Here is a 49,400-nt window from a genome sequence, read left to right on the forward strand (position 1 = left end):
CTACCTAAGTAGGTTGGCTGTTAGAACTCAATCTGTACGAGTGCCCACACAGATGATTGCTTTATATTGTTAAAGAACGTTTTGAGTCGCTTTAGCGTCTCAAGGGATGCGAATAATACACCCTTTATTTCTCGAGTCAACACTTAGTTTTAAACTTTCTTTTTAGATAATTCAAAACCGAAGTTTTATTTAACTCTCTGAGTAGTTCGCTCCTCGCTAGGCGTTGGCGTTTCCCGTCTCAGTGGGGTCGCATTATAGGGAGATCCGAAAACAGATCAACCCTTTTTTGAAGAAAACTTGAAATAATATACTGTTCGGTGAGAATTTAAGCTAAATGCTTAAAAAGAGGACTAAACACTGCCAGTTTACTTATTTTAATGAATAGATAAGTACTTAAATATAATTATTAACTCTAAATTCGTATGATATTTTCAAATAAATTTCTGCTTGAGCATAATCTATATCTTTAATTCAGGAACTAAGCTCATCTGAAATGCATAAAGGTTCATTGTGGTTTTTATGTATCTATAACTATCTAAACGCAATCTTACACCGTTGTTCATTTATTAAAATTATTTGTATTTAAATCAATTCATATATCCAGTATAGAACGTTAATCGTTAAATAACTCCTCTGAGTTATTCATTAAAAGTTGAGACTCTTTTACTTATACTAAAAACTTTAGAGAACTGGGCTGTACTACTTATAGAGCATATAAAATCTATCGCTAGAATAAGTTGGGGTTGCAGATGTATAAATTTAAAAAAGGAATATGCCAGAATCAGGCTAAGCTAAATACTATATATGCAGGTAATAAATGAAGGGTGTTTTAAATTAATAACCAAAGATTATATAAATTTTAGGCAGTAAAAAGCCGAGCATAGGCTCGGCTTTTAGGTTTCTTTAAGACTTACTCTGCAGACTGTGCGTCTTCTTGAACTGCTTCGCTAGTCGCTGGGCGACCAACTAGTTCAATATAAGCCATTGGTGCATTATCACCAGTACGGAAGCCACACTTAAGAATACGAGTGTAACCACCTGGACGATCCGCATTACGAGGACCGATTTCACTGAATAACTTACCAACAACTTCTTTATCACGCGTGCGAGCAAACGCTAAACGGCGATTTGCTACACTGTCAGTCTTAGCCAGTGTGATTAAAGGTTCAATTACACGACGTAACTCTTTCGCTTTAGGCAAAGTAGTTTTGATGATTTCATGTTTCACCAAAGAACCTGCCATATTGCTAAACATCGCTTTACGATGGCTACTGTTACGGTTTAATTGACGACCACTCTTACGATGGCGCATGACCCTATCCTTCTAACTAAACTAATATAGTGATTTAGATTATTCAGCTAGACTTGCAGGTGGCCAATTTTCTAGGCGCATGCCCAGAGAAAGACCACGTGAAGCTAGCACGTCTTTAATTTCAGTTAGAGACTTCTTACCTAGATTAGGCGTTTTAAGAAGCTCAACTTCAGTACGTTGAACTAAATCACCGATATATTGAATTTGCTCGGCTTTCAAACAGTTTGCTGAGCGTACTGTTAGTTCAAGATCATCAACTGGACGAAGTAGAATAGGATCGAATTCTGGCTTCTCTTCTTTCTCTTCTGGCTCAGTTACATCACGTAAATCTACGAATGCATCTAATTGCTCAGCTAAGATAGTAGACGCACGGCGGATCGCTTCTTCTGGATCTAAAGTGCCGTTTGTTTCCATATCAATGATTAACTTGTCTAAGTCTGTACGTTGCTCAACACGGGCTGATTCAACCGAGTACGCAATACGTTCAACTGGACTAAATGATGCATCAAGCAACAATCTACCAATTGGACGCTCATCGTCATCAGAGGATAAACGACTAGATGCAGGCACATAACCACGACCACGTTCAACACGAATACGCATGCTGATCTCGCTGTTATTTGTTGTTAAATTACAAATAACGTGATCTGGATTAGCAATTGTTACATCGCCATCGTGCTGAATATCAGACGCAGTAACAGGACCTACACCAGATTTAGTCAGGGTCAGAAAAACTTCATCTTTGCCTTCTAACGTTACTGCTAAGCCCTTTAGGTTTAGTAGTATTTCAATGATGTCTTCTTGTACGCCTTCTTTCGCGCTGTACTCATGCAATACACCGTCGATTTCAACTTCAGTTACTGCACATCCAGGCATAGATGAAAGCAATATACGGCGTAAGGCATTACCCAGAGTATGACCGAAGCCACGCTCTAATGGTTCTAAAACTATTTTAGAACGCGTTGGGTTAATAGCGTCGATATCGACTAACCTTGGTTTTAGAAATTCTGTTACAGAACCCTGCATTTTATCCTCTCTTAACTCTTAACTTTACTTAGAGTAAAGTTCGACGATTAGTTGTTCATTAATGTCCGCAGACAAATCTGAACGCTCAGGTAGACGCTTAAAGCTGCCTTCCAATTTCTTACCGTCAACTTCAACCCAAGTCGGCTTTTCACGTTGCTCAGCCAACTCTAGAGCAGCGATGATACGTGCTTGTGTCTTAGACTTCTCACGGATTACAACAGTATCTTCTGGTGTAATTACGTATGAAGGAATGTTCACAACACGACCATTAACTAAAATCGCTTTATGGCTTACTAACTGGCGTGCTTCTGCACGTGTGCTAGCAAAACCCATGCGATATACAACATTGTCTAAACGTTGCTCTAATAGCTGTAACAAGTTTTCACCTGTATTGCCTTTAAGGCGAGCAGCTTCTTTGTAATAGTTACGGAATTGCTTTTCTAATACACCGTAGATACGACGTACTTTTTGCTTTTCACGTAATTGTAAACCGTAATCAGATAAGCGACCTTTACGAGCGCCGTGCTGACCAGGTGCAGTCTCAAGTTTACACTTAGAGTCGATAGCTCTTACGCCGCTCTTAAGGAACAGGTCAGTACCTTCACGACGACTCAGCTTGAGCTTAGGGCCCAAATATCTTGCCATGTTATTTCTCCTAACCTATTGTTAAACGCGACGTTTCTTCGGTGGACGACAACCATTATGTGGTATAGGCGTCACGTCAGTAATGTTGGTAATACGGTAACCAGCAGCATTCAAAGCACGTACAGCAGATTCACGACCTGGACCTGGACCTTTAATGAAAACTTCTAGATTTTTTAAACCGTATTCTTGAGCAGCAGTACCTGCACGCTCTGCAGCAACCTGAGCAGCAAATGGTGTAGATTTACGTGAACCACGGAAACCTGAACCACCGGCAGTAGCCCATGATAGTGCATTACCTTGACGGTCGGTAATCGTTACAATAGTGTTGTTGAAAGACGCATGAACATGAGCCATACCATCAGCAACTTGTTTTTTAACCTTTTTACGACGAATTGGTGTCTTAGCCATAATACTATCCCCTTATCGCTTAATAGGCTTACGAGGACCCTTGCGGGTACGCGCGTTAGTCTTAGTTCTTTGACCACGTAGTGGTAAAGAGCGACGGTGACGTAGGCCACGATAACAACCAAGGTCCATAAGGCGCTTGATATTTAAAGTAACTTCACGACGAAGATCACCTTCAACAGTGTACTTGCCAACTGCATCACGCAGTACGTCAAGAATTTCGTCTGAAAGTTCACCGATTTTTGTGGTTTCGGCGATACCAGTCGCTACTAAGATAGCCTTAGAGCGAGTCTTACCTATGCCATAAATAGCTGTTAAACCAATAACCGCATGTTTATGATCAGGGACGTTAATGCCAGCAATACGGGCCACTAACACATCTCCTATATTCGAATTTGGTAATCATCTGTTTGAAAAGCCCGTAAGGATACTCAAACGAAGACCAAATTACTACTAAAAACACAGGCCGAGAAAACTCAGCCTGCACGCTGTTTACTTAACCTTGCCTTTGCTTATGCTTAGGCTCACTGCAAATTACGCGTACTACACCAGCACGTTTAATAACTTTACAGTTACGGCATATTTTCTTAACGGAAGCACGTACTTTCATTGCTCAACTCCGTAAACTGACCTTATCGACCGTAGCCTTTAAGGTTCGCTTTTTTCAGCACAGAATCATACTGATGAGACATCAGGTGAGTCTGTACTTGTGCCATAAAGTCCATGATCACTACAACGATAATCAAAACTGATGTACCGCCGAAGTAGAATGGCGTTTGCCACGCCATCGTCATGAATTCAGGCACCAGACAGATAAAGGTTATATACAAAGCACCTGCCAATGTCAGGCGTGTCATCACTTTATCAATGTATTTAGATGTCTGCTCACCTGGACGAATACCTGGGATAAATGCGCCAGATTTCTTAAGGTTATCTGCTGTTTCACGAGGGTTGAAAACCAACGCTGTGTAGAAAAAGCAGAAGAAGATAATAGCCGCAGCTAGTACAAGTGAGTACAACGGTTGACCTGGGGTCAACGTAGTAGCAACAGCTTGTAATACATCAGCGACTGGACCTTCACCTTGGCCGAACCAGCTAGCAATTGTACCAGGGAACAGAATTATACTGCTAGCGAAGATTGGTGGAATAACACCCGCCATATTTACTTTTAGTGGTAAATGCGTGCTTTGAGCAGCAAATACTTGACGACCTTGTTGGCGTTTAGCGTAGTTAACAACAATACGACGTTGTCCACGTTCAAAAAACACTACAAGATAAGTAACAGCGAATACGATTACCGCAACCATCAACAGTACAAAAACATTCAAATCACCTTGGCGCGCCATTTCGACTGTCGAACCAATAGCAGACGGCAAGTTAGCTACAATACCAACAAATATTAGAACTGAGATACCGTTACCGATACCACGTTCTGTAATTTGTTCACCCAACCACATAAGGAACATAGTACCAGTTACTAAACTCACCACTGCGGTGAAGTAGAAACCCATACCAGGGTTAACAACTAACCCCTCCATCATGCCCGGTAAGCTAGTAGCAATACCGATAGATTGAATAGTAGCTAGCACAAGCGTGCCATAGCGTGTGTACTGGCTAATTTTTTTACGCCCTTGCTCACCTTCTTTCTTAAGCTCTATAAACGGAGGATACATATGCGTTAATAGTTGCGTAATAATCGAAGCCGAGATATACGGCATAATACCCAGTGCTAACACTGAAGCTCGCTCAAGCGCACCACCGCTAAACATGTTGAACATCTCAACAATGGTGCCCTTTTGTTGCTCGAAGAAATCGGCAAGTACAGCGGCGTCAATCCCAGGGATCGGCACAAATGAACCTAGACGGTAAATTATGATAGCACCCAATACGAAGAGTAATCGACGCTTCAATTCCGAAAGTCCACTTTGTGCACTTTGTGTATCTTGACCTGGTTTAGCCATTAGTACTTCCTTAGTCTTCTACCTTGCCTCCGGCAGCTTCAATAGCTTCGCGTGCACCTTTAGAGGCTTTAAGACCTTTAACTGTAACAGCGCGTGAAACTTCACCAGATTTAACAACTTTAACGAAAAGAACGTTCTTTTTAACTAGACCAGCTGCTTGTAACGCGCTTAGGTCTACCACATCGCCTTCAACTTTAGCGATTTCAAAAAGGTTTATTTCTGCAGATACTAAAGATTTGCGAGAAGTAAAACCAAATTTAGGTAGACGACGTTGCATAGGCATTTGACCGCCTTCGAAACCAACGCGTACTTTACCGCCTGAACGTGATTTTTGACCTTTGTGACCACGACCGCCAGNCAGTCTTACCTAGACCAGAACCGATACCACGACCAACACGTTTAGGGGCAGTTTTTGAACCTGCAGCAGGTGAAAGTGTATTCAAATGCATCGAATTAACCCTCTACCTTAACCATGTAAGAAACCTTGTTTATCATACCACGTACACATGCTGTGTCTTCTAACTCAACAGTGTGGTTGATACGACGTAAACCAAGACCGCGTAATGTAGCTTTATGTTTCGGTAAACGACCGATAGAGCTTTTTACTTGTGTTACTTTTACAGTTTGATTTGCCATGGTTACCCCAGTATTTCGTCTACGCGAAGGCCACGTTTTGCAGCGATTGACTGTGGAGAATTCATATTCTCAAGAGCCGAAATCGTTGCACGTACCACGTTGATTGGGTTAGTAGAACCGTAACATTTAGAAAGTACGTTCTGCACACCAGTCACTTCAAGTACTGCACGCATAGCACCACCTGCAATGATACCAGTACCTTCAGATGCTGGTTTCATGAACACTAGTGAGCCAGCATGACGTCCCTTAACAGGATGCTGTAATGTGTTGCCATTTAGGTCTACATTGATCATGTTGCGACGTGCTTTTTCCATTGCTTTTTGAATAGCAGCTGGAACTTCACGTGCTTTACCATAACCAAAACCTACTTTACCTGCGCCATCACCAACTACAGTTAGTGCAGTAAAGCTAAAGATACGACCACCTTTAACTACTTTAGACACACGGTTCACCGCGATTAGCTTTTCAGCTAGATCAGGCTGTTGTTGCTTTGCTTCTACGTTAGCCATAGTCTACTCCTAGAATTGCAAACCGGCTTCANTCACGCGCAGCATCAGCTAGCGCCTTCACACGGCCGTGATATTTAAAGCCACTGCGATCAAAAGCAATCTTTTCGATGCCTTTGTCAGCCGCACGTTCAGCAACCGCTTTGCCAACTGCTTGCGCAGCTTCAACGTTACCGGTGCCTTTAACTGTTTCGCTAATAGCCTTTTCAACAGTAGAAGCAGCAGCCAGTACATTACCCTCAGCATTTACAACTTGAGCGTAGATGTGACGTGGCGTGCGGTGGATAACAAGACGCGTTGTGCCTTGTTCAATATAATTTCTACGAGTGCGTTTAGCACGACGTAGACGAGCTGTTTTTTTATCCATCGTCTTACCTTACTTCTTCTTAGCCTCTTTACGGCGTACATTCTCATCTGAATAACGAACACCCTTACCTTTATAAGGCTCAGGTTTACGGTATGCACGAATGTTAGCAGCTGTTTGACCAACTAACTGCTTATCTACGCCCTTAACTAGAACTTCTGTTTGGCTTGGAGTTTCAATCGTAATTCCTTCAGGAACTGCGAAATTAACTGGGTGTGAGAAACCAAGAGTTAAATCTAATGTTTTACCCTTAGCTGCAGCACGGTAACCCACGCCTACTAACTGAAGTTTCTTCTCGTAACCTTCATGCGTACCAACAACCATGTTGTTGATTAGAGCGCGAGCAGTACCTGCTTGAGCCCATGCATTAGCTACGCCATCACGAGGTAAAGTAGTAATAACGTTGTCATTAACTTGTACTTCAACAGCGTTGTTGATAGTACGAGTAAGTTCACCGTTTTTGCCTTTAACTGTGATTTCCTGGCCTTTTAATGTAACTTCTACACCGGCAGGAACAGTAATTGGTGCCTTTGCTATGCGAGACATAGTTCCCCTCCGATTAAGCTACAAAACCAATGATTTCACCACCAACACCAGCACTACGTGCTGTGCGGTCTGTCATCAGGCCTTTAGAAGTTGATACGATAGCGATACCAAGACCACCCATTACCTTAGGTAATTGGTCACGTTTCTTATAGATACGTAAACCAGGGCGACTTACACGCTGGATATTTTCAATTACAGCTTTGCCTTCGAAGTACTTCAACTCGATAGAAAGCTCAGGTTTTGCTTCACTGTTAACAGCGAAGTCTACGATATAACCTTCGTCTTTTAGTACTTTAGCTAATGCTACTTTCAGCTTTGAAGTTGGCATCGTTACAGATACTTTCTTCGCTGATTGACCGTTACGGATACGTGTAAACAAATCCGCGATAGGATCTTGCAAGCTCATAGTCTTACTCCCATGATTCTATTACCAGCTAGCCTTTTTAAGGCCAGGAATTTCACCGCGCATAGCTGCTTCGCGAACTTTAATACGGCTCATGCCGAATTTGCGAAGGTAACCATGTGGGCGACCCGTAATGTTACAACGATTACGTTGACGTACAGGGCTAGAATCACGTGGTAAAGCTTGTAGCTTAAGTACCGCGTCCCAACGATCATCTTCAGATGAGTTAACATCAGTGATGATAGCTTTTAGTGCTGTACGCTTTTCAGCGAATTGAGCAACTAGTTTTGTGCGCTTAGCTTCGCGCGCTTTCATAGAATTCTTTGCCATAACCCTACCCTTATTTCTTAAATGGGAAGTTAAACGCTTCTAACAACGCACGGCCTTCCTCATCAGATTTCGCAGAAGTAGTGATAGTAATATCCATACCGCGTACACGGTCTACTTTATCGTAATCGATTTCTGGGAAGATGATTTGTTCACGTACGCCCATGCTGTAGTTGCCACGTCCATCAAAAGACTTAGCACTTACGCCACGGAAGTCACGAATACGTGGGATAGCGATTGATACCAAACGCTCAAAAAAGTCCCACATACGCTCGCCGCGTAGGGTTACTTTACAACCAATCGGGTAACCTTCACGCACTTTGAAGCCAGCAACAGATTTGCGTGCTTTAGTGATTAGAGGTTTCTGACCAGAGATTGCTGCTAAATCCGCTACTGCGTGATCTAAAATCTTCTTGTCAGCTAGGGCTTCGCCCACGCCCATATTCAATGTGATCTTTTCGATCTGAGGGACTTGCATGACAGAGCTGAAACCAAACTTCTCTTGAAGTTCAGCAACTACTTTGTCTTTATATACTTCATGCAGTTTCGCCATCATTCTACTCCAACTATTAGATAGTTTTACCAGTAGATTTAAAGATACGTAATTTCTTACCATCTTCAATCTTGAAACCTACACGATCAGCTTTACTCGTTTCCGAGTTGAAGATCGCAACGTTTGATGCATCCATAGATGCTTCTTTCTCAACAATGCCGCCAGCTTGGTTCAATTGTGGAACCGGCTTTTGGTGTTTCTTGATCAAGTTTATGCCTTCGACAAAGATTCGACCAGATTCAGTAACAACTGAAAGCACTTTTCCGCGCTTACCTTTGTCTTTACCTGCTAGTACGATTACTTCGTCATCACGACGTATTTTTGCTGCCATGATTGGCTCCTTACAGTACTTCTGGGGCTAGTGAAACGATTTTCATGAACTTATCATTACGAAGTTCGCGAGTCACAGGGCCGAAAATACGTGTACCAATTGGCTGTAAGTTATCATTTAAGATAACAGCAGCGTTGCTGTCAAAACGGATCAAAGAACCATCTGGACGGCGAACACCTTTTCTGGTACGCACAACTACCGCGTTTTTAACATCACCTTTCTTCACTTTACCGCGAGGAATAGCTTCTTTTACAGAAACTTTAATGATGTCGCCAATCGCTGCGTAGCGACGGTGTGAACCACCAAGGACTTTTATACACTGCACTTTGCGAGCGCCGCTGTTATCAGCAACTTCCAGCTGAGTTTGCATTTGGATCATGTTAATGACCTCCGGTGTAGTAATTACAACGTGTCTAAAATTCGTTTACGAATCAAGACATTTCGATTAAATCCCACTCAAAAACAAACTAGTTGTCTCTTAAGGGCGGGCAATTGTACCAGCATTGAAGGGGGAGCGATAGGTTATTTTTTAATTAATTTAGAGCGGAGGATAATTAAAGTTGAGCAATTACGGCTATGTAACTAAATAACAGGTGGTTACAAAACAAACAAGGCGCTATATAAGCGCCTTGTTTGTTTATATAAATAAAATTAACCAAACAAACCTTTTAATTTGTCTTTAATTTTATCTTTTGCTTTGTCTTTCGCCTTTTCTTTTGCTTCATCAACTTTTTGCTTTGCTTCATCTTTAAGCGCATTGCTTACGTCAAGTTTAATGCCCACATCATTGAAAGGACCCTCTATACGAAGCGGTATTTTAAAACCGGTGCTATCATCTGTCGTACCCTGCCCTTCGATCGATCCAACTATACCTGTAACTAAACGGTAGTTAACCGTTGTTTGCGGTAAATCAACATCGCCTTCACCTGATATTCTAACGAGTGGGCTAATAAGTGATAAATCAGTGTTTTTACCAACACCATTAGTAAAGTTAAAACTTCCAGTTAGTGCAAAGAAATCTGTTTGCTCTGATTCTTCAAACCCGGTATCCAGCCCTTCAGATGCAGCACCAAAGTTTCCTGAAATGAGTTCCTTACCTTTACGAACCATCTCAGCTATATTCGCACCTTTTACAGCTCCATCAGCAAACTCAAATCCAAGCTTTCCGTTAAGCGCACCAATAAACGACTTTTGACTTTGGCCAGTTGTGTTTAGGTTCCAATTTAGAGACCCTTTACCCATTAGCTTGTCAAAACCTGCCGCATCCGTTAATAATGGCTGTGCATCTATTCCAGCTAAGTCAAAGTTAGTTGATATTTTATAAGGTACTTGTTGTGCGTTTACATTGATAACGCCTTTACCTGACCCTTCATAAGCAGAAAAACTATCTAGGCTTAGTTTTGCAACGCTATTTTTTAAAGCAACAGTAAATTGATTTGCGCCCAACTTAATATCATTAGCTTTTAATCCACTTGAACGAATAACTACATTCGCATCTAGTGAATTTAATGCACTTAGATCAATTTTAGTGTCATCCCATACTATTGGTTCTGCAGGTTTATCATTTTGCTCTACTGGCTCTTCTTGTTTTGCTACGGCTTCAGGTAGGTACGGGTTTAAATCAAGCATACCTAAATCAATATCAGCATTTACAGCTAAACGTTTGCCTAGGCTTAGCTCGCTTTTACCTTTTATTTCTAATGCGTCTAACGTTGCGACTAAATCTTCTAAATTAAACTTCTCACCTGCTAAGTGCATTTTACCGTTCACACTAAATGCGTTAAAAGCATTTTCTTTAGCACCAAGCTCCACCCCCTGCCATGTAGCAATATTTTTTACTGATTCACCACTTAGTGCCAATTGCCCTTTAATATCTTGTCCTTGTTTAGCAATATCACCTTCAAACGTTAAATCAACTAAACGAGAATCTAGGCTTTGTTTAACATTAAAAGTAGCACCTTCAATTGCTTTAGCAGGAGTATCTAATTTTATATCAAGCTCAAAACGCTCTTCCATATAAGTAATACCACCTTTTACTTCTAATGTTTTACGAAGTGATGGAAGTAAAATAGCGAGTTCTAAATCGCTAATTTGTTGTTTAGCACCGGTTTGACCATCTAGATAAGTAAATGTACCGCCATAAATAGCAACCTCACCTAACTCAATATCAAAGTTATCTGGAAGCTTAATAGCTTCGCCAGATTCGCTTTGCTCTTTAGGTTGCTCTGCAACTGCATCAAACAACTGCCAATTAGCTTTACCATTTTTATCGGTTTCTAATAGGATATTTGGTTCGTTTATAACAAACTTATCTAATTTAAACTCACCACCAAATAATGAAAACCAAGGTATGTGTACAGCAAGCTGTTTCATACTCGCCATATCGGCGCGCGAACCTGATTCCATATTTGCAAAATGCACGTCGTTAAGTTCTAACTTTAATGCTGGGAATACGCTAAGTGTTTTATCACCTTTAATAGTAAGAGTGCGCCCAGTTGTTTTTTCTACCTGTTCAGACACTTTATTAAAAATAGTATCAGTAGGGATTAAAAACGGTGCGGCAACTATTAGTGCTATACATAGTAAAAGTATTACACCTACAATTTTAAGTATGGTTTTCATGATCGTCCTTTCAAACGTGCAAATAATGTTTTTATCATAGCGAGTGTTAGCTTTAAAAGCATTGCCGTTATTACAAAAAAGTAACTTAAATCAGTTTACATTTTTTATATGAATATTTCCTGAAACATTTTGATACCTTTGGTTGCATTGATACTTAGGGGCTACAAAGTGTACTTTAGCAAAAGTTATAGAATTGATATTATGAAAAACGATATAAAAACTGAAACAAAAATTTATAGGTAAAATGCATGCTTTTCAATATTCATGCGGATTACATTACTAATTATTAGCGGTTACCCGATGCTTAGTCAAACATCAGTACCTTTATTGTTCTATGGGGCGCAGCTTTTTTAGGCTCATTTTTTATGTTTATGATCAGAGGAGGCTTTATATGGAAGTTGAGCCACCGCCTTACCTAGTAAAAATGAGTATTTAAATACAATAGATACTATTGCCTATAAACATGTTGTGCTTACGCTACTGCTTAGTATGAGGCAATCTATTTAGCTTCATATCATCTTCCTGTTGATGTATCACAAAGAACTACTGACCTATAACCAAGGCACCATGGTAACTTTCTACTTAGCTATTATGAGTTTACTCTATGGTGCTCCCCTAATTTGGCAAAGTAGAGAGTTGGAATCAACGTAAATAATAACATAGCAAAATATCGAAAAGAGGCAGGGCTTTCACTGCAAAAACTAGCAGATGCTATTAATGTGCTACGTAAAAAGTCAGTACCGTAGAAACATCACTGTTTACGCCCTCGGTGGTCATTGCTCTAAAAATAGCTCAATATTTTAGAAAGTCTCTTTGTGCTAGATGAGAATGATTGATATATACTAAGGTGTTAACGTTATTCTATTAGCGAAAGTACCGATTTAGCCACTTCAATTACAACGTATGAAGGACAGCGCTGTTGTTATTGTTGTAATTGCGCTAAAATAGACCAGCAAAAAAATATATATCTAATCCGGAGATTCTACAAGGCATGAAAACACTGCTAATTTCACCGTCAAAAATGACGCTAGGCGAACAAGAAAATCAAATCTATCAGAACATTCTGAAGCAATCTTCAGAGTTAAGCCTTAACCTTATGGCCGTGAAAGTAGAAAACCACCCTGATGATTTTTTACCTTGGTGCTATGAACTACTTAATGCAAGTAGAGATCGTATGAACTACGATTTACTAGAACCGCAACAATTACCTGTACTAAAAAAACTACATGACCAGCTTATTTCGGCTATTAGTTTTTTACAGGTTAAAACATTACGCGTAGCCCCTTGGCCTGTAGTAAGCGTATTTGTTGAACAGCATAAAGACGTTATTGCCCTTGACGAGCAACTTCGTTTAGTAAGCTATATCAAAAGCATTCGTGAGCAGTCACTTAAAGATATGATCCCTGAAGACTTACTAGCATTTAGTGGTAAGCACATGGCATCACTTGACCCAAGTACTTACAACTTTGATGTTGAATGGTTTGCATCTACGAAGAGCGCTAAAGGTTTTCATCAAATGCTTGCCGATTTACCAGGTGATTTTGATGCTGCTCTTGCAAACATCCCGCTTGAAGGTGATATAACGCAGTACGAATACCAACAATTTGTTGCGGCTTATTCAAAAGTGTTTACAGACAATAATGAAAAACCAACACTTGCTCCTGCAACTCGCTTGTTAGCAATGCGCCGCCCAGATCTATTTACTCCGATTACAAATAATCGACTAGATGCATTATGTGGTGCCCTTGGTGTTCCAAAACTTAAAAACAGTGATTTTGAACGTTACTGGCAAGATATCGTAAAAGGTATTCAAGCTATGTCATGGTACAAAATGGCTAAACCAAGTAACGAGTTAGAAGAACAATTAGTTGCTATTAAAGCTCTAATACCATGTTTCTTTTACTATGCGGATGCTAAAACACCTGATAACTCTAACTATATCAAGTTACTTAGCAAGCCAAAACGTAGCACAACAACTACTGGTAAAACTCAACGCAGAGGCAAAGAGTCTGCAGAGATTTTAGTAGATCGTGCTCTTACAGCTGACGATATCCCAGAGCATATTCGCAGCAAACGTGACTCTATCATTAATGAAGTTCAAAAAGGTCGCGGCGTTAACGAAACAATTAGTCTAATGCGCACTATTTTTGGCTAAATAAATCTAACCTAGCTGTGTTTTTCTGGTGCAGCTAGGTTAATTTATGCACCAGCAGTGTGCGAAGATTTCTTATACTACATATATCCTCTTAATACCTTATACAGCCAACCTTCTGTTTTTAAAATATAAACAACCATTTTTCATTAGATAAAGTAAATTTGGCATATACAGTGCTACTACTACCCCAGTTAAACAATAAAAATGCATCCTGCAAAAAGGTTAAAGCAATACATAATAAAGCCTTGGCATGCAAAAATCATATAACGGGAAATGGAACATGCTCAAACTAAAAACAACAATTGCAATAAGTGCTATAGCATTAATAGTGGCAACATCGTTAACATCAACAGCAGTTCAAGCTGAAGTAACAGCAAATGCAGCTGCAACATCAAACTACTTATGGCGAGGCCAAGAACAAACCGATGGCGATGCAGCTGTATCTGGTGGCATTGACTACGCGCATGAATCTGGTTTTTATGCAGGTACTTGGGCTTCAAACGCATCTTGGGCAGATGAAATGACCTACGAGCTAGATTTATATGCTGGCTTTGGTGGTGCTATAAACGAAAGCGTAAGCTACGACGTTGGTTATATTTACTATGCATACCCTGATGCAGCTTCTGAAGTGGATGCGGATTTTTCTGAAATTTACGGCAGTATCAGTATTGAAAGCTTTACTTTTGGTGCTGCAATTTTAGCTACATCAGATGCAAGCGGTGATGGTACTGACTTTGGTGATTCATTATATCTTAACGCAGACTACGCGTTTCCAATTGGTAGCAATGGTACTGAAATGGCATTACATGTAGGCCACTATTCAGGTGACTTTATTGGCGATAGTAATATTTTTGATTATGGCGTATCAATTTCAAAAGATGGTTTTACTTTTGGAGTATCTGATACAGATATTGCTGATATTAAAGTATATGTTGGCTACGCTGTAGATTTTACTTTATAAAAAAGAATGTGTTACTTGCTGCAACACGAAGGGCCTATGGCCCTTTTCTCATTTAAGAACTTTATAACCCCGTCTCTTTGTATTATTTAGGCTCAATCCAAACCCTAAAATATTAGTAGCGCTTCATATCCATTTTATAAATACCAACCTCTTTGCGCTACAGTAGTTAGTACCCTCCGGTTACTCTAAATAACTTTTAAGTAATTTTCACATAGCTTATTACATTCTAAAGCCGCATAAATGCGGCTTTAGAATAGTTATTGTAAACCTTAATTAAAACTTAGCTAAGTTATCAGTGCTATCCTTATCGACCAATTTAACAAAAGGATCAACCCCCGCAAACAGTGGTTTTTCTTTTACTTTAAGCTCAATCTTATTAGTACCAGTCACTATTTGGTGCTTTTTAGAGTAAATAACAAAATCTTCAGCTAGTAGGTTTTCAGGGTCATCGCTGAATAAAACAATATCAATTAGTTCATCGAGCGGCTGCTCAGTTTCTTCACCTTGGCCATCAGCACGGTGTTTAGCTGCTTCAACATTCAGTGTTACAGTATAAAAGCCATCACTATCAACGCTGTCTGTCACCGATACCTCTTTCATCTCAAGCTCATACAAGGTGATATATTTAAACTGATCGTCAATAAAACTTTGTTCTGCTTGCGTTGCGTCTTGTTTTAAATAGCTAAGTAAATCAAGCGTAGTTGGGTATGGTGTTGATTGGTACTGAAATTCATTTAAAAATGCTTTGAGTGCATCATTTAAACGTTTTTCACCTAAACGATCATAAATCGCCATCATCACAACTGATCCTTTATTGTAATGAAGATATTGTTGCGACTGTGTTTTATATAGTGGCATTTCTTCAAAAGCTTCCCCTGTACGCCCTATTAAGTACCTATCAAGCTCATATTTTAAAAACTTACGTAGCTTCTCTGCGCCAAAGCGTTTCTCAAGCACCATAAGCGCACTATACTGTGAAAGCGTTTCTGAAATAACGGCACTGCCCTCAACATTCGCTCCCGACACTTGATGTCCCCACCATTGGTGCGCTACCTCATGTGCGGTAACATAATAGGGTAAGTCAATTTTACTCTCATCCCTTAAGTCTGTAATAAACCCTATGCTTTCGGAGTATGGCACTGTATTGGCAAAACTTTGCGCAAACGAACGATACTTAGGAAATTCAATAATACGTAGCTGTTTATGCTGATACGGTCCAAACGCTTGTGTAAAGTAATCTATCGAGTCTTGTACTGACTCAATCATACGGTCGACATTCCATGCATGATTTTTGTGGTAGTACACCTCAATATTTACCCCATTATGCTCAACCTTTTTACTTTCAAGCTCTGCCGAAAGCACCGCATAAAAGTTTAAAATGGGCGCATCCATTTCATAAACAAAGGTGCGGCGCCCGTCTTTTACACTTTCACTTTGTAAATACCCTGGGGTAATCGCAAATTGCGACTCGTCGGTTGTTACCGTTGCCTTAAAGTTAATAAACCCATTAGCTGCACCAAAATCACTTTGTGTATAGTACTGGCTGTCTTCTAGCTTATGAGCGCGTTCAAGCTCAGGTAAATCATGCTTACGGCGCTCAAATTTATCAGCTACCTGTAAACCACGGTTATAACCAAAGCTAGGAAGGAGTTCCAAATTATTAATAAAAGTGCCATTGGCAACCAATTGTGTATCAGAGTCTTTATCAGTAAAGCCTGTATGATCGCGAGTAACCGACAGTTGCCCTTCTCTTATTTCGTTTGGCATAAGCGGCTGCTCAAACTCAAACCATGCTAAATAAAACGCTGGTAATTGTTCAACTATCTTACCGCCTGCCATAGCTACATCCCAACTTTTAGCGTGTTGAGGNGTGAGCTTATTAATACTCGCGTAATTGGCTCGTTAGAGGTATTGGTAAATTTAATTTTTGCCACAGCACTTAAAGCACGCTTTTTTGGAAAAATATCAACAGTTAAGTCAACATCGGTCACCATAGGTAGTGCTAAGTCTTTGTATTGTGCAAACTGCTGTTCATAACTTATTTGCTTGTCTTGAAGCTCATCGCTCGTAGTAAACTCGTTCAAAACTCTTGTGTTGTTATAAATATTGTAGCCTGCACCAACAAACACTAATGCACTAATAACCGCAACCGCTTGCCCTTTTAATGACATATTATAACGAAGCATAGACAGGCGTGTGCGCAGCGTTTGTGAAGGACCACGATGCCATAACGCAAACCCAACAATCGCTAGAACAAGACTTAACGCACCCCAATATAATGTGTACCAATGCGCAGCTTGTAAGAAGTGCCCATAACCATTTATATCAGAATACGGTACGCTACTGCTTTGCGAAAAATGATACATATGATGCTCAAACCCATAAGAACCCATTACTGTTTGCGCTATGTAATACAAAATAAACAAGCCCATTCCTACATATTTATTCGGGCTAATAATCTGTAAAAAGAAGGCGAGTACCGTCAGCATAATTAACGGTAAAATCGATAAATAAACAATCCTAAATAAATACTGTCCTAACTCTAAATTAAATTGACCTTTAAATAACTGAACTGTAATTGTGAGTATCATTCCCACGAGGAACAGCCCAGAAATAGCGGCGATTAAAGCCAGTATTTTTGACACCCAAAAAACACTATTATGCACCGGAAAGCTGTCAACAATATCGCCCATGCCACTTTGCCGCTCTCGCCATACAAGCTCAGCACTATAAAAAGCGATAATAACAAACAAAAATAAACCGGAAATACCACTAATAACATTTACCATATTCTGAGTTAAAGGCCAGTTAGTAGTGCCGTAGGCGCCAATAGGAGCAAGTAGTGGGATCATAAGCGTTACAATACTTACACCCGCTAAAATCATAAAAGGAGCACTAAATATAACTTGTTTAAGTTCAAATATACTGCGCATTATTAGCTGAGATTTAGTACTAATCCCCGCTGATTTATAATTTTTAGCACTGCTGATAAGCGCAGCTTGTTTATTTTGTACAAAAGCAGAAACTTTAAATTGCTTCTTCTGTTTTTTAATTACTATGCGGTTGCTTAGCTTTCCAAGACCAAAAAACATTGCAACACTGATTGCCACCCACAATATACGGTTAACTAAAAGGTCACCTGTGAGCGTTAGCACTTCTGTGTTTTTATCATTTACAGTCCAATAACGTGTTAAATCAATTAACGAACCAGAGCCAAATGGGTCGGCGTAAACAACAATATTTCTAAATGCTAAATCATCAAAGTAAACGCCGGCAATTTGATAGGCTATAAAAATCACAACAGCTGCTACATAAACCGACATCATGGTTTTAAAATAGACCGCTACACTATTAAAAATAGCCGAAAGCACCAGTAAACTTGGCACTGCTAAATAAAGATAAGGCGCAGCGTAGTACATTAGCTTATTAGGACCTACCAATTCGCTATCGAGCCAGCCAACCAATAAACCAAATTGCGACCCTAAAAACACACCCAATGGCACGCTTAAAAACACAATAAGTACAACTAAGTAAGAACCAAAAAAACGCCCTGCTTCATAAGGCACAGGATTAACAGGCTTACTAAAAACCAGCTCATCCATTTTGCTTTCACTGTTGCGAATAGCAGAGCTGGCAACAAAGTTAACCACTAAAAACATCGCAAACGTACAAAATGTAACGGTTAAAAGCATAATCGAGAAAGGCGAGTTCATATGAACATTCGCCCCACCAAGTGGAAATTTACTGCTAGAGCTTATAAAAAACGCCATCAAAAAAAAGATTAACGAGGTGACATAGAACGAAGGCTGACGCACAAAGTAGCGCAGCTCAAACGCGAGCATATTAAAAAACATAACGCCTCCTTATGCTACTTGGCTATTACGATGATTAAGCAGAGTAGAAAAATACACATCTTCTAAATTTGCATTACTTGCTTCAAACCCTTGTGGGGCTTGCTCGGCTAATACATGTAATATGGTTTTCCCTGCAAATAAGCGCTTAGAAATAACCGGTAATTGTGGCTCAAGTTCTTGCGCCTCTTCTTGGCTCATGGCTTTGCGCCAAATTTGGCCTTGGAGCTTATCGGTAAGCGCTATTGGGTTACCTTCTAGTAAAATCTTACCGCCAGCCAACACCGCCATGTTTGGGCAAAGCTCTGCTACATCTTCAACGATGTGGGTCGATAATATAACTACTTTTTGCTCACCTAAGCTTACTAATAAGTTATGAAAACGATTACGCTCTTCAGGATCTAGCCCCGCTGTTGGCTCATCAACTATTAGTAAATCAGGGTCACCCAGTAATGCCTGTGCAATACCAAAACGCTGGCGCATACCCCCCGAAAAGCCACTGACCGCTTTTGAGCGATGTTGATATAAATTAGTGTGCGCAAGTAATCCTTCAACCGACTCTTTACGCTCTACTTTATTATGAATTCCCTTTAAAACAGCCATATGGTCCAGTAAGTCGTAAGCACTAACACGTGGGTACACACCAAAATCTTGTGGTAAGTAACCTAAGCGTTGGCGCAGTGCCTGTGGGTCTTTAAATACATCAATGCCATCAAAAGTAATTGAACCTGAATCAGCCGACTGCAGTGTTGCAATGGTACGCATAAGCGATGATTTACCTGCGCCATTTGGCCCAAGCAATCCAAACATCCCTTTACCGATAGATAAATCAACACCTTGTAGTGCATGTACGCCGTTATCGTAGGTTTTAGATAACCCAGTTATTGATAGCATTTTTACTTCCTTGAATATGAGTAATTATTTTTATAATGTTTTATATCACAAGAAAAACAGGAACATAAGTTACTTGTTAGTTAAATTTGTAACAACAAATAAACATAATTTAAACTCATAACACTTGCCTGCACTGTATTCACTCGGTATAAAAACCACATATACTTTTTATAAGAAGCGAAAAGCCATGCAAGATCACCAAAGCCAGCCATTAAACGACTTTATAGAATACCCACACGACGAAATGCTAAATCGCGCTAACGAGTTTTTAACCACCAGCCAACGCCGTCATAGTATTCGTAGCTTTAGCGATCGCCCAGTACCAAAAAATATTATTAAGGCATGTATAAAGGCAGCAGGTACAGCACCAAGTGGAGCGAATCATCAGCCTTGGCATTTTGTGGCTATAAACAGTAGCGATGTAAAAAAACAAATAAGAGAAGCCGCAGAAAAATTAGAGCGTTCTTTTTACGAAGGCAGAGCAGGTGAAGAATGGTTAGATGCGCTAAAGCCGTTAGGTACCGACGCCAATAAACCTTATTTAGAGCATGCACCTTGGCTTATAGCTGTATTTAGTCAAAAAAAGGGGGGCGTAAGCACCGATGATAAAAATACGAATTATTATGTGCATGAGTCTGTTGGCTTAGCTACCGGCTTTTTAATTCAAGCTTTGCACCGTTCAGGTTTGGCAACCCTTACTCATACTCCAAAACCAATGAGCTTTTTAACCGACATATGTGGCCGCGATAGAGATAACGAACGCCCGTATATGCTACTTATTGCAGGTTACCCAAGTGATGATGCAACAATACCTGCTCATGCACTCGATAAAAAATCACTCGATGAAATAGCTACTTTTATTTAGTATTTTCTTGTCGGCAAAACCATTCATATAACAAAGCAATGATCGACTCAACTTTTGGGTCGGTCAACGAGTAATAAATAGTATGCCCTTCTCGGCGAGTAACAACCATATCTGCCTTGCGTAAACTTGCTAAATGCTGAGATAGCGCCGACTGTGCTAAAGGTACATTTTTATTTAGCTCACCTACACTTTGCTCGCCTTGTAATAAACTACATAAAATCATTAAGCGATTTTTGTTAGCCATTAATTTTAAAAACTGTTCGGCTTGCTCTGCGTTGACAGCTAGTTGTTCAATATTCATTTTGTTATTTCTCTTTTTTGACCTTTTTAAGTATAGACTTTTACATTAGTAAGTTCTAATATAATTAACATTAGAGTTTACTAATGTTAAGGTGACCAATGAAAATTAGCGATGCAATTTTATTAATCGGCGGAAGTGCTGTAGCAGTATCTGTATTATTAAGTTACTTTGTACATAGTAACTTTCAGTTTTTAACGTTATTTATAGGTATTAACTTAATTCAATCTGCTTATACCAAGTGGTGCCCTTTAATGTCTTTTTTACGAAAAAGAGGATTTACAGACTAATGCTTACATCGATCCCTGACTTACTAAAAATTATCACACCTAACCAACGCCGTATTGACGCAGCGCAAGCAAAGATCGAGCTTCAAAAAAATAAAGGCTTACTTATTGATGTCCGTGAGCCAGCAGAACACGCAACAAATGCAGCTGTAGGAGCAATAAATATTCCGCGCGGATTGCTCGAGATGAAACTAATGGAAATAGAAAAAGACGCAGCACGCCCTATTTACGTGCACTGCGCAAGCGGTGCACGCGCAACACTTGGCGCTGAAGCGTTAACGCGTGTTGGCTACGAAAACGTGACTGTTATTACCTGTGACGCAAACCAAATATGTAGTGTGTTTTAAGTATCTACTTAAGTGCATGCAGTTATGCACCTAACAAAGGTAGGTGTTTAACGCTGTGATAAGTCAGTGCTAATTTAATACACGCTTTAAGTGGGTACTCTGGTAATGGCTTTTCACTATTTAACACAATTGCTCTATTTCCTTCAAAGGTAAGATTATGAGAGTATAATTCTCTAAATGTGCTTACTAGCTTTGATTGGCAATGAAAAAATAAATAACACGATGAGCCCTTAAAGCCCACGCGAATGGGGCTGCCATTTATTGTGTTATAACTTGGCTCTCCCCACTTTATTGACTCTTCAACAGCTCCCAAGTTTTGCTCTTTCGCCACGATATAAATTAATTCCCGTAATTTTATGAGTGTACTTTTAATTACCTCAGAATAATTATTAAATACACTTTCGACATCCGTATTCATAAAAATATCCTTCTCAGCAGAGCATTCGTTATATTTGAGGGTAAATTACTTTTGCTGCTTTTCATCAAGCAAAACAAGTAACATTTGTTCAATATTTTTAACGCTATAAGTAAGTGCTCTTAGTAGCTCTTTCTCACTTTGCTCTGTCGGCTGCTGCGAAGTTTTACCTTGGTTAGCCAATATATTTTTTTGCTCAAGTATCGCCTCTCTAAACTCACTCGCATTAACTACACCAAGCAAAGACACTAAAGCGCCATTTCCTGACTGCCCTGCCGTTTCAAAGCTTAAACGATATAACCCAAAAAGGCGCATTAGTGGGCCCTGGCTTAATCCAACATCAGTTATTTTTTCAAGCGGAATCGATTTTTCTTCTTTAAATAATATGCCACGTTTAACTACCAGCTTTTGCGATAATAAATCAGCCGACATAGCTGCAAGTATTCGCCCACCCACCAGCCATACAATAAGTAAAATGATAGGTATAAGCGGTATAGTAATAAGAGCCAACATTGCAAATAAAGTTGCCGTAACCATCCAGTATTGTTTTACCTTGTAATCGAATGAAGCACTTTTTAAAATATGTTTTGTCATTGTTTTAATCCTTTATCTATATAACTAAAAATACACTCTGCAAACTTCAACAATCTCTACTCAATCTTACAAACTAATAACGACTTTTATAGCAAGAGCAATAAACACAACACCCAGTATTTTATCAAGCCATGGGTTCTGCTTAGTAAAACCAAAGCGATTTTTTGAAACATCAGTAAGTACTGCAACTAGCAAATACCAACCTGTATCAATTACAAATACAGTTAAGCACATAATAATGCCAATGCTTAAAGTCAGGTTTTGCGGGTCTATAAATTGCGAAAACAACGCTAAAAAGAAAATTGCCAATTTAGGGTTTAAAAACGCAATGGCGAATCCATCTTGCAGCGCTTTGGTTGCGCTTAGCTCACTTTTTTGTATTTGCAGTTCGTCATTACTGGGTTTTGCTAACAGAATTTTTAAACCTAAATAGGCTAGATACCCAGCGCCTAAATATACAAGGACTTGGTATACCGTTGGAAATTGAGCCATCAATGTCCCTAAACCAAGTAACGAAGCTGCCGCATAAAGCCCAACACCCACGCCATGACTAAGCGCAGCAAGCATACCGCTTTTCATTCCGCCACTCATTGTATGCTTTAACACAACTGCAAGGCTTGGACCTGGCGACATTGCACCCATCATGCATACAACTACTAAACTAAACCACGCTGCTAATGTCATTTTTTTCCTTATAACTTATCATTTTTAACAGTTGAGATTCGAATACTAAAACCTATACCAAGCTTTACTTACTTTCAAACACGTAGTCAAAATCGTAATAGTGAATACCTTGCTGCCCTTTGACGTAACCTTCTATTGGCGCTAAAGACACTATAAATTCACCACTTATTATTTTTGTTGTCATAACAATTCCTTATTGATGATATTTAATACTATTGATTTTTAATCCGATGATGCCATATCTATACCTTAACCTTTAAAAAGAATCCACTATGTCAAAAAACACCTCTGTATCCGAAAAAGCAGCTTTTAGCAGCTTATTACCTGTTTTTGCTTTTATAAAACCTTACAAATGGATGGTAGTAGCTGCGCTAGCTGCACTGTTAGTGACTGCGGGTGTTAATTTGTCGTTGGGGCAAGGTGTTAAGTTTGTTATTGATCATGGGTTTATTGCAGGCTCTAAAGATCAATTACAGCAAGCTGTGCTGGTACTCATTGGTTTAATCAGCTTATTAGCGATAGGTACCTTTAGCCGTTTTTATTTAATGTCGTGGATTGGCGAGCGGGTAAGTAACGATATTAGAAAAGCAGTGTTTAATCGCATTGTAACGCTACACCCTAGCTACTTTGAAGAAAACCGCAGTGGCGAACTTATGTCGCGTTTAACCACCGACACCACATTACTGCAATCAATTATCGGCTCATCATTTTCTATGGCGCTGCGCAGTGTACTTATGTTGATTGGTGGCTTAGCTATGCTGCTATTTACTAATTTAAAACTTACTTTAGTGGTTGTAGCCTGTGTACCGCTGGTACTTGTTCCTATGATGATATTTGGTCGCAAGGTACGCAAACTAGCAAGCTCTAGCCAAGATGCCATTGCCGACATAAGTACCTATGCCGGAGAAATCATACAAAACATCAAAGTAGTGCAAAGCTATAGCCATGAAGAACAAGAACAACATGCCTTTGCACTTGAGACCGAAAAAGCCTTTAACGTTGCTAAAAAACGTATTAAGCAACGTTCATTTTTAATAGCTGTGGTGATTTTTTTAACCTTTAGTGCTATTAGCGCTATGTTATGGGTAGGTGGTAACGACGTACTTGCAGGCACCATGACAGGTGGTGAGTTAGGTGCGTTTGTGTTTTACGCTATTATGGTTGCAATGTCGGTGGCAACCGTTGCTGAAGTATATGGCGAACTACAACGTGCAGCTGGTGCTGCGGCAAGGTTACTTGAGTTACTTGCTGTTAAAAGTGAGATAGAAAACCCATTAGATCCACAAGACGATAACTTACTGCAAAACATTAACAGCCCTGCTATTACGCTTGAAAATACAAGCTTTAACTATCCTTCTCGTCCAGACGTGAGTGCGCTTAATAAAATAAACTTAACGATTGAGCAAGGTCAAACAGTGGCAATTGTTGGTCCCTCTGGCGCAGGTAAAACAACGTTATTTGAATTACTACAGCGATTTTACGATCCGGCTAGCGGAGCCATTAAATTTAAAGATGTAAACATTAAAGATTTATCGCTTAATACTCTGCGCAATAAAATGGGCATGGTAGCGCAAAACCCTATTTTATTTAGCTCCGATGTAATGCATAACATTCGTTATGGCAACCCTAATGCAACCGACGAGCAAGTTTATGCCGCAGCAAAATATGCGCATGCCGATGAATTTATCAAACAGCTACCGCAAGGTTATAACAGCTTTTTAGGTGAGCAGGGTGTGAGGTTATCGGGTGGGCAAAAGCAGCGTATTGTGCTTGCACGTGCCATATTAAAAGACCCTGAAATACTTCTTCTTGATGAAGCCACCAGCGCGCTGGATGCGCAAAGTGAGCAACATGTACAAGCTGCACTTGAGCATTTAATGCAAAACAGAACAACGTTAATAATTGCCCATAGGCTGGCAACAGTAAAACATGCAGATGTAATTGTAGTAATGGAAAATGCAGAAATCATAGCAACAGGTACTCACCAAGCGTTATTAGCAAGTAACCCGTTGTATCAAAAACTGTGTGAATTACAGTTTAATAAGGATTAGGGTCTGTTGACCTTTCAAGGTTAAATTTGCAAGGTTCAAGAACCCTAACCTTCGGTATTTGGCACTATTTGGATTTCTACACGACGGTTTTGAGCACGGCCATTTGCACTATCGTTAGTCGCAATTGGGCGTGTTTCGCCATAACCCATAGTACTAACTCGTGTAGCCATAATTTGCTGGTTCACTAAGTAGTCTTTCACACTTTGTGCACGCTCACGCGATAGGTTCATGTTGTAGCTATCTTTACCTGTACTATCGGTATGCCCTTCTACACTAAGGTAGGTTTTTTCGTACTTGTTCATTACTTTAGCAATCGCGTTTAACGTATCGTTAAAGCCTGATGAAATATAAGACTGATCCGTTGCAAAAGTAATGTTTGATGGCATAACTAAACGTAAGTTATCACCCTCTCGTACTACTTCAACACCCGAACCTGCTAGCTCATCACGAAATGCTTCTTCTTGCTTATCCATGTAGTCGCCAACAGCTGCGCCAGCAAGTGCACCAATAGCTGCACCAATAAAAATACGTTTATCTTTATGATTACCCGTAGCCTTACCTAATACACCTCCGGCTGCAGCGCCAATAGCGGCACCTTTACCTGTGTTATTCATTTCGCAACCAGAAAGCAACAAAGCTACTACGGTTACGCTTAAAAGTGATTTAGTTAAAGTCATGGTGATACCTATTCATTAAGAATTTAGCAAGAGTATGCAAATACATGTATGAACAAACTATGAAGAGAGTGTTAAAAGCAACGCATCTAGCTCGATAGTTAAGCATACCCTAAACTAATGTGCCATTTTAATAAAAATGTCATACTCCCCTGTGACAATTTAATGAACTTTACAAAGGATATTGGCTCAATGTTAATTGCTATTTTTAGACAGTTTTTTTTACTAGGGTGTATGAGCTTTGGTGGCCCTGCTGCACATTTAGGTTACTTTAAACGCCACTTTGTAGACTCGTTAAATTGGCTTACTAACACGCGTTACGCACAACTTATTAGCTTAAGCCAAGCCCTACCAGGTCCTGGCTCTAGCCAAGTTAGTTTTGCAATTGGCGTTGAGCGTGCTGGTGTACTGGGTGGTATAGCTGCATTTGTAGGCTTTACTCTGCCTTCGTTTTTAATAATGGTGCTACTTGCGGTTAGTGCTCATCAATTTGACGCTATTTACTTTGCTATTATTGCAGGCTTAAAGTTATTTGCCGTTGTTATAGTTGCTGATGCAACGCTTAGTATGGCTAAAAGCTTTTGTACAAGTACCGCACTTAAGCTACTTGCTGTAATGAGTACACTTGCTTTGGTGTTATTACCAATGCTAGGCACTCAAATCGCTATTTTAATAATTGCTGCAGCAATAGGTGCTATATGGCCTTTATTAAAACTTGGTACAGCCACGGAAGATATTAGTAGCAAAAAAAGTAATATTAACTGGATTGCTCTGGGGTTATTTGCGCTTCTACTTGGTGTTAGCTTTATTCCGCTTGGTCAAGAGTTTGCTTTATTTGCGCCTTTTTACCAAGCAGGTGCAATGGTGTTTGGTGGTGGTCACGTAGTACTACCAGTACTTCAAGCCGGCGTACCAGCATTGAGTGATGATCAATTTTTAAGTGCTTACGCCAGTGCACAGGCAGTGCCAGGACCTATGTTTACTATTGCTACTTACTTAGGCGCACAACTTACCACTGAGCAACCATTAGTAGGTGCTTTTATAGCTACACTGCTTATATTTATGCCTGGTTTTTTACTTATACTGGCGTTTCAGAAGAGTTGGATTAACTTGGCAAACAAACCACGTTTTGCAAGTTCAATAGCTGCACTTAATGCAGTAGTAGTTGGTTTTTTAGCGGCTGCACTGTATTCGCCAATTTGGACATCAGCGGTGCATAATCTTTGGCAAGTTGCGTTAGTAATAATTACATTTGCATGGCTGCGATTTAAAAAGCCACCTATTTGGTGGCTCTTAGCTTTATTTATTGCTGTGGGTCTTTTGCAACACTATTTGCCATCACTCTAAATGTTGGCTTATCTGTTTGTTGCTCACTCGGTGGGCTTAATTGCCCGCTTACACTTTGATATGCCCTAAGACCAAACACCGGTAACACCGCAAGCAAATGGTCCATTATCTCGGCCTGTAAGTGCTCGTACGAAATCCAGCGTTTATCTTCACTAAAGCAATAAAACTCAATAGGCAAACCATGGTTTAGTGGTTGTAGCTCTCGTACCATTAACGTAAGCGACGTATTAATTTTACTGTGCTGTTTTAAATAGCCTTCCGCATAACGGCGAAACAGCCCTAAATTAGAAACCTGAGCGGGTAATGTCGTCACTCGAATGTAGTCATGCAGCGGAATAGCCGCATCAATTTGTTTTCTAAATTCGTCACTCACCAAACAAATACTGTGCATATCTATATTAAGCGACCGCTTAATACGTCTACCGCCCGACTCTTGCATTCCGCGCCAATTTTTAAACGAGCCCGCTACTAACATATAAGTGGGAATAGTGGTTATAGTGTTATCCCAGTTACGTACCTTTACCGTGTTTAAACCCAAATCAATTACTTCGCCATCAGCGCCGTAATTTTCTACTTGAATCCAATCACCATAGGTTACTAAGCGGTTTGCTGCTATTTGAATACTCGCTACAAAACCTAAAATAGTGTCTTTAAATACTAATAACGTAACCGCAGCAATCGCACCAAAACCAGAGAGTATATAAGTAGGTGACTTTTCAAGAAAAATACTAACTATTAAAATAGCACACACTATAAAGGTGACTAGCTTAACAACCTGAATTAAGCCCTGAATAGGAACTTCACGTGCAAACTCTAATTGATTATAAATAGTGCCCGCAATACTCACGATACTACTAAAAATAAAACCAACATAAATAATGAGCAAAGCTTGCCCTATCGTTTTGAGTATTTCTCCTGCAATTTCATTAACTGGGTATACGCTATCAAATGTAGCTAGAAACAATACACAACACAGCATTCCTGCAATACGTTTGTTTAGCTTATTAAGCATAGGAGAAAGCGCGCCAATACGCTCAGGAGAAAGCTTCGTCACTATTTTTTGAATGCCAGGCAACATTAAACGACGAGTAAATAAATACAGTACTAATAACGACACGACCCCAATTGCTACTGCAGTAATAGAGCTAAGAAAATCCGCGTCGGGTACTTTTTCAAACCAAGGAGCAATTAGCTCTTGCAAGTGTGTATTGGTCATAGAAATTCAATTTCCTTACTGATTTTAGGTTCATGTGTGGGATGCTGTTTATAAATATTGGTGAGTTGTATATTTTTAGTAACTTACAACTCACTCATATATTTTGAAAATAATGCCTAAATGCTTTACCGTTTTAATTAACCGTTTTATAAACGAAATACCCATATATCGCAGCTAATAAGCGATACATAATTTAATTTACTTAAAGTACTTATCAGTAACTCGTTTATTACTTTTTATTTATGGTTATTCTCAAGCTCTTGTAACGTTAGCTCTTTGTTTTCCCATAAACGGTTTAACTCGCTTTGAAAGCGTATTCTAAATTCAGAATCACCCGTGTAATCACCAATTAGCTCTTCGCTTACAGGTCTTACTTCAACGTGTATATTAATGTTCTTTACCTTACCACCAGCAAAATCCATAAACGTAGGAATGCCATCAGGGTAATGGATGGTTACATTAACTACTTTAGTAATTTGCTCGCCCATTGCTTGCATAACAAAAGCGATACCGCCCGCCTTTGGTTTTAATAAATGTGGGAACGGACTGCTTTGACGCTCATATTTTTGCGCAGTAAAACGAGTACCTTCAACAAAATTAACCACACTTACCGGCATTTCTTTAAATTTTTCACACGCTTTACGCGTTGTTTCTAAATCTTTTCCACGTAGCTTTGGGTTCTTTTTTAACTGGCTTTTGCTAGTGCGGGTCATAAATGGGAAATCAAGCGCCCACCAACATAAACCTAAAATTGGCACGTAGATAAGCTCTTTCTTTAAAAAGAAATTTAAGAATGGAATTTTGCGATTAAATACGCGCTGTAACACTAAAATATCTACCCAGCTTTGATGATTTGCAATAACCAAGTACCAATCTTTTAATTTAAGATCTTCAAGCCCTGTTACATTTAGTTTAGTTGGAGTAAATAACTTTTGGTTTAAGCTATTAAAAGTAACCCAAATAGTTGCAAATTGCTTGGCCGCCCAGCTCATCAGCTTTTGTAGCGGCTTAATAGGAATAAGCTTTATAAGCCCGCAAATGAAAATGGGCACAAACCAAAAAAGAGTATTTATTGTGTAAAAAATAATACTAAATACACTGCGGATAACTGACATTACTTCTTTTCCTTTAAACATAACGCAGTAATCTATTACTGCGCTTTTCTTATACTTAGTGACGTAATTAACCTAAATTAAGAATAATTAATGATGACACCATTAATCTTCAAAATAGGTGTAGCCTTCTAGCCCTGCATTAAGCTCAGCTAAATAGCCTTCTTTACATTGTGCAGATACATCAAGTTTATTAATTTGATGTGCAAAGTTGTCCGCTAAAATGTCGCTATCATAGTCAACAAACTTTAATACATCCTTAACGCTATCACCTTTTATAGCATTGGTTAACACATAACCATCGTCGTTAAGCTCTACATGTACTGAATCGGTGTCACCAAATAGGTTATGTAAATCACCCAAAATTTCTTGGTATGCACCAACCATAAACATGGCAATATGATATTGCTCACCATGTTTATACTCAGGAATCGGTAAGCTAGTTTCGATACCAGCACCTTCAACGTATTCACGAATTTGCCCGTCAGAATCGCAGGTAATATCTTGAATAATCGCGCGCTGAGTAAGTGGCTGAGTTAAGTTTTCGATTGGCATAACAGGAAATAACTGCTGAATCCCCCACACATCAGGCAGCGACTGAAATAATGAAAAATTAACAAAGAGTTTATCGGCAAGCTTTTCGTTTAAATCGTCTAGTACTTCACGGTGAGCACGTGCGTTATTACTAAGTGATGCACGTACGCGGTGTAAAATAGTAAAGTAAAGCTGCTCTATTTTCGCCCACTCTAACATGCTTACTAAGCCATGCACGTACTGATCGTGCGCTTCGCTAAATAAGTGCATAGCATCATGATAAATCTCTAATGCCATACGCGGATTTAAACGCTGCAAACATTGCCACATTTCATCAAGTACTAATGCACTGTTTTTAACAGGCGCTTCTGGGTTTAAATGATTAGGCGCTTTTTCTACATCAATAACATCCGTAATTAATACCGCATGATGCGCGGTTAAAGCACGGCCCGACTCGGTAATAATAGCTGGATGAGTAAGGTTATGTTGATCGCACACTTCTGCAAATGCATTTACTACATTACGCGCATATTCTTCAACGGTGTAATTCATTGAACACGCACTACGTGAGCCTGAGCCCTCATAATCAACGCCTAAACCACCGCCAACATCAACGGTGTTAAGTGGCACACCTAATTGAGTAAGCTCAGCAAAGTGACGCGCACATTCACGCAAAGCACGGTGAATATCACGAATGTTGGCAATTTGAGAACCAATATGAAAATGTACCATTTGCATTAAGTGCAATTTATTATGCTTTTTAAGTACTTCAACTGCGCTAAGCACTTGCCCTGCAGTTAAACCAAACTTGCCTTTTTCGCCACCCGTGTTTTGCCACTTGCCTTTGCCCACTGAGTTTAAGCGAATGCGAATACCAATAGCTGGCTCAATACCTAGGTTGTCGATTTCTTCGAGTAGCGTGGTAAGTTCTGAAAGCTTTTCTACAACAATTTTTACACTGTGCCCCATTGCTTGACCAATACATGCTAAGCGTAAAAACTCACTGTCTTTATAGCCGTTACACACAATAGTGATTGGCTCTTTTGCTACACCCAAAATAGCCATAAGCTCTGGCTTTGAGCCGGCTTCTAAGCCTACAAGCCCACTTGGATGCGCTAATAATTTACTCACAACAGAGCGCTGCTGATTTACTTTAATTGGATAAACACAGGTGTATTTACCGTTATATTCACGATTTGCTCGTGCTTGAGTAAATGCATTAGTAAGCGTGTCTACACGATTTTTTAAAATATCGGTAAAGCGCACTAAAACCGGCAACGTTAAACCTTGTTGTTTAAACTGCTCAGTTAATTGCGTTAAAGAAATTGCGGCTTTTGTTTGGTCGCCATCTGGGTAAGCCACCAGTTCGCCTTGTGCGTTAATATCAAAATAACCATCGCTCCAATGAGCAACGTTATAAGTAGCGCGTGCTGTTTCTAAACCCCAGGTCATGGCAACTCTTCTTTAGTCAATTAGGTATAAAGGCGCATTTTAATACGTCACTATCCACTAGGCTAACAAAAATTGAACTTTCACTCACTCCTAACTAACTTTATTCGTCAAATCAGTTAAAATGTCATTGAGCAATACGCCAAGCACTGGCAAAATTGCCCCTTTTTCATACTCAACCTAAAAAGTGTAATAGTAACTATGGCAAATTTAGATCAAAGTAAGTGGTTTACTGAAATTAGCGACCGCGATGGCAGCGCATTTTCATTACGTATTAATAAAAAGTTAGATGAAAAACAATCTCCTTTTCAAAAGGTAGAAATGTTTGAAACCACAGACTTTGGTAATTTAATGATCATCGACGGGTGTACTATGGTTACAACCCGAGAAAACTTCTTTTATCATGAGATGATCAGCCATCCTGCACTTTTAGCGCACCCAAACCCTAAAAACGTGGTTATTATTGGCGGCGGCGACTGCGGTACATTACGTGAAGTGTTAAAACACCCAGGCGTAGAAACTGTGACGCAAATAGATATAGACGAAGTAGTAACGCAAATGTCGTTAAAATACTTCCCAGAACTTTGCGAATCTAATAACGATCCTCGTGCAACGGTTATGTTTGACGATGGCATTAAATACATGCGCGAAGCAGCTGGCGAATCTATTGACGTTGTTATTGTTGATGGCACAGATCCAGTAGGTCCTGGGGAAGGTTTATTTAACCATGCGTTTTACACTAGCTGTTTAGATGCACTGCGCCCAGGTGGTATTTTAGTACAGCAAAGTGAATCGCCACTTATGCATATGCCATTATTAGTTGAAATGCGCGAAGCTATGTTAAGCGTAGGCTTTAACGATTTACAAACATTGCCATTCCCGCAGCCAATTTACCCAAGCGGTTTATGGTCGGTAACACTTGCACGTAAATCACAAGCATTTGACGGTTTTAGAGAAGATGCAGCTGCAAATATTGCGCAACATAGCGAATACTACAACAACGGTATTCACCATGGTGCACTCGCTACACCTAACTATATGAAACGCGCATTCGATAAAAAGTAATTTACATAATTTGTAAAACTAAAAAGGGAGCGTTTAAACGCTCCCTTTTTTATACTTTAAAAACGCCACTGAGCGTTTATCATTACTTGTTGTTGCGAAGTACGTTGATTAAAACCTATTGCGGCTCTATTTTCAGCAAAGCTTTTAAGCGCAGAAGCTTCAACTCCTACCTGAACCTTTTTATTAATATTGTAACGCCACGTGGCCGTTACCCCCTCGCCATGGCTAGTATTAGGGTCATATGGAGTAATGTCGTTATCGGTTACTTCAAAATAGTCGTAACGTAACGAAACTCTGTTTTTACCTTCTTTATGGCTCAGCATTAAATAGTGACTATAAAATGCATTATCTATTAGTTTATTATCACCCATCTCGGTTTTACCATTTAACACTTGTGCTATAAAGCGTGTTTTATTATTAAACTTATATAACCAAGCAGCACTAGTAAAACGGGTATCCCATGCATACTGCCCCGAACTAATATTAAGCTTAGTTGGGTCGCCATTGTTGTTGTAATAATAAATTCGAAATTGTGACTTTTTTAAGTAATCCCAATGCACACCGGCATAATAACCAAAGCGACCGTCGACTTCTTCAAACGGTAAAACTTGATTAGCTTGCCAGCGTAGCGCGTATTCATTTAATGACGCGACAGGTGCAAATTTAACACCTTCGTTAAATGTTGTTTGCCTATCGTGTAGTGCAAAACCACGCCACGCGAGTAAGGTACCCGCAGGGTCATTGCCTTTAAATGTAGCGCCTACAAAGCTAAAGCTATGTGCGCTGTTGAAACGTTTAGCTGAGCGCTTAATAGTTACCTCAGCGCCAACAGTACGTAACTCCTCTCCTATCCAGCTATTAATAGCTGAGTTTGTATAGTTATAAGGAGAAGTCCAACCTATGTCTGGATTTTCTAAAGACATAAGTGGGTAAAAGCCCCCTACACGCACATGCCATTTATAGTTGCTATTAGATAGCGGTTGATACTTTACATAAGCTTGCGTAAAACCTAAGCCAACATCAGGAGCCTGATTAAGATTTAACACCCCATGAGCCGACCAGTTAGATGCTAAATCTATATTAAAATCTAAAATACCTTGCGATAAAATAAGCTCATCGCTTTTACTATCATGCCGATACAATCCAACGCCACCTTCTTGCCAGCTCAGTATGTCATCGCCTTGTACAGCCCTAACTTGCAATAAACCTCTTACTTGTGCGCTCAGCGTATTACTAAAAAGTACAATACAACTTAAAAAAGTCAGCTTTAGCAAGTTATTAATAGTCATCAAATTCATCCGTAGCAAAATCAATTTGCTCGGTTATAGTTTGCTTAATTTTGTAGGTAAGCGGTTTTGAGCTTACAGATACCACTTCAGATTCAACATTACTTATATCACCAAACCCTGAGTGCCATACGCTAAGTGTGTACTCGCCTGCCATCGCTGTTAAATCAACTTTTCCGGCTTCATCTGTAATCGCAAAAATAGTGCTATCAACCACCACTATATAACCTAACATCCAATCATGAATATTACAGCCAAGCTCAACAACACCCGTTTGATCAAAAGTAATGGGCGCTTTTGGGTGCTCCTTATATAGCTTTAATTCGAACGTTTTGGCTTTAGAAAATGAATAAACATGATGCATGATTGAGTCCGCATTCGGAAACTCTACCTTTGCATTTTGTGGGACAACTAAAATACGTGGCTTAAATTCTCGATTTTGCTGGGTCATCGCATAAGGTGCTTCAGGAGGAATAACGCTAGAGGGGTCTCCTGCAGTTAGCCATACAACAGCATTAGGTAATGGGTCATTATTAGCATTTTTAATTGTAATATTTGCTGCAAAAACTCCAGTACTAACACTTAGTAAAAATACATAAAGTAAGCTTTTTATCATTTTCTTGTCGCTATTATCAATTTATTTACATTATAGACCGATTAAGCCACCAAATTCTTTCTATTTTTTAAAACATTGAATACGTATGTAAGCAGTCGTATTAATCATCAACAGTCATTATCCTTAGATGTCACCACCGACTCATCTAAGGACACACCATGAGAATACCAGCACTTGTGCTTTTAGCCTTTGCTAGTAATAGCTACGGACAAACCGTAGAGCTAAAATCGCCAGACACACAAATAACAGTAAGCATCTCTGACGAAACCAACACGCCTAGCTACGCAATAAAATTTAAAAACAAAGCGGTTATAAACAAATCTTTACTGGGGTTTGAATTTAAAACACAAGCGGCCTTTAGCGACAGTTTTAAAATTAAAAGCATTGAACAACAAAGCGTTAATACACAGTGGCAACAACCCTGGGGCGAGCGCCAAAACGTTGTTGACGAATATAACGAAGTAGCCGTTACCTTTACAAAAAACGAGCCAAATAAAGGCACCTACACAATTCGATTTAAAGCATTTGATAGTGGTGTAGGTTTTAGGTACGAAGTACCACAACAAGCCGGGTTCGAACATACAGAAATAACCAAAGAGTTGACTGAATTTGCAATAAACAATAGCCATAATGCAACAGCATGGTGGATACCTGCTCGTGGCTGGAACCGCTACGAATATGTTTACAACACCACTCCACTTAACGAAGCTTCACTAGCTCACACACCATTTACGTTTAAAACAAGTGACGGTACTCATATTAGTATTCATGAAGCCGCACTTGTTGATTATGCAGGCATGGTGCTAAATCAGCGTCGCTCTGGTACGTTCACTGCCGATTTAACGCCGTGGTCAGATGGTGTTGCCGTTAAAAAACAAGGTGCTTTTAAAACACCATGGCGCACCATTCAAATAGCCGACAGCGCTGTTGGCTTAGTTAATTCAGATATAATACTAAACCTAAACGAGCCTAATGAACTCGGTGACGTGTCGTGGGTTAAGCCTGGCAAATACGTGGGTATTTGGTGGGGTATGCATATAAACACGCAAACTTGGGGTAGCGGTAAAAAACACGGCGCCACTACGCAAACCACAAAATACTATATGGATTTTGCAGCGCAGTATGGTTTTGATGGCGTACTCGTTGAAGGCTGGAATATTGGCTGGGATGGCGATTGGTATTTTAATGGCGATGTATTTAACTTTACCAAACCGTACGACGACTTTGATATAGCAGCGCTTACTCAATACGGCAAAGAAAAAGGCGTACAACTCATTGGTCATCACGAAACATCAGGTAATGTAAGCAACTACCGTGACCAAATGGAAGGTGCTTTTGCTCTTTACGAAAAATCAAACGTAAGCCAAGTAAAAACAGGTTATGTAGCCGATGGCGGAAATATAAAACGTATAGACAAAAACGGTATTGCTCGCCACGAATGGCATGACGGCCAGTTTATGGTTAACGAATACCTTTATAACGTAAAACTTGCAGCTAAACATAAAATTAGCATTAATACTCACGAGCCAATTAAAGATACAGGCCTGCGCCGTACTTATCCAAACTGGATTGCGCGCGAAGGTGCACGCGGACAAGAATACAATGCATGGGGTTCACCACCTAACCCACCAGAGCATGTACCAATGCTTGCTTTTACCCGCATGCTTGCAGGACCAATGGACTTTACGCCAGGTATTTTTGATATGAGCTTTAATGGTTTAGGAGGCGATACAAACCGCCCACAAACCACACTCGCCAAACAACTCGCACTTTATGTTGTTTTGTATAGCCCAATTCAAATGGCTGCCGACTTACCTAAAAACTATTTGGCTAAGCCCGATGCGTTTCAATTCATTCAAGACGTACCAACAGATTGGCAGCAAAGTATTGCTCTTGATGGCGAAGTAGGCGACTTTATTGTATTTGCACGCAAAGAGCGTAAAAGTAATAAATATACAGGAAATGATTGGTACTTAGGTGCAGTTACCGACGAAAAAGCACGTGCTATTGAGGTGAAACTAGACTTTTTAGAACAAGGGAAGAAGTTTGAAGCGCAAATTTATAAAGATGGTAAAAATGCAGAATGGAAAAATAATCCATACGATCTAACTATTGAGAAGCGTATTGTAACTGCAAGCGATAAACTAACGCTTAATCTCGCCACCAGTGGCGGCACCGCGATTCGCTTCAAAGCTCTTTAATATATAAATTATATTTATTTTATAAAAAAAAAAGCCATCCGTAAATTTAGTCAACGATGGCTTTTATATTAACTGCTAATTTTAATTGGTAAATAAACCTTTGCGCTTAAGCCGCCTTCCGGTCGATTAGAAAGCTTCACTTTACCATCGTGCATATCAATAATGCGTTTAATAATAGCGAGCCCTAACCCACTACCTTCACTGCCGCGCGCTGCATCACCTTGCTTAAATGGTTCAAACACAGACTCTAATTCACTCTCAGGAATGCCAGGGCCATTATCTTTTACTTCAACAACCACGTACTTTTTATTAGAGTTGTAGTAACTAAGTACTTCAATATCACCCTCTGAATAACGCCGCGCGTTTCCTATCATATTCGTTATAACACGCTTGATAGCCACTATACTTAGCGGAATATTAGTTATGTTCGGATTACTCTTAAAAGTAATTAAACGCTGATGCTGTAGCTCTGAATGTACAACTTCGGCTATTAAGCCATTTATATCTTCACAGATTACCTCTTCACGCTTGTGGTGCCGTAAATACTCAATGAACTGATCAATAATGCCGTTCATGTCTTCTATATCGTAAATAATGCCTTCACGTAAGTAGTCATCTGTATCAGCCATCATTTCGGTAGCTAAACGAATACGTGTAAGCGGTGTACGTAAATCATGAGACACACCAGNCCAGCCATTAATAAACGGCGGTCATTTTCAAGTGCCGCAATACCGCGCGACATTTGATTAAATGCACGTGTTACCGCAATTACTTCTGTTGAACCTTCTTCTGCTAACTTAGTGGTAAAGTCACCTTTACCTACTTTTACTGCGGCTTGTTGCAACGCTTTTAATGGTCTGTTGAGATGCCTTGCAAATAACCACCCACCCAGCACACTTAAAAAACCGATACTTGATAAGTAAAAAGTTAAAAACTCTAAGTTATTTTCTTTAAAGCCGGTTAACGGTACCTTTACCCAATAACCTGGTGCTTGTGGTGCTTCTACCCAATATATAAGCGGGCCTGTTTGGCTAATACGTACCCGTGAAAAACCACCTAATTGCTCAGACATACTTCGCGATAATCCTGAGTATTCACGAGTTTGCCCAAGCCCACTACGCATAGCTTCACGCTGGGTCATTACTTCAATACCTGTTATTTCAAAAAACTTTTCTGAAATCTCATCGTTTATCTCTACGCCATCTTCCCAGTCAATAAATACCGTTTTTATTTGCTTAGCTAGCATTAAATTAACTTGCTCAATAGTCGGCTTTACAACGTATAAGCTTACTGTAACGTAAGACACTATTTGATTTATAAGTAATAAAGCAGCTACCAAAAAAACAGTTTTTCCAAACGCACTACGCGGAAAAAATCCCATATAAGTTACTTTTCACCGTCAGGAACAAACACATAACCCAAACCCCATACGGTTTGAATATACCGTGGATTAGCAGCATCTATTTCAATCATGCGGCGTAATCGAGATACTTGTACATCAATGCTTCGCTCAAGAGCACTGTAGTCACGTCCACGTGCTAAGTTCATTAACTTGTCGCGACTAAGCGGCTCTCGAGGGTGCGATACAAGTGCTTTAAGTACGGCAAACTCCCCACTAGTCAGTGAAATAACTTTTTCACCCTCACTCATTTCGCGTGTTGCTAAGTTAAGGGTAAATTTACCAAAAGCGATTAAGTTTTCTTCAGCAGCTGGCGCACCAGGCACTTCTTTTGCGCGGCGGCGTAAAATAGCTTTAATGCGGGCCAATAACTCCCGAGGATTAAATGGTTTAGGAATGTAATCATCTGCACCTAGTTCTAAACCAATAATACGGTCAACCTCGTCACCTTTTGCAGTTAACATAACGATAGGAATTTCGTTTTCTTTTTGACGTAACCTACGACAAATAGACAAGCCATCTTCGCCAGGAAGCATTAAATCGAGAACCATTAAGTGAAAGTTTTCACGCTCAAGAAGTCTATCCATTTGCTCCGAGTTTCCTGCTGTTCTAACAATAAAACCTTGCTCGACTAAGTAACGCTCGAGCAAGCTACGTAAACGCATATCGTCATCAACAACTAATACTTTTGTGGTTTCGTGTCCCATTTTTATATTTCTTATTTTTTATATCCAGTTAATAGTTAATATAAATGAAAAACTTAATAATCAAAAACTAATTACCCGCTTAGATTGTTACTGAACATTTCAAAAACACTTATTACCACGCTATAAATTTTAAACTCGACAAGTTTCACTAATTTTAATACCGTGCCCAATATTAGAGTTTGAGAAGAATATACCGTGAAAACAAATTTAGTTACCCGCGAAGGCTACTTACAACTGCAACAAGAACACGACCAATTATGGAACGTAAAACGTCCAGAAGTTACAAAAATAGTGAGTTGGGCAGCAAGCTTAGGAGATCGCTCTGAAAACGCTGATTATCAATACAATAAACGATTACTTCGTCAAATAGATCGTCGCGTACGCTACTTGCGTAAGCGAATCCCTGATTTAAAAATTATTGATTACTCTCCAGTGCAAGACGGAAAAGTATTTTTTGGCGCCTGGGTAGAAATAGAAAATGAAGAAGCTGAAACTAAAAAATTTAGAATAGTGGGACCCGATGAGATTTACGATCGTAAAGATTATATTTCTATCGACTCACCTATGGCGCGTGCATTGATTAAAAAGCAGGTTGATGACGAGTTTGAGGTAATGACACCTCAAGGAAAAAAAGAGTGGTATATAAATAGCATTCACTACCAAAAAAATAAATAACCTGTTTTGATTCAGATCATGTTAACTTTCTATTGTGTAAATTAAAACAATACGCTATAAGTGAATTTACTCCAGCTATAATTTTTTAGTTTGAGATTAGTTAAGGTAATGGTTATGTCAAACGTAGTACAGCGCATATTAAGTAATGCCGTATTGTTTGCACTTTTAATGGGTGTAAGTCTAACCCTGCACGCCAATGCCAAAGAAAGTAATTTAGACCATGTAACGGTTTCAAATCATTTTATTGCTTGTGATATTCCTGACCAAGCTAACCTAGACTTTGACGTAGATTCTCACGTTAATGTTATTTCCTTTACGGCGCCTCAACCACTCCCTAAAGATACAAACTCTTTTTACACTAGTTTAATTTTAACCAGACCTTTTAGCACTGCTTATCAGCGTGGACCACCTAGTAATTTAATTTAACTCATTATTTTTAAACATTGATTAAATTTTATAATTATAGGTGACTAATATGTCTAACTTTAAAGAATTACGTGCTCAAAACATTTCTCATGGCGTTATTGCTAACACATTTGCTGAAGATCAACCGTTAATTGATTTAACATCTCCGGCATTAAAAATGGTAAACAACTTTACTCAAAAAACGCCTATTCGTGCACAACACGAAACAACGATTGAAGAAGCGCTTAAACAAATAAGCACTCAAAAATCTGATTTTATATTAGTAACTGATGATGCTAATAAGCTGATTGGTATTGTTTCAAGTGCAGATTTGCAAAGCTCTAAAATAGCTATAATTGCACAGCGCCTAAACTCACCACATAAAGAAGTGAGCTTACGTCATATTATGACGCCAATAAGCCAGCTAATGGGTGTTAGCATGCAAAGCCTAAGCCACGCATGTATTGGTGATGCACTGCAAACAATGGAGCATCAAGGTGTGATGTTTTTATTGGTAACAACAGCGAATAATGAAATATGTGGGTTAGTTTCAGCAAGACAAATTGCCAGAACACTACAAATTCCTGTACACATTACACCAATAGCTAACTCATTCAGTGAAGTACTAGAAAACGTAGAGCACCCTCACTAGGGGCTCTTCACACCTTATAATTCCCCCCTTCATTGCAACATCTTAAAGCAAGTAAAATAGCTTGCTTTAAGAGCCTTTAATTACTTTTTATTACTACCTCGTGTGATATTATTCAAGCAATTAGTCGTATCAGTTAACTGTGTTAACTGGTCTTATTTTTGTTTAAAAAGGTTTTTGCATGAGCGATATCTCTGCACGTTTAGCCATTGAGCTAAATGCACAGCAACAGCAAGTTGTTGCGGCAACAAAGTTACTTGATGAAGGCTCAACAGTGCCTTTTATTGCCCGTTACAGAAAAGAAGTAACCGGTGGTTTAGACGACACTCAATTACGTCTTTTAGAACAACGTTTATCTTATTTACGTGAACTAGAAGAGCGTCGTAGCTTTATATTATCAACCATCGAATCACAAAAAAAACTGACTCCAGAATTAAAGAACGATATAAATACAGCGCAAAGTAAAACTGAGCTTGAAGATTTATACCTACCTTATAAAGCAAAACGTCGCACTAAAGGTCAAATAGCAATTGAAGCAGGCTTAGAGCCTCTTGCAAATGAGTTATTTAACAATGCAAACCTAGACCCTGAACAACAAGCAGAGCAATTTATTAATGCTGAAAAAGGCTTTGCTGATACAAAAGCAGTGCTTGATGGTGCTAAGTTTATTTTAATGGAACGCTTTGCTGAAGATGCAAAGCTACTTGCTAAGTTTAGAAGTCACATTAGTCAAAATGGCGCTATTGAAAGCTCGCTAATTAAAGGGCAAGAGCAAGCTGGTACAAAGTATCGAGATTACTTTGAGCATCAAGAGCTTCTTAAAAAGGTCCCTTCTCACCGAGCCCTTGCAATGTTAAGAGCGCGTAATGAGGGCATACTTCAGCTAAGTGTGAACCCTGAGCCAAGTTCTGAAAATTCAGCTCAATTGTGTGCTCAAATGATTGCAGATCATTATCGTTTAGATATTAAATATAAAGCGGCAAGCCCTTGGCTATTAAGTGTTGTGCAATGGGCGTGGAAAATTAAATTAGGTTTACACCTCGAAAATGAATTTTTTGCAGCTATGCGCGAAAAAGCAGAAACTGGCGCAATTGATGTTTTTGCTAAAAATTTAAAAGATTTATTAATGGCAGCCCCTGCGGGTCCTCGTACTACACTTGGTCTTGATCCTGGTTTACGTACTGGTTGTAAAATCGCGATAGTCGATAGCACAGGTAAATTACTAACCACACAGACTATTTTCCCGCATGCGCCGCAGAATCACTGGGATAAATCAGTTCGCACATTAGAGCAGCTTTGTCGTCAACATAAGGTTGAGCTTATAGCCATTGGTAATGGTACTGCATCTCGCGAATCAGATAAGTTAGTTGCCGAACTAATGAAGGCAAATACTGAGCTTAAACTAAATAAAATTATGGTAAGTGAAGCTGGTGCATCTGTTTATTCTGCATCTGAACTTGCTGCTAATGAATTTCCAGATTTAGATGTATCTTTACGCGGTGCCGTGTCTATTGCTCGTCGCCTGCAAGACCCTCTTGCAGAGCTTGTTAAAATTGAACCTAAATCAATTGGTGTTGGTCAATACCAGCATGATGTATCGCAAAGCCAATTAGGGCAAAGCCTTATCTCAGTAGTAGAAGATTGTGTAAACTCTGTTGGTGTAGACCTAAATATGGCGTCTGTACCACTGCTTACACGCGTTTCTGGTTTAAACAAAACATTAGCACAAAATATTGTAAATTATCGCGATGCTAACGGCTCATTTTCTAAACGCAGTGAACTTAAAAAAGTTGAGCGTTTGGGGCCAAAAGCTTTTGAACAAGCAGCTGGATTTTTACGTATTAATAATGGCAGCGATCCGCTAGATAACTCATCGGTTCACCCTGAGGCTTATCCTATAGTTAAACGTATTTGCGAGCACAATAGCGTTGATGTAAATAGTTTAATTGGTAACAGCGACTTTTTAAATAAATTAGCTGCTAACGATTATATCGACGAAAAATTTGGTTTGCCTACCGTTACCGATATTATTACTGAGCTTGATAAACCAGGTCGAGATCCACGCCCTGAATTTAAAACAGCTGAATTTAAAGCCGGCGTTGAAAAAATTAGTGACCTAAAACCTGGTATGATTTTAGAAGGTGTGGTTTCTAACGTTGCCAACTTTGGTGCTTTTGTTGATGTAGGCGTTCATCAAGATGGTTTAGTGCATATTTCAGCTATTACTAATAAATTTATATCAGACCCGCGCGAAGTAGTTAAAGCTGGCGATATAGTAAAAGTTAAAGTAGTAGAAGTCGATGCAGCGCGTAAACGCATAAGCTTTACTATGCGCTTAGATGACGATATTGATACCAGTAATAAAGCAGCTCCATCAGCTCAAAAACCACAAGCGCGCACTAATAACTCACAACCTCGCGCTGCAAAGCCAAAACGTGATAGCAGTAATGCTTTAATGGGCAATGCATTTGCTGATGCGTTTGCAAACGCTAAAGTGAAAAAGTAATAATTAACCTGAACTCTGAGCAATAGAGTTATTCCATATTAAACCGTAATAATATTTAGGTTTATTATTCAAAGTTCAGGTTACTTAAAGTAACAAGCAATAACTAAAACAAAAAAACCGCGTAAGCGGTTTTTTTAATCACAATTTTATTAAATTTATCGAAGCTAAATTAACTCAGTGCCGAAAAGCCACTTTGATTTGCAGGTGATGTTGCCATTTGATAAAAGTTAGCAATACGTCCAGCGCGTGCCTCAACATCTACATCTCGTAGTTTCTCATCACTCTTAGCTGTTTTAGTATCACTGCTTTCGTCACTAGAAAATGAAGCTTCGACTTTATTATTTGCGTCATCTTCTTCACTTTCAGGTTGTGCTAGCTCAGCTTGGGCTGCAGCTAGCTTTTGTGTCGCATTAGCAGCAATAGAGCGATCTGCTCCCGAGGGCTCAGCAGGCGCTAATGCTGCAGCGCGCACCGTTTGCATCTTATCTATAGTTGCTTGTGGATCGCCTGGGACTTCAGATACATCTATTTGTACCTCTCCGCCAACTGCGTAGTTAGTACCATCGGGACCACGTTGATATTCATAGCTAGGCGAACCGGCATGCTGCCCACCTACAGCAGCATGTGCTTGCTCGTGTACTCTTACTTCAGTATCACGAGCCTTGAGCTCTTTAATTTGTGATTGTTCTTGCTTTAAAAGTTGCTCTTCTTGTTCAGATTCCTGTTTTTCAACTGTTTCGGCTTCTTGCTCAGAGGCTTCTGAATTTTCTGATTCTTCATCACGTTGCTGAACAGTTTTTTCGTCTGCTATTTTCCCAGTCGCATTATACGTTACGCCATCACCACCGCCTGGTAACTTTGCCTTTTCAGCATCGCTTTGTGCTTTGGTTTCTGTATTGCTGGCACTGCTTGGTGCCGGCGCAGGAATAACTTCACGCAGTTGGTTGTCACGACGTGCGGTTTCCGTATAAACATTTGCGGTGTTTATATTAATAGACGGAAATGGCGTGACAATATTCATTATATTAAACTCTAATGTCTATTAGCGTGCCAAGAACATCATCGGCAGTTTGAATCGATTGCGTATTGGCTTTAGCATTAAACTCTTCAACTTTTAAGTTTACAAGCGCTTCATCAATACGTGCAGGTTGTGCGACAGGTGCTGTAATGGCTTCCTCTGGACGTGCTGCAGTGAGCTGACGTTGTTGCGCTAATTGCGCATCGTCTTGCTCCTCAATATTGGCGCGATTAATCTCTGCGCTGGCTTTTTCAATACCTTGGCTGGCACGATTAAACCCTTCAACACCGTTATTAAATACAGATCCGATTGGCATATTAAAGCCTCCACCAAATAAACATTGTTTAATTATCGCTCAGGTTATGCACAAAATAAAGCTTTAAACCGAGCAATTCTTACCTCAATTTTAAAACATTGATTTAACGATAGATAAAAACTCACTTTTATGAGAAATAAATGGCGCATGCGACGCTTTATCAAGTATTACGTACTCAAACTCAGCATTTAGGGCTGCCATTTCTGTAATTGCTTTATATGGCACCAAGGCATCTAAACGACCAAATACAGCTTTAATAGAGACCGGACAACTTGCAAATAATTCTCGTAAATCTTCATTTTGTAATATATCTAAGCCACCACTCAACGCTTCGTCTTTTGGTGGATTGTATTGCTTTAGCAGTAGTTTAAGTTGCTTTATGTCATCGCGAGCAGATTCACTACCCATTGCTTGAATAGCTAAAAAACGTTCAATCGTTTTTTCAGGGTGATTAACTAATTGTTCTTTAAATTGCGCGAGTACTTTTTCTTTTATTCCGAACCAACTTTCTTGCTCTGCAAAAAATGGCGTTGATGCAACCAATATTACTTTTGATACTTTTTCAGGCCAATGCTTAGCAATATACAATGCAAATAGCCCACCTAACGACCAACCCATTAAAATAGATTGTGGTTTTAGTTGGTCACTTAAAAGTACTGCCGCATCATGTAATGTATAAGGGTTCGGGCAGGTAACACTATTCCCAAACCCTGGTAAATCAAGGCTACGCACTTCTCCTGAATATAAAAATTCAAGCTCAGGTTGTACTAACTGCCACACCCCCTGATTCATTCCCCAGCCATGTAATAATACTAACTCGTTTTGCATATTTGCATAATCTTGACCAAACTTAGGCTCATAATAACGATTAAAAAGATGATTGCAATGTGCGGTGTTAACCAATGAAAAAAGCTATTTTTGACTGGCTCTTCCCATCTTATTGCGTGCAATGCGAAAACATCATTAATGCATCACAAGGCTTATGCAATTACTGCTTAGAAGACTTACCATTGTTTGATTTAAGTGAGCGCACTAACTTACTGCATCGCCCCGATATTATTGAGATGTTTCCTAACTGCGAGTTTGATAAGTTATTTGCATGTGCATTTTATCAATCCCCATTTAAACAGTGGCTTAAACAACTAAAATTTAATAATCAAATTCATTATAAAAAAGCATTACAGCAAGTAATACAAAAGCAATTAGTGCAGTTTTTTATTCATGAGGCTGTTTTACCTGATATTTTTATTATTTTACCATTACACAAAAGTCGATTTCTAAATCGTGGATTTAATCAAGTAACACAGGTTTGGCAACCGTGTTTATCAGGCCTATTATCATCGAACAATGCGCTTGTGCGTAGTAAAAAAACATATTCACAATCTAAGCTATCTAAAGCCAAGCGTATTAAAAACCTTAAAAATGCATTTATATGTACAAAAGATATGAGCGGCAAAACTGTCGCTATTATTGATGATGTTATGACCACCGGTGCCACACTCAATGCTGCGACTAGCGCATTAAAAAAAGCAGGTGCTAAACAAGTCTGGGCCTTTGTAACGTGTTTAACACCTATTTAAAGCAAGTAAGTATCACCCTTTATAGCGACTCACTTGCTTTAGTGATTTTAATGGTTAGTTATTAACGATTAAAAGCGAGCTCTTACACCCAAGCTAACTGAACGACCAGGTAAAGGTGCTTCATCTTTTAAGTATGAAGAATGTACCCGCCCTTCTTGATCCGTTAAATTATCGCCTTTGATATATATTGTCATATCAACATCACCTAAATCTAAGTAATAATTAGCTGATGCAGAAAGCATAGTATAACCATCTGTATTAGTTTCATTCTCGGCTATTTTATCTTGTTTACTATTTCGGATAACTTCTACTTCAGTATGCCAATTTCCATACTCGTAATGCACAGATGAGCCAAACCTCATTGGCGGCATTCTTGGTACATTACCGCCTGCATCTAATTTAGCACGTGTATAATCAGTAAATACTTCTAAGCGCCAGTCATCATTTAAATGCCAATCAACTTGTGCTTCGTAGCCGTATAAGCGTGCGTTTTGCTGCGAAAACAAAACAACAGGTAAACCATCTGTTTCTTCATCTGGTTCACCTGATATAGCAACTTGCTCCTCAAAGTCAGCTGATGTGATAAAGGCACCATCGCTGATAACTAAATCTGTAAAATCTTCAAAAATATAATTATTAATCTCATTATTAAACACACTAACGCTGGCATTCCATGTGTCTGCATTATAGCGATAAGTAATGTCTATATTATTCGAGACCTCTTTATCCATGCTTTCACCGGTTTGAACTACATTATATTGACCATTGTCGCTATTGAGCTCAAAAACGCCACCTATTTCATAAGTGCCAGATCCAATGTGAGGTCCATATGAAAACATCTCTGATGCCGATGGGGCTCGCTGTGAGTAAGCATAATTAAAGGCTAAAGAGTGATTGTTGTTTATACTCCAAACAACCCCTGCTGAGCCAGATACAGCGGTGTAATCTTTGTTATCGAATGAAATAGTATTTGATGGACTAAGATCAGAAAAGAAATCGTTATCTACATTATGCGTTAGTTGCTCAACACGAGTACCTAATTGCCATAAAAGAGGGCCTACTTCTCGTTCTTCCATTAAAAATGCAGCAATGCTGTCTGTTTTAGTCGGTGGTGTAAAAGCTTCTTCGCCAATAGCTTCAAAATCACTTTTGTTGTAGTGCAGACCTACAACTCCTTTCCATCCATAAACTGGCGCATGTTCAGCCCATAATCTAGATTCTATACTTTCATTTTTAAAAGTTGTGCCAATTTCAGTGCCCTCTATCTCAGAGTGTTCGTAATCAGTATAAGCATTTTGCCAATGCACTGATTTAATAAAACCATCTAAATTATTCCAATCAACAACGCCTTGATAGCGGTCTTGATTTAATTTAATAAACACACCCTCTTCGCCTGGCAAACCATACTCTGATTCCATATGTCCGTATGCAAATGCAACACGGTTATCATCAGTTATCCAACCAGTACCAAGATTATAACCACTTGAATCAATAGCTGAATTTGCAAGTGTAGTACTGCCGCCGTCCTCATCTATATCAGCCGGTACAGGAATTTTATAATCGTCGGTGCTGCGGTTATAACCATCTATATGAAATACAAAATCTCCTGAGCCTGCATTTAAATCTGTTGAGATTGTTTTTGCATCAGCAACATTGTCGTATTGTGCAAATACTTCTCCACTTAACCCCTCTTGCTTTTCAGATGGCAAGCGGTTATCAACTACATTTACAACACCGCCAATCGCACCGCTCCCGTATAAAAGGGTTGCTGGTCCTCTTAAAACCTCAATTTGAGTTGCTGTTGAGGTTTCTGTTGCAACTTGATGATCTGGACCTACTCGCGACGCATCAGATGCACCTAATCCATTTTGTACAACCTTAATTCGCGGTCCATCTAAACCCCTAATAATAGGGCTACTCGCAACAGGACCAAAATAAGAGCTGTGTACGCCAGGTACGTTTTTTAAGGTTTCTCCTAGCGTTGCAGCTTGATTTTGATCTAATGCCTCACCGCTAAGAATGGTCACAGGCGTACTCGACTCAAGCACTGTGCGCTTTAGCGGAGATGATGTGATCAGCACTCTTTCAATATCACTTTCATCTTTTTGAATGTTTTTTTCAGCAGCATACGCGCTACTACTTACAGCCGCTAATAAAGCTAAAACAAGTGGAGAATAGTTATTTTTCATATTGTGATCTCTAAAATACACATTAAAACTCACTAGCTATCGAGCGATAGCTAGTATTAAAAATACGTTTAACAGGTTAATTTTAGATAAAAGTAGGAGGGTCTCTATTTCCAGTAATCGCAACAAATTCAGTATGGCATTGCAGAATATTTAACGTTATAAAAGAAAAATAATTTATGTCAGATTCAAAAAGGGTTATTTTGGCAGGTATAGACTGCTCTAAATCAAGATGACCTAAACATAGCTCGCATTGTTGATCTGTTTTTAATACATGAACAGTGCTGTGCCAACCCGAAGATATACTGAGAAGCAGAAAAACCACCAGTATATATTTCAACAGTGTTGTTTGGCTTCTTAGTGAATGTAAAATAAATATGCGCATTGTGGATATAATATAACATTACCATTAAATGTGTCGATAAATTAATTCACTTTTTACATCGTATAAATACATTATTTGTTAAATAATGCTCATGCAACTTTACTAAATACACTGCGTGATAGAACAATAAATGCAATTACCTCGCACTATAAAGACTCTGAACACTCATAACTTCATGAAAATAGATTACCCATCGTAATTCGATATTAGGCTGTGCCTGCTTATAAAACTGCTTTTAAAGAAAATTTAAAATTTCGTAATCAATAGTAATTCTAACGATTAATAAAGGCTCTTAAATTTAAGGAGTAATAAGAGCCTTCTATTATTTTTTATTATCTCTCACCATTAGCACGAAAAGTATGTCCAAAAAATAAAGCATTGCTTAGTAGTCGGCTAGTACCATACCAATATCCTCTAAATACAGGGTCGTCGGTCATACCAATCACAGTGCCTCGTCCATATGAGTGCGCAATTAAGCCAGCACCACCAGCAACCTGTTCAACATTAACAGCATCGGTAAAACCCGCTAACAATGGCTTTTTAGTATACGTAAGTACATTTACAAACGGTGCGTCTGACGCTTCAAGTAGCCACGTGCTATTTTTAAATACGGGCAATGTATTGCGGTTAAGTGAAAATGTAAGTGGGTGTGTTAAGTCTACATTCGTATTAAAAATGGCACCTGCAATGCGCTGACGCCCTGCTAAATGATCTTTATCACCATAACTTAAACCTGTTGTATTAAATGCACTCGCTACATCTTGTCGTGATAGGTAGCTTGCTTTAAGTAGTTGCTGATCAGCTAAAAATTTAGCACCACCTTTATGACCCCAAATAACGCCGCCTTTTCTTACCCAACTTTTAATTGCCACTTTGTCAGCGTCAGATAAGCTATTGTAATTGCCATGAGCAAGCACAATATGGCTGTAGTCACTTAACTCGAGTGAACTAAAGCGATTCATTTCAACAATTGTTGGCGCTACACCAACAAAGCGATCTAGGTAATACCACACTTCGCCTACTTCGTACTGGCTT

At 39.4% G+C, this 49,400-nt stretch carries 46 protein-coding genes and 6 pseudogenes; 15 read left to right on the top strand and 37 right to left on the bottom strand.

What is annotated here, in order from left to right:
• Positions 1 to 910 precede the first annotated feature (910 nt).
• The 18 genes and pseudogenes from rplQ to L647_RS0105380 all read right to left on the bottom strand — a co-directional run bounded on the left by rplQ (position 911) and on the right by L647_RS0105380 (position 11,637).
• The gene (rplQ, locus tag L647_RS0105295) at positions 911 to 1,312 is read right to left on the bottom strand and encodes a 50S ribosomal protein L17 (RefSeq protein WP_008168098.1); all 402 of its coding nucleotides are present in this window, start codon (positions 1,310 to 1,312) and stop codon (positions 911 to 913) included.
• 39 nt (positions 1,313 to 1,351) lie between these two features.
• Positions 1,352 to 2,338, bottom strand: coding sequence for a DNA-directed RNA polymerase subunit alpha (gene rpoA, locus L647_RS0105300; RefSeq protein ID WP_008168100.1), 987 nt, complete (start codon positions 2,336 to 2,338; stop codon positions 1,352 to 1,354).
• Between the two features lie 24 nt (positions 2,339 to 2,362).
• Positions 2,363 to 2,983, bottom strand: coding sequence for a 30S ribosomal protein S4 (gene rpsD, locus L647_RS0105305; RefSeq protein ID WP_002959461.1), 621 nt, complete (start codon positions 2,981 to 2,983; stop codon positions 2,363 to 2,365).
• A gap of 21 nt (positions 2,984 to 3,004) precedes the next feature.
• A complete protein-coding gene (gene rpsK, locus L647_RS0105310) occupies positions 3,005 to 3,391 on the bottom strand; it encodes a 30S ribosomal protein S11 (protein ID WP_002959471.1) in 387 nt (128 codons plus the stop codon).
• A 12-nt stretch (positions 3,392 to 3,403) separates the two neighbouring features.
• Positions 3,404 to 3,760 (bottom strand): 30S ribosomal protein S13, encoded by a 357-nt coding sequence (rpsM, locus tag L647_RS0105315; protein WP_007584664.1) that lies wholly within the window; start codon positions 3,758 to 3,760, stop codon positions 3,404 to 3,406.
• Positions 3,761 to 3,884: 124 nt separating this feature from the next.
• A complete protein-coding gene (gene rpmJ, locus L647_RS0105320) occupies positions 3,885 to 3,998 on the bottom strand; it encodes a 50S ribosomal protein L36 (RefSeq protein ID WP_002959476.1) in 114 nt (37 codons plus the stop codon).
• 22 nt (positions 3,999 to 4,020) lie between these two features.
• Complete coding sequence (secY, locus tag L647_RS0105325) at positions 4,021 to 5,349, bottom strand: preprotein translocase subunit SecY (RefSeq protein WP_024610253.1); 1,329 nt, start codon at positions 5,347 to 5,349, stop codon at positions 4,021 to 4,023.
• A 10-nt stretch (positions 5,350 to 5,359) separates the two neighbouring features.
• Positions 5,360 to 5,798 (bottom strand): annotated as a pseudogene (rplO, locus tag L647_RS0105330) (50S ribosomal protein L15).
• 4 nt (positions 5,799 to 5,802) lie between these two features.
• A complete protein-coding gene (gene rpmD, locus L647_RS0105335; RefSeq protein WP_002959482.1) occupies positions 5,803 to 5,985 on the bottom strand; it encodes a 50S ribosomal protein L30 in 183 nt (60 codons plus the stop codon).
• Between the two features lie 2 nt (positions 5,986 to 5,987).
• Entirely contained in the window at positions 5,988 to 6,494 is a 507-nt protein-coding gene (gene rpsE / locus L647_RS0105340) for a 30S ribosomal protein S5 (protein WP_002959485.1), read from the bottom strand.
• Positions 6,495 to 6,503: 9 nt separating this feature from the next.
• Positions 6,504 to 6,858 (bottom strand): annotated as a pseudogene (gene rplR / locus L647_RS0105345) (50S ribosomal protein L18).
• A gap of 9 nt (positions 6,859 to 6,867) precedes the next feature.
• Positions 6,868 to 7,401, bottom strand: coding sequence for a 50S ribosomal protein L6 (gene rplF / locus L647_RS0105350; protein ID WP_002959488.1), 534 nt, complete (start codon positions 7,399 to 7,401; stop codon positions 6,868 to 6,870).
• A 13-nt stretch (positions 7,402 to 7,414) separates the two neighbouring features.
• Complete coding sequence (rpsH, locus tag L647_RS0105355; protein ID WP_007376462.1) at positions 7,415 to 7,807, bottom strand: 30S ribosomal protein S8; 393 nt, start codon at positions 7,805 to 7,807, stop codon at positions 7,415 to 7,417.
• A gap of 21 nt (positions 7,808 to 7,828) precedes the next feature.
• The gene (gene rpsN, locus L647_RS0105360; RefSeq protein WP_024610256.1) at positions 7,829 to 8,134 is read right to left on the bottom strand and encodes a 30S ribosomal protein S14; all 306 of its coding nucleotides are present in this window, start codon (positions 8,132 to 8,134) and stop codon (positions 7,829 to 7,831) included.
• Positions 8,135 to 8,144: 10 nt separating this feature from the next.
• Positions 8,145 to 8,684, bottom strand: a complete 540-nt coding sequence (rplE, locus tag L647_RS0105365) for a 50S ribosomal protein L5 (protein WP_024610257.1) — start codon at positions 8,682 to 8,684, stop codon at positions 8,145 to 8,147.
• Positions 8,685 to 8,700: 16 nt separating this feature from the next.
• Positions 8,701 to 9,015: a 50S ribosomal protein L24 gene (gene rplX, locus L647_RS0105370; RefSeq protein WP_002959496.1), complete on the bottom strand. Its 315-nt coding sequence runs from the start codon at positions 9,013 to 9,015 to the stop codon at positions 8,701 to 8,703.
• 10 nt (positions 9,016 to 9,025) lie between these two features.
• A complete protein-coding gene (gene rplN / locus L647_RS0105375) occupies positions 9,026 to 9,394 on the bottom strand; it encodes a 50S ribosomal protein L14 (RefSeq protein ID WP_002959498.1) in 369 nt (122 codons plus the stop codon).
• A 272-nt stretch (positions 9,395 to 9,666) separates the two neighbouring features.
• A complete protein-coding gene (locus L647_RS0105380; RefSeq protein WP_024610258.1) occupies positions 9,667 to 11,637 on the bottom strand; it encodes an AsmA family protein in 1,971 nt (656 codons plus the stop codon).
• A gap of 641 nt (positions 11,638 to 12,278) precedes the next feature.
• On the opposite strand from L647_RS0105380, the pseudogene L647_RS1000000126330 reads away from it, so the two are divergent.
• The 3 genes and pseudogenes from L647_RS1000000126330 to L647_RS0105395 all read left to right on the top strand — a co-directional run bounded on the left by L647_RS1000000126330 (position 12,279) and on the right by L647_RS0105395 (position 14,753).
• A pseudogene (locus tag L647_RS1000000126330) lies at positions 12,279 to 12,473 on the top strand (helix-turn-helix domain-containing protein).
• A gap of 155 nt (positions 12,474 to 12,628) precedes the next feature.
• Positions 12,629 to 13,792: a hypothetical protein gene (locus L647_RS0105390; protein ID WP_024610259.1), complete on the top strand. Its 1,164-nt coding sequence runs from the start codon at positions 12,629 to 12,631 to the stop codon at positions 13,790 to 13,792.
• A 280-nt stretch (positions 13,793 to 14,072) separates the two neighbouring features.
• Complete coding sequence (locus tag L647_RS0105395) at positions 14,073 to 14,753, top strand: TorF family putative porin (protein WP_024610260.1); 681 nt, start codon at positions 14,073 to 14,075, stop codon at positions 14,751 to 14,753.
• Positions 14,754 to 15,026: 273 nt separating this feature from the next.
• Here L647_RS0105395 and L647_RS01000000123685 read toward each other — a convergent pair.
• A pseudogene (locus L647_RS01000000123685) lies at positions 15,027 to 18,607 on the bottom strand (M1 family aminopeptidase).
• A 9-nt stretch (positions 18,608 to 18,616) separates the two neighbouring features.
• The gene (locus L647_RS0105405; RefSeq protein WP_024610261.1) at positions 18,617 to 19,498 is read right to left on the bottom strand and encodes an ABC transporter ATP-binding protein; all 882 of its coding nucleotides are present in this window, start codon (positions 19,496 to 19,498) and stop codon (positions 18,617 to 18,619) included.
• A 187-nt stretch (positions 19,499 to 19,685) separates the two neighbouring features.
• On the opposite strand from L647_RS0105405, the gene L647_RS0105410 reads away from it, so the two are divergent.
• On the top strand, positions 19,686 to 20,363 hold the full coding sequence (locus L647_RS0105410; RefSeq protein WP_024610262.1) for a nitroreductase family protein: 678 nt from the start codon (positions 19,686 to 19,688) through the stop codon (positions 20,361 to 20,363).
• Here the strand turns inward: L647_RS0105410 and L647_RS0105415 are convergent.
• Positions 20,356 to 20,664 (bottom strand): metalloregulator ArsR/SmtB family transcription factor, encoded by a 309-nt coding sequence (locus L647_RS0105415; protein ID WP_024610263.1) that lies wholly within the window; start codon positions 20,662 to 20,664, stop codon positions 20,356 to 20,358. The genes L647_RS0105410 and L647_RS0105415 overlap by 8 nt on opposite strands.
• 98 nt (positions 20,665 to 20,762) lie before the next feature.
• Here L647_RS0105415 and L647_RS0105420 point away from each other — a divergent pair, with 98 nt between their 5' ends.
• Entirely contained in the window at positions 20,763 to 20,951 is a 189-nt protein-coding gene (locus tag L647_RS0105420; protein WP_024610264.1) for a DUF2892 domain-containing protein, read from the top strand.
• Positions 20,951 to 21,295, top strand: a complete 345-nt coding sequence (locus L647_RS0105425; RefSeq protein ID WP_024610265.1) for a rhodanese-like domain-containing protein — start codon at positions 20,951 to 20,953, stop codon at positions 21,293 to 21,295. Before L647_RS0105420 ends, L647_RS0105425 begins: the two co-directional genes overlap by 1 nt.
• 22 nt (positions 21,296 to 21,317) lie before the next feature.
• Here the strand turns inward: L647_RS0105425 and L647_RS0105430 are convergent, their stop codons facing one another.
• The 3 genes from L647_RS0105430 to L647_RS0105440 form a co-directional block, all read right to left on the bottom strand.
• On the bottom strand, positions 21,318 to 21,713 hold the full coding sequence (locus tag L647_RS0105430; RefSeq protein WP_024610266.1) for a DUF1801 domain-containing protein: 396 nt from the start codon (positions 21,711 to 21,713) through the stop codon (positions 21,318 to 21,320).
• A gap of 45 nt (positions 21,714 to 21,758) precedes the next feature.
• Entirely contained in the window at positions 21,759 to 22,304 is a 546-nt protein-coding gene (locus L647_RS0105435) for a PH domain-containing protein (protein ID WP_024610267.1), read from the bottom strand.
• A gap of 66 nt (positions 22,305 to 22,370) precedes the next feature.
• Positions 22,371 to 22,988, bottom strand: coding sequence for a LysE family translocator (locus L647_RS0105440; RefSeq protein WP_024610268.1), 618 nt, complete (start codon positions 22,986 to 22,988; stop codon positions 22,371 to 22,373).
• Between the two features lie 272 nt (positions 22,989 to 23,260).
• On the opposite strand from L647_RS0105440, the gene L647_RS0105450 reads away from it, so the two are divergent.
• The gene (locus L647_RS0105450) at positions 23,261 to 25,039 is read left to right on the top strand and encodes an ABC transporter transmembrane domain-containing protein (protein ID WP_024610269.1); all 1,779 of its coding nucleotides are present in this window, start codon (positions 23,261 to 23,263) and stop codon (positions 25,037 to 25,039) included.
• Between the two features lie 44 nt (positions 25,040 to 25,083).
• Here the strand turns inward: L647_RS0105450 and L647_RS0105455 are convergent, their stop codons facing one another.
• Positions 25,084 to 25,716, bottom strand: a complete 633-nt coding sequence (locus L647_RS0105455) for an OmpA family protein (RefSeq protein ID WP_024610270.1) — start codon at positions 25,714 to 25,716, stop codon at positions 25,084 to 25,086.
• A gap of 189 nt (positions 25,717 to 25,905) precedes the next feature.
• On the opposite strand from L647_RS0105455, the gene chrA reads away from it, so the two are divergent.
• The gene (gene chrA / locus L647_RS0105460; protein ID WP_024610271.1) at positions 25,906 to 27,060 is read left to right on the top strand and encodes a chromate efflux transporter; all 1,155 of its coding nucleotides are present in this window, start codon (positions 25,906 to 25,908) and stop codon (positions 27,058 to 27,060) included.
• Here the strand turns inward: chrA and L647_RS0105465 are convergent.
• The 3 genes from L647_RS0105465 to speA form a co-directional block, all read right to left on the bottom strand.
• The gene (locus L647_RS0105465; protein ID WP_024610272.1) at positions 27,017 to 28,276 is read right to left on the bottom strand and encodes a mechanosensitive ion channel domain-containing protein; all 1,260 of its coding nucleotides are present in this window, start codon (positions 28,274 to 28,276) and stop codon (positions 27,017 to 27,019) included. The two genes, chrA and L647_RS0105465, sit on opposite strands and share 44 nt — an antisense overlap.
• Positions 28,277 to 28,512: 236 nt before the next feature.
• Complete coding sequence (locus tag L647_RS0105470) at positions 28,513 to 29,391, bottom strand: acyltransferase (RefSeq protein ID WP_024610273.1); 879 nt, start codon at positions 29,389 to 29,391, stop codon at positions 28,513 to 28,515.
• Positions 29,392 to 29,493: 102 nt separating this feature from the next.
• The gene (gene speA / locus L647_RS0105475; protein ID WP_024610274.1) at positions 29,494 to 31,374 is read right to left on the bottom strand and encodes a biosynthetic arginine decarboxylase; all 1,881 of its coding nucleotides are present in this window, start codon (positions 31,372 to 31,374) and stop codon (positions 29,494 to 29,496) included.
• A 198-nt stretch (positions 31,375 to 31,572) separates the two neighbouring features.
• Between speA and speE the strand changes: the two genes are divergently transcribed.
• Positions 31,573 to 32,436, top strand: a complete 864-nt coding sequence (gene speE / locus L647_RS0105480) for a polyamine aminopropyltransferase (protein WP_024610275.1) — start codon at positions 31,573 to 31,575, stop codon at positions 32,434 to 32,436.
• Positions 32,437 to 32,492: 56 nt separating this feature from the next.
• Here speE and L647_RS0105485 read toward each other — a convergent pair whose 3' ends face one another.
• Entirely contained in the window at positions 32,493 to 33,725 is a 1,233-nt protein-coding gene (locus tag L647_RS0105485) for a hypothetical protein (RefSeq protein WP_024610276.1), read from the bottom strand.
• Positions 33,715 to 34,338, bottom strand: coding sequence for a plastocyanin (locus L647_RS0105490; protein ID WP_024610277.1), 624 nt, complete (start codon positions 34,336 to 34,338; stop codon positions 33,715 to 33,717). Before L647_RS0105490 ends, L647_RS0105485 begins: the two co-directional genes overlap by 11 nt.
• A 158-nt stretch (positions 34,339 to 34,496) precedes the next feature.
• On the opposite strand from L647_RS0105490, the gene L647_RS0105495 reads away from it, so the two are divergent.
• On the top strand, positions 34,497 to 36,539 hold the full coding sequence (locus tag L647_RS0105495) for a glycoside hydrolase family 97 protein (protein ID WP_024610278.1): 2,043 nt from the start codon (positions 34,497 to 34,499) through the stop codon (positions 36,537 to 36,539).
• A gap of 68 nt (positions 36,540 to 36,607) precedes the next feature.
• Here the strand turns inward: L647_RS0105495 and envZ are convergent.
• Together envZ and ompR are read right to left on the bottom strand one after the other, a co-directional pair.
• Positions 36,608 to 37,920 (bottom strand): annotated as a pseudogene (gene envZ, locus L647_RS01000000123690) (two-component system sensor histidine kinase EnvZ).
• Positions 37,921 to 37,925: 5 nt separating this feature from the next.
• Positions 37,926 to 38,645, bottom strand: a complete 720-nt coding sequence (gene ompR / locus L647_RS0105505) for a two-component system response regulator OmpR (RefSeq protein ID WP_024610279.1) — start codon at positions 38,643 to 38,645, stop codon at positions 37,926 to 37,928.
• A 195-nt stretch (positions 38,646 to 38,840) separates the two neighbouring features.
• Here ompR and greB point away from each other — a divergent pair, with 195 nt between their 5' ends.
• From greB to L647_RS0105525, 4 genes are all read left to right on the top strand, one after another.
• Entirely contained in the window at positions 38,841 to 39,320 is a 480-nt protein-coding gene (greB, locus tag L647_RS0105510; RefSeq protein WP_024610280.1) for a transcription elongation factor GreB, read from the top strand.
• A 114-nt stretch (positions 39,321 to 39,434) separates the two neighbouring features.
• On the top strand, positions 39,435 to 39,746 hold the full coding sequence (locus L647_RS0105515) for a hypothetical protein (RefSeq protein ID WP_024610281.1): 312 nt from the start codon (positions 39,435 to 39,437) through the stop codon (positions 39,744 to 39,746).
• Positions 39,747 to 39,795: 49 nt separating this feature from the next.
• Positions 39,796 to 40,377: a CBS domain-containing protein gene (locus L647_RS0105520; RefSeq protein ID WP_024610282.1), complete on the top strand. Its 582-nt coding sequence runs from the start codon at positions 39,796 to 39,798 to the stop codon at positions 40,375 to 40,377.
• 178 nt (positions 40,378 to 40,555) lie between these two features.
• Entirely contained in the window at positions 40,556 to 42,880 is a 2,325-nt protein-coding gene (locus L647_RS0105525) for a Tex family protein (RefSeq protein ID WP_024610283.1), read from the top strand.
• 169 nt (positions 42,881 to 43,049) lie between these two features.
• Here the strand turns inward: L647_RS0105525 and L647_RS0105530 are convergent, their stop codons facing one another.
• The 3 genes from L647_RS0105530 to bioH all read right to left on the bottom strand — a co-directional run bounded on the left by L647_RS0105530 (position 43,050) and on the right by bioH (position 45,042).
• Positions 43,050 to 43,901 carry a putative metalloprotease CJM1_0395 family protein gene (locus L647_RS0105530; RefSeq protein ID WP_024610284.1) on the bottom strand — a complete coding sequence of 284 codons (852 nt, stop codon included), beginning with the start codon at positions 43,899 to 43,901 and terminating at the stop codon, positions 43,050 to 43,052.
• A gap of 4 nt (positions 43,902 to 43,905) precedes the next feature.
• A complete protein-coding gene (locus L647_RS0105535; protein ID WP_024610285.1) occupies positions 43,906 to 44,214 on the bottom strand; it encodes a hypothetical protein in 309 nt (102 codons plus the stop codon).
• A gap of 90 nt (positions 44,215 to 44,304) precedes the next feature.
• Positions 44,305 to 45,042 carry a pimeloyl-ACP methyl ester esterase BioH gene (bioH, locus tag L647_RS0105540; protein WP_024610286.1) on the bottom strand — a complete coding sequence of 246 codons (738 nt, stop codon included), beginning with the start codon at positions 45,040 to 45,042 and terminating at the stop codon, positions 44,305 to 44,307.
• A gap of 74 nt (positions 45,043 to 45,116) precedes the next feature.
• On the opposite strand from bioH, the gene L647_RS0105545 reads away from it, so the two are divergent.
• Positions 45,117 to 45,794 (top strand): ComF family protein, encoded by a 678-nt coding sequence (locus L647_RS0105545; protein WP_024610287.1) that lies wholly within the window; start codon positions 45,117 to 45,119, stop codon positions 45,792 to 45,794.
• Positions 45,795 to 45,862: 68 nt separating this feature from the next.
• Here L647_RS0105545 and L647_RS0105550 read toward each other — a convergent pair whose 3' ends face one another.
• Together L647_RS0105550 and L647_RS0105555 are read right to left on the bottom strand one after the other, a co-directional pair.
• Positions 45,863 to 47,983 carry a TonB-dependent receptor gene (locus L647_RS0105550; RefSeq protein ID WP_024610288.1) on the bottom strand — a complete coding sequence of 707 codons (2,121 nt, stop codon included), beginning with the start codon at positions 47,981 to 47,983 and terminating at the stop codon, positions 45,863 to 45,865.
• 714 nt (positions 47,984 to 48,697) lie between these two features.
• Positions 48,698 to 49,400 (bottom strand): annotated as a pseudogene (locus tag L647_RS0105555) (peptidase M14); the annotation flags it as partial.

The organism is Pseudoalteromonas sp. TB64 (genome assembly GCF_000498095.1).
Classification (GTDB): domain Bacteria; phylum Pseudomonadota; class Gammaproteobacteria; order Enterobacterales; family Alteromonadaceae; genus Pseudoalteromonas.

Bases quoted from the DNA above. Each gene is read 5' to 3' on its own strand.
- rplQ (WP_008168098.1), bottom strand. From the start codon at position 1,312: ATGCGCCATCGTAAGAGTGGTCGTCAATTAAACCGTAACAGTAGCCAT.
- rpoA (WP_008168100.1), bottom strand. From the start codon at position 2,338: ATGCAGGGTTCTGTAACAGAATTTCTAAAACCAAGGTTAGTCGATATC.
- rpsD (WP_002959461.1), bottom strand. From the start codon at position 2,983: ATGGCAAGATATTTGGGCCCTAAGCTCAAGCTGAGTCGTCGTGAAGGT.
- rpsK (WP_002959471.1), bottom strand. From the start codon at position 3,391: ATGGCTAAGACACCAATTCGTCGTAAAAAGGTTAAAAAACAAGTTGCT.
- rpmJ (WP_002959476.1), bottom strand. From the start codon at position 3,998: ATGAAAGTACGTGCTTCCGTTAAGAAAATATGCCGTAACTGTAAAGTT.
- secY (WP_024610253.1), bottom strand. From the start codon at position 5,349: ATGGCTAAACCAGGTCAAGATACACAAAGTGCACAAAGTGGACTTTCG.
- rpmD (WP_002959482.1), bottom strand. From the start codon at position 5,985: ATGGCAAATCAAACTGTAAAAGTAACACAAGTAAAAAGCTCTATCGGT.
- rpsE (WP_002959485.1), bottom strand. From the start codon at position 6,494: ATGGCTAACGTAGAAGCAAAGCAACAACAGCCTGATCTAGCTGAAAAG.
- rplF (WP_002959488.1), bottom strand. From the start codon at position 7,401: ATGTCTCGCATAGCAAAGGCACCAATTACTGTTCCTGCCGGTGTAGAA.
- rpsH (WP_007376462.1), bottom strand. From the start codon at position 7,807: ATGAGCTTGCAAGATCCTATCGCGGATTTGTTTACACGTATCCGTAAC.
- rpsN (WP_024610256.1), bottom strand. From the start codon at position 8,134: ATGGCAAAGAATTCTATGAAAGCGCGCGAAGCTAAGCGCACAAAACTA.
- rplE (WP_024610257.1), bottom strand. From the start codon at position 8,684: ATGGCGAAACTGCATGAAGTATATAAAGACAAAGTAGTTGCTGAACTT.
- rplX (WP_002959496.1), bottom strand. From the start codon at position 9,015: ATGGCAGCAAAAATACGTCGTGATGACGAAGTAATCGTACTAGCAGGT.
- rplN (WP_002959498.1), bottom strand. From the start codon at position 9,394: ATGATCCAAATGCAAACTCAGCTGGAAGTTGCTGATAACAGCGGCGCT.
- L647_RS0105380 (WP_024610258.1), bottom strand. From the start codon at position 11,637: ATGAAAACCATACTTAAAATTGTAGGTGTAATACTTTTACTATGTATA.
- L647_RS0105390 (WP_024610259.1), top strand. From the start codon at position 12,629: ATGAAAACACTGCTAATTTCACCGTCAAAAATGACGCTAGGCGAACAA.
- L647_RS0105395 (WP_024610260.1), top strand. From the start codon at position 14,073: ATGCTCAAACTAAAAACAACAATTGCAATAAGTGCTATAGCATTAATA.
- L647_RS0105405 (WP_024610261.1), bottom strand. From the start codon at position 19,498: ATGCTATCAATAACTGGGTTATCTAAAACCTACGATAACGGCGTACAT.
- L647_RS0105410 (WP_024610262.1), top strand. From the start codon at position 19,686: ATGCAAGATCACCAAAGCCAGCCATTAAACGACTTTATAGAATACCCA.
- L647_RS0105415 (WP_024610263.1), bottom strand. From the start codon at position 20,664: ATGAATATTGAACAACTAGCTGTCAACGCAGAGCAAGCCGAACAGTTT.
- L647_RS0105420 (WP_024610264.1), top strand. From the start codon at position 20,763: ATGAAAATTAGCGATGCAATTTTATTAATCGGCGGAAGTGCTGTAGCA.
- L647_RS0105425 (WP_024610265.1), top strand. From the start codon at position 20,951: ATGCTTACATCGATCCCTGACTTACTAAAAATTATCACACCTAACCAA.
- L647_RS0105430 (WP_024610266.1), bottom strand. From the start codon at position 21,713: ATGAATACGGATGTCGAAAGTGTATTTAATAATTATTCTGAGGTAATT.
- L647_RS0105435 (WP_024610267.1), bottom strand. From the start codon at position 22,304: ATGACAAAACATATTTTAAAAAGTGCTTCATTCGATTACAAGGTAAAA.
- L647_RS0105440 (WP_024610268.1), bottom strand. From the start codon at position 22,988: ATGACATTAGCAGCGTGGTTTAGTTTAGTAGTTGTATGCATGATGGGT.
- L647_RS0105450 (WP_024610269.1), top strand. From the start codon at position 23,261: ATGTCAAAAAACACCTCTGTATCCGAAAAAGCAGCTTTTAGCAGCTTA.
- L647_RS0105455 (WP_024610270.1), bottom strand. From the start codon at position 25,716: ATGACTTTAACTAAATCACTTTTAAGCGTAACCGTAGTAGCTTTGTTG.
- chrA (WP_024610271.1), top strand. From the start codon at position 25,906: ATGTTAATTGCTATTTTTAGACAGTTTTTTTTACTAGGGTGTATGAGC.
- L647_RS0105465 (WP_024610272.1), bottom strand. From the start codon at position 28,276: ATGACCAATACACACTTGCAAGAGCTAATTGCTCCTTGGTTTGAAAAA.
- L647_RS0105470 (WP_024610273.1), bottom strand. From the start codon at position 29,391: ATGTCAGTTATCCGCAGTGTATTTAGTATTATTTTTTACACAATAAAT.
- speA (WP_024610274.1), bottom strand. From the start codon at position 31,374: ATGACCTGGGGTTTAGAAACAGCACGCGCTACTTATAACGTTGCTCAT.
- speE (WP_024610275.1), top strand. From the start codon at position 31,573: ATGGCAAATTTAGATCAAAGTAAGTGGTTTACTGAAATTAGCGACCGC.
- L647_RS0105485 (WP_024610276.1), bottom strand. From the start codon at position 33,725: ATGACTATTAATAACTTGCTAAAGCTGACTTTTTTAAGTTGTATTGTA.
- L647_RS0105490 (WP_024610277.1), bottom strand. From the start codon at position 34,338: ATGATAAAAAGCTTACTTTATGTATTTTTACTAAGTGTTAGTACTGGA.
- L647_RS0105495 (WP_024610278.1), top strand. From the start codon at position 34,497: ATGAGAATACCAGCACTTGTGCTTTTAGCCTTTGCTAGTAATAGCTAC.
- ompR (WP_024610279.1), bottom strand. From the start codon at position 38,645: ATGGGACACGAAACCACAAAAGTATTAGTTGTTGATGACGATATGCGT.
- L647_RS0105515 (WP_024610281.1), top strand. From the start codon at position 39,435: ATGTCAAACGTAGTACAGCGCATATTAAGTAATGCCGTATTGTTTGCA.
- L647_RS0105520 (WP_024610282.1), top strand. From the start codon at position 39,796: ATGTCTAACTTTAAAGAATTACGTGCTCAAAACATTTCTCATGGCGTT.
- L647_RS0105525 (WP_024610283.1), top strand. From the start codon at position 40,556: ATGAGCGATATCTCTGCACGTTTAGCCATTGAGCTAAATGCACAGCAA.
- L647_RS0105530 (WP_024610284.1), bottom strand. From the start codon at position 43,901: ATGAATATTGTCACGCCATTTCCGTCTATTAATATAAACACCGCAAAT.
- L647_RS0105535 (WP_024610285.1), bottom strand. From the start codon at position 44,214: ATGCCAATCGGATCTGTATTTAATAACGGTGTTGAAGGGTTTAATCGT.
- bioH (WP_024610286.1), bottom strand. From the start codon at position 45,042: ATGCAAAACGAGTTAGTATTATTACATGGCTGGGGAATGAATCAGGGG.
- L647_RS0105545 (WP_024610287.1), top strand. From the start codon at position 45,117: ATGAAAAAAGCTATTTTTGACTGGCTCTTCCCATCTTATTGCGTGCAA.
- L647_RS0105550 (WP_024610288.1), bottom strand. From the start codon at position 47,983: ATGAAAAATAACTATTCTCCACTTGTTTTAGCTTTATTAGCGGCTGTA.